Origin of the sequence: Arthrobacter sp. S41 (assembly GCF_004320535.1) — a bacterium.
In the GTDB taxonomy this organism is placed as follows: domain Bacteria; phylum Actinomycetota; class Actinomycetes; order Actinomycetales; family Micrococcaceae; genus Glutamicibacter.
The window spans coordinates 1,839,777-1,897,447 of sequence record NZ_SIHY01000001.1 but is presented as its reverse complement, the minus strand read 5'-3'; the positions used below and the strand labels follow the sequence as shown (position 1 = coordinate 1,897,447).

The 57,671-nt window shown below is 55.8% G+C and carries 51 protein-coding genes (2 of these 51 cut by a window edge); 26 read left to right on the top strand and 25 right to left on the bottom strand.

Annotated features, from left to right (window positions below; genetic code table 11):
- Positions 1-364: the end of a helix-turn-helix transcriptional regulator gene (locus EYR88_RS08750; protein WP_131089256.1), read on the top strand. It extends 476 nt beyond the left edge of the window; only the last 364 of its 840 coding nucleotides appear in the window; its start codon lies beyond the left edge, outside the window; it ends in the stop codon at positions 362-364.
- On the opposite strand, the gene mmuM is transcribed toward EYR88_RS08750, so the two are convergent.
- A complete protein-coding gene (gene mmuM, locus EYR88_RS08745; RefSeq protein ID WP_242632497.1) occupies positions 361-1,308 on the bottom strand; it encodes a homocysteine S-methyltransferase in 948 nt (315 codons plus the stop codon). The two genes, EYR88_RS08750 and mmuM, sit on opposite strands and share 4 nt — an antisense overlap.
- A gap of 129 nt (positions 1,309-1,437) precedes the next feature.
- Here mmuM and EYR88_RS08740 point away from each other — a divergent pair, with 129 nt between their 5' ends.
- Both EYR88_RS08740 and EYR88_RS08735 read left to right on the top strand, forming a co-directional pair.
- Positions 1,438-2,874 (top strand): amino acid permease, encoded by a 1,437-nt coding sequence (locus tag EYR88_RS08740; protein WP_131089254.1) that lies wholly within the window; start codon positions 1,438-1,440, stop codon positions 2,872-2,874.
- Positions 2,875-2,967: 93 nt separating this feature from the next.
- Positions 2,968-3,717: a hypothetical protein gene (locus tag EYR88_RS08735; protein WP_242632496.1), complete on the top strand. Its 750-nt coding sequence runs from the start codon at positions 2,968-2,970 to the stop codon at positions 3,715-3,717.
- A gap of 88 nt (positions 3,718-3,805) precedes the next feature.
- Here EYR88_RS08735 and purB read toward each other — a convergent pair whose 3' ends face one another.
- Positions 3,806-5,215: an adenylosuccinate lyase gene (gene purB, locus EYR88_RS08730; RefSeq protein ID WP_131089252.1), complete on the bottom strand. Its 1,410-nt coding sequence runs from the start codon at positions 5,213-5,215 to the stop codon at positions 3,806-3,808.
- Positions 5,216-5,354: 139 nt separating this feature from the next.
- Here purB and EYR88_RS08725 point away from each other — a divergent pair, with 139 nt between their 5' ends.
- Complete coding sequence (locus tag EYR88_RS08725) at positions 5,355-5,627, top strand: hypothetical protein (RefSeq protein ID WP_131089251.1); 273 nt, start codon at positions 5,355-5,357, stop codon at positions 5,625-5,627.
- A gap of 2 nt (positions 5,628-5,629) precedes the next feature.
- Positions 5,630-6,985, top strand: a complete 1,356-nt coding sequence (locus EYR88_RS08720) for a hypothetical protein (protein ID WP_131089250.1) — start codon at positions 5,630-5,632, stop codon at positions 6,983-6,985.
- 97 nt (positions 6,986-7,082) lie between these two features.
- Here EYR88_RS08720 and EYR88_RS08715 read toward each other — a convergent pair whose 3' ends face one another.
- Positions 7,083-7,469: a phage holin family protein gene (locus EYR88_RS08715; protein ID WP_131089249.1), complete on the bottom strand. Its 387-nt coding sequence runs from the start codon at positions 7,467-7,469 to the stop codon at positions 7,083-7,085.
- 82 nt (positions 7,470-7,551) lie between these two features.
- Between EYR88_RS08715 and EYR88_RS08710 the strand changes: the two genes are divergently transcribed.
- From EYR88_RS08710 to EYR88_RS08675, 8 genes are all read left to right on the top strand, one after another.
- Positions 7,552-8,667, top strand: a complete 1,116-nt coding sequence (locus EYR88_RS08710; protein WP_131089248.1) for a histidinol-phosphate transaminase — start codon at positions 7,552-7,554, stop codon at positions 8,665-8,667.
- Between the two features lie 121 nt (positions 8,668-8,788).
- Positions 8,789-9,931, top strand: coding sequence for a pyruvate dehydrogenase (acetyl-transferring) E1 component subunit alpha (pdhA, locus tag EYR88_RS08705; protein WP_131089247.1), 1,143 nt, complete (start codon positions 8,789-8,791; stop codon positions 9,929-9,931).
- Positions 9,932-10,909: an alpha-ketoacid dehydrogenase subunit beta gene (locus EYR88_RS08700; RefSeq protein ID WP_131089246.1), complete on the top strand. Its 978-nt coding sequence runs from the start codon at positions 9,932-9,934 to the stop codon at positions 10,907-10,909. It begins immediately after the preceding gene.
- 21 nt (positions 10,910-10,930) lie between these two features.
- A complete protein-coding gene (locus tag EYR88_RS08695; RefSeq protein ID WP_131089245.1) occupies positions 10,931-12,346 on the top strand; it encodes a dihydrolipoamide acetyltransferase family protein in 1,416 nt (471 codons plus the stop codon).
- A 137-nt stretch (positions 12,347-12,483) separates the two neighbouring features.
- Entirely contained in the window at positions 12,484-12,918 is a 435-nt protein-coding gene (locus EYR88_RS08690; RefSeq protein WP_242632495.1) for a carboxymuconolactone decarboxylase family protein, read from the top strand.
- A gap of 8 nt (positions 12,919-12,926) precedes the next feature.
- A complete protein-coding gene (locus EYR88_RS08685; protein WP_131089243.1) occupies positions 12,927-13,844 on the top strand; it encodes a sigma factor-like helix-turn-helix DNA-binding protein in 918 nt (305 codons plus the stop codon).
- Positions 13,845-13,902: 58 nt separating this feature from the next.
- Positions 13,903-15,402, top strand: coding sequence for a hypothetical protein (locus tag EYR88_RS08680; RefSeq protein ID WP_131089242.1), 1,500 nt, complete (start codon positions 13,903-13,905; stop codon positions 15,400-15,402).
- Positions 15,403-15,416: 14 nt separating this feature from the next.
- The gene (locus EYR88_RS08675; RefSeq protein WP_131089241.1) at positions 15,417-17,978 is read left to right on the top strand and encodes a hypothetical protein; all 2,562 of its coding nucleotides are present in this window, start codon (positions 15,417-15,419) and stop codon (positions 17,976-17,978) included.
- 39 nt (positions 17,979-18,017) lie between these two features.
- Here EYR88_RS08675 and EYR88_RS08670 read toward each other — a convergent pair whose 3' ends face one another.
- Positions 18,018-20,084 carry an alpha/beta fold hydrolase gene (locus EYR88_RS08670; RefSeq protein ID WP_131089240.1) on the bottom strand — a complete coding sequence of 689 codons (2,067 nt, stop codon included), beginning with the start codon at positions 20,082-20,084 and terminating at the stop codon, positions 18,018-18,020.
- 280 nt (positions 20,085-20,364) lie between these two features.
- Here EYR88_RS08670 and EYR88_RS08665 point away from each other — a divergent pair, with 280 nt between their 5' ends.
- Positions 20,365-21,135 carry a hypothetical protein gene (locus EYR88_RS08665; RefSeq protein WP_131089239.1) on the top strand — a complete coding sequence of 257 codons (771 nt, stop codon included), beginning with the start codon at positions 20,365-20,367 and terminating at the stop codon, positions 21,133-21,135.
- Between the two features lie 576 nt (positions 21,136-21,711).
- Here EYR88_RS08665 and EYR88_RS08660 read toward each other — a convergent pair.
- The 5 genes from EYR88_RS08660 to EYR88_RS08640 all read right to left on the bottom strand — a co-directional run bounded on the left by EYR88_RS08660 (position 21,712) and on the right by EYR88_RS08640 (position 27,455).
- Positions 21,712-23,190 (bottom strand): amino acid permease, encoded by a 1,479-nt coding sequence (locus tag EYR88_RS08660; RefSeq protein ID WP_131089238.1) that lies wholly within the window; start codon positions 23,188-23,190, stop codon positions 21,712-21,714.
- A 14-nt stretch (positions 23,191-23,204) separates the two neighbouring features.
- The gene (locus tag EYR88_RS08655; protein WP_131089237.1) at positions 23,205-24,620 is read right to left on the bottom strand and encodes an aspartate ammonia-lyase; all 1,416 of its coding nucleotides are present in this window, start codon (positions 24,618-24,620) and stop codon (positions 23,205-23,207) included.
- 46 nt (positions 24,621-24,666) lie between these two features.
- Positions 24,667-25,662, bottom strand: coding sequence for an asparaginase (locus tag EYR88_RS08650; RefSeq protein WP_207306480.1), 996 nt, complete (start codon positions 25,660-25,662; stop codon positions 24,667-24,669).
- Positions 25,659-26,363 (bottom strand): FCD domain-containing protein, encoded by a 705-nt coding sequence (locus tag EYR88_RS08645; protein WP_131089236.1) that lies wholly within the window; start codon positions 26,361-26,363, stop codon positions 25,659-25,661. Before EYR88_RS08645 ends, EYR88_RS08650 begins: the two co-directional genes overlap by 4 nt.
- Positions 26,364-26,504: 141 nt before the next feature.
- Positions 26,505-27,455, bottom strand: coding sequence for a beta-ketoacyl-ACP synthase III (locus EYR88_RS08640; RefSeq protein WP_131089235.1), 951 nt, complete (start codon positions 27,453-27,455; stop codon positions 26,505-26,507).
- Positions 27,456-27,702: 247 nt separating this feature from the next.
- Here EYR88_RS08640 and EYR88_RS08635 point away from each other — a divergent pair, with 247 nt between their 5' ends.
- Positions 27,703-28,533 (top strand): metallophosphoesterase, encoded by an 831-nt coding sequence (locus tag EYR88_RS08635; protein WP_131089234.1) that lies wholly within the window; start codon positions 27,703-27,705, stop codon positions 28,531-28,533.
- 63 nt (positions 28,534-28,596) lie between these two features.
- Entirely contained in the window at positions 28,597-29,157 is a 561-nt protein-coding gene (locus tag EYR88_RS08630) for a histidine phosphatase family protein (RefSeq protein WP_131089233.1), read from the top strand.
- A gap of 70 nt (positions 29,158-29,227) precedes the next feature.
- Here EYR88_RS08630 and EYR88_RS08625 read toward each other — a convergent pair whose 3' ends face one another.
- From EYR88_RS08625 to EYR88_RS08605, 5 genes are all read right to left on the bottom strand, one after another.
- The gene (locus EYR88_RS08625) at positions 29,228-31,789 is read right to left on the bottom strand and encodes a hypothetical protein (protein WP_131089232.1); all 2,562 of its coding nucleotides are present in this window, start codon (positions 31,787-31,789) and stop codon (positions 29,228-29,230) included.
- Positions 31,790-32,027: 238 nt separating this feature from the next.
- Positions 32,028-33,197, bottom strand: a complete 1,170-nt coding sequence (locus tag EYR88_RS08620; RefSeq protein ID WP_131089231.1) for an acetyl-CoA C-acyltransferase — start codon at positions 33,195-33,197, stop codon at positions 32,028-32,030.
- Entirely contained in the window at positions 33,194-33,844 is a 651-nt protein-coding gene (locus EYR88_RS08615) for a CoA transferase subunit B (protein WP_131089230.1), read from the bottom strand. Before EYR88_RS08615 ends, EYR88_RS08620 begins: the two co-directional genes overlap by 4 nt.
- A 2-nt stretch (positions 33,845-33,846) precedes the next feature.
- Positions 33,847-34,551, bottom strand: coding sequence for a CoA transferase subunit A (locus tag EYR88_RS08610; RefSeq protein ID WP_131089229.1), 705 nt, complete (start codon positions 34,549-34,551; stop codon positions 33,847-33,849).
- A gap of 163 nt (positions 34,552-34,714) precedes the next feature.
- Positions 34,715-35,170, bottom strand: coding sequence for a VOC family protein (locus EYR88_RS08605; protein WP_131089228.1), 456 nt, complete (start codon positions 35,168-35,170; stop codon positions 34,715-34,717).
- Between the two features lie 70 nt (positions 35,171-35,240).
- Here EYR88_RS08605 and EYR88_RS08600 point away from each other — a divergent pair, with 70 nt between their 5' ends.
- The 6 genes from EYR88_RS08600 (at position 35,241) to EYR88_RS08575 (ending at position 42,151) form a co-directional block, all read left to right on the top strand.
- Positions 35,241-36,029, top strand: a complete 789-nt coding sequence (locus EYR88_RS08600; protein ID WP_131089227.1) for an IclR family transcriptional regulator — start codon at positions 35,241-35,243, stop codon at positions 36,027-36,029.
- A gap of 105 nt (positions 36,030-36,134) precedes the next feature.
- Entirely contained in the window at positions 36,135-37,235 is a 1,101-nt protein-coding gene (locus EYR88_RS08595) for an alanine racemase (RefSeq protein WP_131089226.1), read from the top strand.
- Between the two features lie 114 nt (positions 37,236-37,349).
- Positions 37,350-38,177 (top strand): ribose-phosphate pyrophosphokinase-like domain-containing protein, encoded by an 828-nt coding sequence (locus tag EYR88_RS08590; RefSeq protein ID WP_131089225.1) that lies wholly within the window; start codon positions 37,350-37,352, stop codon positions 38,175-38,177.
- Between the two features lie 16 nt (positions 38,178-38,193).
- Positions 38,194-39,735, top strand: coding sequence for a nicotinate phosphoribosyltransferase (locus EYR88_RS08585; RefSeq protein WP_131089224.1), 1,542 nt, complete (start codon positions 38,194-38,196; stop codon positions 39,733-39,735).
- Positions 39,736-39,780: 45 nt separating this feature from the next.
- On the top strand, positions 39,781-40,410 hold the full coding sequence (locus EYR88_RS08580) for an NUDIX hydrolase (RefSeq protein WP_131089223.1): 630 nt from the start codon (positions 39,781-39,783) through the stop codon (positions 40,408-40,410).
- Positions 40,411-40,462: 52 nt separating this feature from the next.
- Positions 40,463-42,151: a long-chain-fatty-acid--CoA ligase gene (locus EYR88_RS08575; RefSeq protein WP_131089222.1), complete on the top strand. Its 1,689-nt coding sequence runs from the start codon at positions 40,463-40,465 to the stop codon at positions 42,149-42,151.
- Here EYR88_RS08575 and EYR88_RS08570 read toward each other — a convergent pair.
- The 5 genes from EYR88_RS08570 to EYR88_RS08550 all read right to left on the bottom strand — a co-directional run bounded on the left by EYR88_RS08570 (position 42,148) and on the right by EYR88_RS08550 (position 47,883).
- The gene (locus EYR88_RS08570; protein ID WP_131089221.1) at positions 42,148-43,752 is read right to left on the bottom strand and encodes an ABC transporter ATP-binding protein; all 1,605 of its coding nucleotides are present in this window, start codon (positions 43,750-43,752) and stop codon (positions 42,148-42,150) included. The genes EYR88_RS08575 and EYR88_RS08570 overlap by 4 nt on opposite strands.
- Complete coding sequence (locus EYR88_RS08565; RefSeq protein WP_131089220.1) at positions 43,749-44,546, bottom strand: ABC transporter permease; 798 nt, start codon at positions 44,544-44,546, stop codon at positions 43,749-43,751. Before EYR88_RS08565 ends, EYR88_RS08570 begins: the two co-directional genes overlap by 4 nt.
- Positions 44,543-45,475: an ABC transporter permease gene (locus EYR88_RS08560; RefSeq protein ID WP_131089219.1), complete on the bottom strand. Its 933-nt coding sequence runs from the start codon at positions 45,473-45,475 to the stop codon at positions 44,543-44,545. Before EYR88_RS08560 ends, EYR88_RS08565 begins: the two co-directional genes overlap by 4 nt.
- Before the next feature lie 6 nt (positions 45,476-45,481).
- Positions 45,482-47,143: an ABC transporter substrate-binding protein gene (locus tag EYR88_RS08555; protein ID WP_131089218.1), complete on the bottom strand. Its 1,662-nt coding sequence runs from the start codon at positions 47,141-47,143 to the stop codon at positions 45,482-45,484.
- A gap of 131 nt (positions 47,144-47,274) precedes the next feature.
- A complete protein-coding gene (locus EYR88_RS08550) occupies positions 47,275-47,883 on the bottom strand; it encodes an NAD(P)H-binding protein (RefSeq protein ID WP_131089217.1) in 609 nt (202 codons plus the stop codon).
- A gap of 84 nt (positions 47,884-47,967) precedes the next feature.
- Here EYR88_RS08550 and EYR88_RS08545 point away from each other — a divergent pair, with 84 nt between their 5' ends.
- Together EYR88_RS08545 and EYR88_RS08540 are read left to right on the top strand one after the other, a co-directional pair.
- On the top strand, positions 47,968-48,351 hold the full coding sequence (locus EYR88_RS08545; RefSeq protein WP_131089216.1) for a helix-turn-helix domain-containing protein: 384 nt from the start codon (positions 47,968-47,970) through the stop codon (positions 48,349-48,351).
- A gap of 74 nt (positions 48,352-48,425) precedes the next feature.
- Positions 48,426-49,562, top strand: a complete 1,137-nt coding sequence (locus EYR88_RS08540; protein WP_131089215.1) for an acyl-CoA dehydrogenase family protein — start codon at positions 48,426-48,428, stop codon at positions 49,560-49,562.
- 7 nt (positions 49,563-49,569) lie between these two features.
- Here the strand turns inward: EYR88_RS08540 and EYR88_RS08535 are convergent, their stop codons facing one another.
- Positions 49,570-50,277, bottom strand: coding sequence for an NUDIX domain-containing protein (locus EYR88_RS08535; RefSeq protein ID WP_131089214.1), 708 nt, complete (start codon positions 50,275-50,277; stop codon positions 49,570-49,572).
- 257 nt (positions 50,278-50,534) lie between these two features.
- Between EYR88_RS08535 and EYR88_RS08530 the strand changes: the two genes are divergently transcribed.
- Complete coding sequence (locus EYR88_RS08530) at positions 50,535-51,314, top strand: 3-hydroxybutyrate dehydrogenase (protein WP_131089213.1); 780 nt, start codon at positions 50,535-50,537, stop codon at positions 51,312-51,314.
- Between the two features lie 42 nt (positions 51,315-51,356).
- Here EYR88_RS08530 and EYR88_RS08525 read toward each other — a convergent pair whose 3' ends face one another.
- From EYR88_RS08525 to EYR88_RS08505, 5 genes are all read right to left on the bottom strand, one after another.
- On the bottom strand, positions 51,357-52,565 hold the full coding sequence (locus EYR88_RS08525; protein ID WP_131089212.1) for an MFS transporter: 1,209 nt from the start codon (positions 52,563-52,565) through the stop codon (positions 51,357-51,359).
- 138 nt (positions 52,566-52,703) lie between these two features.
- Positions 52,704-53,222 carry a VOC family protein gene (locus EYR88_RS08520; RefSeq protein ID WP_131089211.1) on the bottom strand — a complete coding sequence of 173 codons (519 nt, stop codon included), beginning with the start codon at positions 53,220-53,222 and terminating at the stop codon, positions 52,704-52,706.
- Positions 53,223-53,355: 133 nt separating this feature from the next.
- Positions 53,356-54,057 carry a TetR/AcrR family transcriptional regulator gene (locus EYR88_RS08515; RefSeq protein ID WP_207306478.1) on the bottom strand — a complete coding sequence of 234 codons (702 nt, stop codon included), beginning with the start codon at positions 54,055-54,057 and terminating at the stop codon, positions 53,356-53,358.
- A gap of 273 nt (positions 54,058-54,330) precedes the next feature.
- Positions 54,331-55,989 carry a cytochrome P450 gene (locus EYR88_RS08510; RefSeq protein ID WP_131089209.1) on the bottom strand — a complete coding sequence of 553 codons (1,659 nt, stop codon included), beginning with the start codon at positions 55,987-55,989 and terminating at the stop codon, positions 54,331-54,333.
- Positions 55,990-56,046: 57 nt separating this feature from the next.
- Positions 56,047-57,336 (bottom strand): FAD-dependent oxidoreductase, encoded by a 1,290-nt coding sequence (locus EYR88_RS08505; protein ID WP_131089208.1) that lies wholly within the window; start codon positions 57,334-57,336, stop codon positions 56,047-56,049.
- Positions 57,337-57,592: 256 nt separating this feature from the next.
- Here EYR88_RS08505 and EYR88_RS08500 point away from each other — a divergent pair, with 256 nt between their 5' ends.
- A protein-coding gene (locus EYR88_RS08500; protein ID WP_131089207.1) for an APC family permease crosses the window boundary here: on the top strand, positions 57,593-57,671 show its 5' end (the start). Its footprint extends 1,391 nt past the window's final position; only the first 79 of its 1,470 coding nucleotides appear in the window; its start codon is at positions 57,593-57,595; the stop codon falls past the right edge of the window.

Genomic DNA, 57,671 nt, shown 5'->3' with positions numbered 1-57,671 from the left:
AACCCGCATGCTGTTCCTTGATTCCCAGACTCGTGCCCAAGAAGGTCAATGGGAGCACTATGCCGGGCCCCATGTCGCTTTCTTGCGGATGCTCAGCGGACGTTACCCCGAGGACCGGGACTTAGCCGAGCTCATTGGTGAGCTGATGATGCGCAGCAGTGAGTTCGCAGAATTTTGGGCGAGTACCAAGGTCCGCGAATGCAGCTTTGGACAACGCATCTTGCATCATCCACAAGCAGGAACCATCGAGCTGACCTATCACGTATTGAGCCAGCCGGCATTCCCGGATTATCGGGTCGAGTTCTATACCACCAAAGCTGATAGCCCAAGCCGACTAGCGATTAACACGCTTTCCGGGCGTTAGCCTTGTTGTGCTGCTTCGCGCACCCGGGTGATCTGTTCTGGGCTGACCTGGCAGCAACCGCCGATCAGCCGGGCGCCAGCGGCGATGAGCGCAGGGACAGCGGAAGGAAGGTCGTTGCCTCCAGTTCCCGGAATCCAGACGCGTGCTTCATGATCCCAAATCTCACCGCTGTTCGGGTAGGCGGAGAGTGGAAGATTAGTTTCTTCGCCAAGAATTTTCAGGGCGTCCACCGCTTGAGGCACTGGGCAACAGTTCACACCCACACCTGCCCAGACACCAGAGTCTTCAATCAGCTTGGCAGCTGCGCGAAGATCGGTGCCATCACCCAGCACCACATTTCCATGCTCATCGGCCCGAACCGCAAGGCTGAGCCAAACTGGCAGCGTCAGCTCCTTGGCCACTGAGGCTAAGGCTTCCACCTCGGCCAGGCTAGGCACCGTTTCAAAAATGATCAGATCCGCGTCGGACTCGGTCAGAATTTCTACTCGTGCGCGGTGCCATTGAGCCAGCTGCGCAGCATCTAGATCATAGGCGCCATCGTATTCGGTGCCGGCACCGGGTCCTGCACCGTAGGGTCCGACCGAGGCGGCGACCCAGCGTGGAGTTTCTGAAGTTTCAGTCGCGGCCGCTTCTTTAGCCAGTCGCACGCTGGTGTGCAGCATGGTTTCGAACTTGTCGGAGGAACCGACACCCGCCAGCCCCTCGAGGCTTACTTGGTAGGAGCAAGTGGTCGCAACTTGCGCGCCAGCAGCAAAGAAGTCTTGGTGTGCAGCGCGGACTTCTTCGGGACGGTCCATGAGGATCTGTGCTGACCAAAGTTCCCCAGTGACGTCATTGCCACGTTCTGCTAGATGAGTGCCCAGACCACCATCGAGGATGATCGGTGTGGTGCCTTCGGCACGCAGGGCTTGAAGGAAATCGGCGGGATGCACAGTGTTATTCACGTCCTCGAGGGTACAGCCCAAGGCGCTGAAAGACTGAGTTTGACGTCGCATGACTGAAGATGACGTGCACAGCGAAACAAAGTGATAAATCCCGATATTCTGGAACGCATTCATTTCAGAAGGAGCCCTATGACCGAGAGCACCATCAGCAACCAAGAGACCTCAGAATCTGAGTCCGGGCTGCGAAGAACTATGACCTCGCGTCACCTGGTGATGATCGCTTTGGGCGGTGTGATCGGCTCGGGTCTATTCGTATCCTCTGGTTACACCATCGCTCAAGCTGGACCACTAGGTGCGGTGCTGGCTTATGCGGTGGGCGCGTTGGTGGCCTACATGGTGATGAGCGGGTTAGGTGAGCTGTCGGCACGCTATCCGGTGGCCGGCGGCTTCCACGCCCACGCCACCCGAGATCTTGGTCCGGCTTGGGGCTTTGCTACCGCATGGCTCTACTGGTTGTGCTGGGCCGTAGCCTTGGCCAGCGAGTTCACGGCGGCCGGTCTGCTGATGCAGCGCTGGTTCCCCTCGGTTTCGGTCTGGGTCTTTTCACTGATCTTCGCCGCCATCCTCTTTGCGTTGAACGCCATTTCTTCACGTGTCTTTGGTGAGACAGAGTTCTGGTTTGCGCTGATCAAGGTTGCCGCGGTGCTGTTGGTGATCGTTGTGGGTGCTGCGACCATCTTTGGAATCAACCCAGCTAGTGACGCCGGGACTATTGGTCTGTCTAACTTCAACACCGAAGACGGTCTGTTCCCCACCGGAATCTCCGGGGTGCTGGTAACGATCTTGTCGGTGTTCTACGCCTTCAGCGGTACCGAGCTGATTGGCGTGGCCGCCGGAGAAGCCAAGAACCCACAGTTGAGCATCCCTCGGGCCATCCGTACCGCTGTGGTTCGTCTGACCATTTTCTTCATCGGTGCCATTGTTGTGATTGCCGCGATCATTCCTTTTGCTGAAGCTGGAGCGAATGAGTCTCCGTTTGTCACCGTCCTAGATGTGGCCGGTTTACCTGCCGGAGCTGACGTGATGAACTTTGTCATCATCACTGCGTTGCTCTCCGCCGGTAACTCCGGGTTGTACTCCTGCGCTCGAATGCTGCACTCGATGGGTGTTGCCGGGCAGGCGCCGAAGGTACTGTCCAAGACCAATAGCCGTGGCATTCCAATGCTGGCGTTGAGCCTATCCATGCTCGGCGGACTGGTTTCACTGTTCTCCAGTTTTATCGCTGCCGAGTCGTTGTTCCTCGCCTTGGTCTCTGTGGCGGGTTTTGCTGTAGTGGCTGTCTGGATAGTCATCTGCGCTTCTCACCTGTCATTTAGACGCCACTATGTAGCGGTTCACGGCTCTACTGATTCTTTGCCTTACCGGGCTCCGCTGTTCCCGATCCTGCCAATCATCGCCCTAGTCTTGCTGACCGCTTCACTGGTAGGCGTGGCCTTTGATCCGGTCCAGCGTCCTGCGTTGTGGTTTGGTATTCCATTCACGTTGGTCTGCCTTGGGTACTACCGCTGGCGCCATGGTGCCGGAGTCTTCACCCCAGAACGTGAAGTAGCACGCGTTGCCCAGTAAAAGGGAACTTAGTTCACTGCTGAGGAGTTAAAAGGGGAAACGCGGGCGCAGAGCGCTCCGCTTTCCCCTATATGAGGAGTGATAGTCGTGTCCATGTTTAATAAATTGATCCGCAAGGGCAAGCAAATGGCCGGCGAGTACGTGCGCGAGCAACTCAATGAGCGTAGCTCTAATGGGTCGCAACGTTCGCGTGGCAATGCTCCGACTTATGGACAGCAGCAGCAGTCAGGCTACGGCAATCAGGGCTACTCCAATCAGAACTACGGCAACCAGAATTATGCCGGTCAGCAGACGGCGGCTTCTGGGGTTTCGCGAGAAGACCAAGCAGCTATCGAGAAGTACAAGTACATGCTGCGCACCGCTCCACCTCAGGATATGGAGCGTGCCCACACTGAAGCTTTCTCACGGCTGACCCCGCAACAGCGTGCGTTGTTGCAGAATGAACTTTCCGAACAATTGCCGGCGGCAGAACGACCAGTTAGCGATCAGCCTCAAGACTTGGCCCGCGCTGCTACTCGCGCCGAGGTATCGCGTCCAGGGTTCATGGAGAAAATCCTAGGTTCTGGCTCGGGACGCTCACGCATGGCAGGTGGCTTGGCTGCCGGTGCCGGTGGACTCGGTGTAGGTCTGCTCGGTGGTGTCGCAGGTGCCTTCATTGGCACCGCGGTTGCCGGACCATTGCTGGAAGGATTCTCCGGAATTGGTGAAGAATTCGGTTCGCTCACCGAAGGCTTGGGCGACACTATCTCGGGCGCAGGAGAACAGATTTCCTCTGCTGACTCAGGAATCTTGGGTGACTTCCTCGGAGATACTGGCGGAGATTTCGGCGGTTTTGAGTTCTAACCAGCACTAGTGCAAAGACAATAAAAATGGAACGGTGCCGCAGCATTAGCTGCGGCACCGTTCCATTTAACGACTTAGTCGTAGAAAATTACTTCTTCAGGTGGTCAACCAGCTGCGAAGCAATGCCGTTGTAGGTGCCAGGAGTCAGTGACTGCAGGCGTTCCTGCGCTTCTGCGGACAGACCCAGCTCGCCAACAAATTCCTTCAGGCGCACTGCATCCACACGGTGTCCGCGGGTCAGGTCCTTCAGACGCTCGTATGGGTTGTCCATGCCTTCAACGCCGGCGATAGCCTCGGCGCGCATAACCATCTGGATAGCCTCGGCAAGAACTTCCCAGTTGTGGTCCAAATCGTCAGCCAGTACAGCCTCGGCAACGTCCAAACGGTCAAGACCCTTGGCAACGTTGGAGATAGCAAGCACCGAGTGACCAATGGCGGTACCGATGTTGCGCTGCGAGGAGGAGTCGGTCAGATCTCGCTGCCAGCGGCTGGTGACCAAGGTGGAACCCAAGGTGTCCAGTAGGCCGTTGGAGATTTCCAAGTTCGCTTCAGCGTTCTCGAAACGGATTGGGTTGACCTTGTGTGGCATGGTCGAGGAACCGGTGGCACCTGCCACTGGGATCTGTACGAAGTAGCCAATGGAGATGTAGCTCCACACGTCGGTGCAGAGGTTGTGCAGAATGCGGTTGAAGCGCGCGATATCTGCGTAGACCTCGGCCTGCCAGTCGTGGGATTCGATCTGGGTAGTCAGTGGGTTCCAGGTCAGACCCAAGTGCTCAACAAAGCTGCGGGAAACCTGCTGCCAGTCGGCGGATGGAACCGAAGCGTAGTGAGCAGCGTAGGTACCGGTGGCACCGTTGATCTTGCCCAAGTACTCGGTCTTCTCGATACGGTCCAGCTGACGGGTCAAACGCCATGCAAGTACTGCCAGTTCCTTGCCCAAGGTGGTTGGGGTCGCTGGCTGGCCGTGGGTACGCGAGAGCATTGGAACTTCGCGGGACTCTTCAGCCATCTTGGTGATCTGAGCTACCAGGTCGCGGGCTGCTGGCAGCCAAACTCCGGTGACGCCGCCCTGAACACCCAGTGCGTAGGAGAGGTTGTTGATGTCTTCCGAGGTGCAACCGAAGTGGACCAATGGCTTGAGGTTGCCAATGCCAATAGCTTCTAGACGGTTAGCGATGTAGTACTCGACTGCCTTCACGTCGTGAACGGTCACTGCTTCAATTTCAGCCAGTTCCTTCACGGACTCTGCGTTGAAGTCGGTGACGATCTTGCGTAGGGCCGCCTTCTGCTCATCGGTGAGCGGGGAGGTGCCCGGAAGAACGGAGTTGTCGGTCAAATGGATCAGCCATTCAACTTCAACGTGAACACGATCGCGGTTCAGAGCCGCTTCGGATAGGTAGTCAACCAGCGGTGCCACGGCGCTGCGGTAGCGACCGTCTAGGGCAGTTAGTGCTAGTGGTTCATTAGCAAGGGAAGTGCGCGCAATCTCAGCCATACTCATATTCTTCCATCCCTCGCCGTCCATCACATCTTTTACATCCGACAGGTTTCCACAACGGGGAGCATTCCTTGGTTCTAGCTAACCTCTCGCGCTCATGATGAGGATCAAGAATCGATTGATAAGGAGCAAGAAAATGATGTTCTCGGCGACGTTGGACTCGATGGCGTTTCAGCTGGATGATGCTCAGAAGACTACGAGATTTGCCATTACTCAGCTTGATTCCATTGGGTCATTGACTTGGCAATCTCAGGCTGGACAGGCCTTTTATGATCGCGTAGTTAATCTGAGCTCATGGCTTGAGAAGCTCAACCAGGTGCTGGCTGACGCCGAGGGTTACATGAGCAGTGCGACACGTGAGATTCAGGAGCTGGAACTAGAAATCATGAAGCAGAAATTGGTCTTCTGATCATGGGGTATGAAGTCAGTTACAACGAGTTTGATTACGCCAAGGCCTATCTGGTGTGTCAGAAGGTCACCCGAGATCTTGAAGAAGTTCAAGAGCGGGTCAAAGCAGCGCAGCGTGCTGCGGAGCAAAGTCAACATCGGCTCAGCGCGCTGGGCATGAGTGTGTGCAAAGTTGTGCGTAGCCCGAGCCTTGACGTCCTGGCCTCCAAATTGGTTGGGGGACTGGCGCTGGTTAACCTCTCCAGTCAGGACAGCAAAGACATCACCGCGACTATTGGTCAGGCCCGCGGGAATTACGAAGCGGCGGAGGCCAGAGTTGAGCATGAGATTCTCTTGACCTCCGTTCCACACGCGATCGCCGAGATTTTTTCCGGGATGAAAGACAACGACATGCGCCCGCCCACCGAAGATATGGAAACGGCGCTCCGGCTGATGATGTTCTTCCGCATAGATCTGACTTCGGGATGGGGGCAGACTTTTGGGCAGCAAATCGTGAACCAAACCAAACATCTTGCAACAGTGCTTCGGCATTTCAGAAACCAGCAGAACAAAGAAATCGTGATTACGCAGAAAGATCCACCTGAATACGTCAGCGTGGACGGCGGGTTAGACAGCTACTACGAGTTACACAGCATGCTTGAAGACCAAGGACCTGAAGAAAATGGAAAGTTCATGGTCGTGCAGACCGATAAGGACAGTTATATCGTTATGCTGCCGGGAACTCAGGACGGACGAGAATACGAGTCGCCGTTTGATGATGTGGGCGTAGGGGATGGCTTCGGGTATGAGTCCGAGAACTACGCAGATGCCATAGCTCAAGCTCTAGAAGACAGCGGAGCCAAAGATGGGTCCGAGGTGACGTTCTCGGGTTATTCTCAAGGCGGTATTCACGCCGCGCAGCTGATGAAGAACAAGAAACTGAAGGGCAAGTTCAAACTGAACAAGATGATTACCTTGGGCTCGCCAATAGCCAGTATCGACATCCCGGATGACGTGCGCAGCTTGTCCCTTGAAGATAAGAAAGACATGGTTCCAGGCCTAGATGGCACCCCGAATAAGAATCGTGGGCGTCACCACCTCACCACGATTTTTGATGGGCCAAGCGAACGAATCAAACGGCTCACTCGTGAGGAATCCACTTTCGGGACACCCCACAAGCTCATCAACTATGGAGATCACCTACAAGAACTTGATCTGGACACTCGGCCAGAAGTCAGGGAGCGGCTTGATGCTTTTCACCTGCCGAGAACTCCGATCAAGACACAAAAGTTCAAAATCCAGCGAAAGCCCAGGACGATGACTAAGGAACAGCAAGAAAAGGTCGTCAAACATCTCGGCACCATCTCGCCCGGGCACTAAATAGAGGACGGCGTGAGGAGGCAAAAAAGAAGGTGGCTTCCAATGGAAACCACCTTCTGTGCAGCTCAGCGAAGTTGCTGTGTTTAGTTTTTGCCGTTTAGTTCTTGTCGCTCTTGACGAACAATCCCAGCACTGCCGAAATGATCGCAATGATGATGGTGCCGGCAATGGCATCCCACCAGAAATGTTCGATAACAAATTCGATGGGCGTGAAAGTTGTCAGCCATGAAGTCAGCAGCAGCATCAGTGCGTTGATCACAATGGTGAACAAGCCCAAGGTCAAGCAGGTGATGGGCAGGGTGAAGAACTTGACGATTGGGCGAACTAGGGCGTTCACCAAACCGAAGATCACTGCGACGATCAGGTACGCGATGGCGGTGTTTACTGCACCGTCGCCTACGGCGCCAATCTGCAGGCCTGGGACAATCCAGACTGCCGCGGCCAAAGCCAAAGCATTAATGATGACTCGAATCAGGAAGCTCATGCTTTAACTCTGGCATAAAAAGCTGAGACAAGAATGTGGGATGGGTGTAATCAGCCTTGAATTGCGTACTAGGCTTTGAAGCATGACTGAGAATCCGGTGACCCCAGGCCAGGTGCAGCCACGTCCCGTTGTTGCACGTTTACCAAAGTACGCAGCGGGCAAGCCACCAAAAGTGGTGGAAGGCATTACGCCCTACAAGCTCTCGTCGAATGAGATCCCTTTTGGACCGCTTGAAGCGGTGCAGCAAGCGGTCATTGAGCAGAGCAACTTGAACCGTTACCCGGATCCGCTATCGAGCAAATTGCGCGAAGCACTCTCTGATTACTTGGATGTGCCAGCCGAAGATATCGTGACCGGGGCTGGTTCCCTCGGTGCGCTGACTCAGATCCTGAATACCTTTGCAGGACAGAATGAAGATGGCATCCAAGATGAAGTGATCTACGCTTGGCGATCCTTCGAGGCCTACCCGATTCTGGTTCAGACTGCGGGTGCTCTTCCTGTTGAGATCCCGTTGCTTGAGGATGGTCGCCATGATCTTGAATCAATGATCGCGGCCGTGAACGAAAACACATCGGTGATTCTCTTATGCACCCCAAATAACCCAACGGGTCCAATTCTGACTCAGGCCGAAGTTGATGACTTCCTGGCCCGGGTGCCCAAGAACGTCCTTGTGGTTTTGGATGAGGCTTATATCGAGTTTGTCCGTGATGAGAAATCCGTGGATGGAATTCATACCTACAACGAGAATGAAAACGTGGTTCTGCTGCGTACTTTCTCTAAAGCTCATGGTCTGGCTAATCTTCGCGTGGGTTACTCGGTTGCCCACCCATCAATCACCAACAACATTCGTGTGATGGCTACGCCGTTTGCGGTATCCAGCGTCGCCGAAGATGCAGCGGTGGCGTCGCTAGAACATATTGATCAAGTTCTGGAACGCGTTGAAGCGTTAGTTCAGGAGCGCGAACGAGTGGTTGCTGCCTTGGTAGAACAAGGCTGGAATATTCCGTCAACACAGGCAAACTTCGTCTGGCTCCCACTGGGCGAAAAGACCGGGGAGTTCGTTGAGCGAGCTAATGCTGTGGCGCTTTCGGTGCGCGGTTTTGCGAACGAAGGTGTGCGAGTATCCATCGGTGAAATCGAAGCGAATGATCGATTCATTGAACTGTGCAACGAATCACGGGATTTGGCGGACAGCTGATCGGACTCGTTATCTCGCGTTTTAGCGGTCAATAGCTATAGGCTTAGGAGTTAGACAAGCCGTATATGTCCCATGCGGAATGTATTCCGTCTGGGGCATATTTATGATCAAAGGAAGATAAATGACGCGTGCTGCTACCGAGGCGACGGAGTCGGATCTAATTCAGATCCTGACCCCGGACGGCCAGCGTCACTCCCACGAAACGTATGACGCGTATCTGGGTGACGTTGACGATCAGATGCTGCGCGGTTTCTACCGCGACATGGCAATGACTCGCCGTTTTGACCAAGAAGCCACGGCGCTGCAGCGTCAGGGCCAACTGGCGCTTTGGGTTCCGCTGCGCGGACAGGAAGCAGCCCAGATCGGTTCGGGTCGTGCCACCCGGCCGAACGACTATATCTTCCCTACTTACCGCGAACACGGTGTAGCGCTGACCCGCGACGTTTCATTCTCGGAGATGCTCCGCCTCTTCCGCGGCATTTCCGGTGGCGGTTGGGATCCTCGGGAAAACAACTTCCACATGTACACCATGGTCCTTGCCGCACAGATGCCACATGCAGCTGGCTACGCCATGGCGATGAACATGGAACAGCATGGCTGGGACGAAGAGCGCCGTGCAGCCGAAGGCAACGCAGTCGTAGCGTACTTCGGTGACGGATCATCCACCGAAGGTGAAACCCACGAGTCCATGGTCTTCGCCAACTCGTTCAACGCCCCAGTGGTGTACTTCTGCCAGAACAACCAGTACGCCATCTCTGTGCCATTCGAAGTGCAGTCCAAGGTCCCATTGGTCAACCGTGCCATCGGCTACGGCATGCCTGGTGTACGCGTTGACGGCAACGACGTCTTGGCCGTTCTTGCAGTAACTCGTTGGGCACTGGAACATGCCCGCAGTGGCAAGGGACCGGTATTGATCGAAGCGGTGACCTACCGACTCGGTGCACACACCACCGCCGATGATCCCACCAAGTACCGCATGAGCGAAGAGGAAAAGCAGTGGGCTCCCAAGGATCCGCTGATTCGACTCGAAACCTACCTACGCGAAAACAACCTCGTTGATGAAGCGTTCTTTGAACAGCTTTCCACCGACGCAGACGCAATGGCAGCCAAGGTCCGTGAAGACGCCATGGCCTTCCCTGTTCCACCACTGGCGAAGTCCTTTGAACAGGTTTATGCAGAAGCGCATCCACTGATCCAGGAAGAACTGGCCTGGCACTTGGAATATGAAGCAGGATTCGCTGATGCGGCCGAGGGAGAGCAGTAAATGACCACCACAATGACCCTGGCCAAAGCAATTACCTCCGGCCTGGACAAGATTCTTGAGAGTGATGACAAGTCGTTGCTCATGGGTGAAGACATCGGACGTCTTGGTGGCGTTTACCGTGTCACCGACGGACTGATCACCAAGCACGGCGCACATCGTGTGATCGATTCACCACTGGGTGAAGCGGGCATTGTTGGCACCGCGGTGGGCATGGCCCTTCGTGGATTCAGCCCCATTGTTGAGATCCAGTTTGATGGTTTTGTTTTCCCTGCCTTTAACCAGATCACTACCCAGCTGGCCAAAATGCACGCACGCTCCGAGGGACGCTTGACTGCTCCGGTCGTCATCCGCATTCCTTACGGTGGCGGCATCGGTTCCATTGAGCATCACTCGGAATCCCCGGAAGCGCTCTTTGCCCACACCGCAGGCCTACGCATCATCACCCCATCCAACGCACACGACGCCTACTGGATGATCCAGCAAGCTGCCGCTTGCCAGGACCCGGTGATCTTTTTTGAACCTAAGCGCCGTTACTGGCTCAAAGGTGAAGTAGATACCGAAACTCCGGCCTTGGATGCATTCAAAGCACAGGTAGTTCGCCCAGGTACCGACGCCACCATCGTGGCTTACGGTCCACTGGTACCAATTGCCTTGGCTACCGCGGACGCTGCGCTGGAAGATGGCCGCAGCATTGAGGTCATTGATCTTCGCTCGATTTCACCGATCGACTTTGACACCATCACCGAGTCGGTGCAGAAGACCGGACGCCTGATCGTCACCCACGAGGCTCCGACCTTCGGCGGTATTGGTGGCGAAATCGCTGCTCGAATCACCGAACGTGCTTTCCTTTCATTGGAAGCTCCGGTACTGCGTGTTGGTGGATTCCACATGCCGTATCCAATTTCCAAGGTGGAGTCCCAATACCTGCCGGACATCGACAAGTTGCTTGAAGCCCTCGACCGGTCCTTCGCTTACTAAAGCGGAACCCAAGGAGTAAACATGACAGTCTTTAATCTCCCCGATGTGGGCGAAGGCCTGACCGAAGCGGACATTGCTTCCTGGAAGGTCAAGGTCGGCGACACCGTCGAGGTCAACCAGATTTTTGTGGAAATTGAAACCGCAAAGTCACTTGTTGAATTGCCGTGCCCGTTTGCCGGTGTCGTCACTGAACTGCACGCATCTGAGGGTGACACCGTATTGGTGGATCACCCGCTGATCAGCATTGACCAAGACGGCAATGCGGCGGCTCCAACTGGCATTCCAGAACGTGCCGAAGTGCAAAGCGCCGAAACGCCTCAGGCCTCGGAAGAACCCGGCCCGTTGGTGGGCTCCGGTCCTACCGCTGATTCGTCGGTACGCCGCACCCGAACCAGCCGCCCAGCACCATCGGCCGCTGCACAGCGTTCGAATGCTGTCCGGGCATCAGGATCTGCACTGGCTGACACCATCTCGCGTCGTGCCCAGTCCTTGGGTACTGCAGTACGCGGAGAAGTAGACCGTCGTAAGCCAGCAGTGGCCAACTTTGTTGACCGCGTGCTAGCTAAACCACCGGTGCGTCGTCTGGCCAAGGACTTGAACATTGACATCAATGATGTGGTGGGCACCGGAACCGAAGGCGAAGTCACCCGCGATGATGTAAACAGCTACCAGGCTCAGCGCGAGGCCGAGCACGCAGCAGCACCAACCTACTGGGCTCACGGCCAGTTGGCTGACGCCCGCGTAGAGCGCACCCCGGTGCGCGGTGTCCGCAAGGCAACCGCCAAGGCGATGGTTGACTCAGCCTTTACTGCTCCGCATGTATCGATCTTTGTTGACGTGGATGCCAGCCGCACCATGGAATACGTGCAGCGACTGAAGAAGTCTCGCGACTTTGAAGGCATCAAGGTTTCACCGTTGCTGGTGCTAGCTCGCGCAGTTATTTGGGCTGCAGCACGTAACCCGTCGGTGAACGCCAGCTGGGTTGAGACCGAAAATGGTGCAGAGATTCACCAGAAGCGTTTCATGAACTTGGGCATTGCTGCGGCAACCCCACGTGGGCTGTTAGTTCCAAATATCAAGGATGCCCAGGACCTGAACATGAAGGAACTGGCTATCGCACTGAACGATTTGGCTGCAACCGCTCGTGCAGGCAAGACCCGTCCAGAAGATATGCGAGATGGATCGCTGAGCATCACTAACATTGGTGTGTTGGGCATCGACACCGGTACCCCAATCATCAACCCGGGTGAGGTGGCCATCGTTGCCTTCGGTACGATCCGCCAAAAGCCTTGGGTTGTTGACGGCGAAGTGGTCCCACGCTGGATCACCACCCTGGGTGGTTCATTCGACCACCGTGTAGTGGACGGTGACCTGTCGGCTCGCTTCATGGCTGACGTCGCATCGATCCTGCAAGAGCCAGCCATGCTGCTGGACTAGTTAGCCCAGAACAGCCCCAAGGAAAACTTTCAAAAAGTTTTTCCTTGGGGCTGTCACGTTTAATGCTTCTGAATCGACGGAGTTATAGAAGGCAGAAACCTGCCGGAGAGTCGATTTCCAGGAGGCGCACCATGCGCATGAACCTCAACAAAACCCACAACAAGGGCTACGCCGCCGTACTCGGTTTAGAGTCCTACGCCAGTACTTCGATGCCTAAAGACCTCTACGAACTGGTCAAGTTACGGGCTTCAATCCTTAACGGTTGCTCCTTTTGCACAGACATGCACTCACATGATGCATTGGAAATAGGCATCTCCGCAGCCAAGCTCTTTGCCGTCGCCGCCTACAACGATTCACCACTATTTAGTGATGCCGAACGTGCTGCCCTGCGCTTGACCGATGAGGTGACCCGGCTAGACCCGTCAACCGGAGTCAGCGACGAGGTGTGGAACGCGGCGGCCGAGGAATTCAGTGAAGAAGAAATCGGCAACTTGATTTTTGCGATTGCCACGATCAACGTCTGGAACCGCATTGCCATCACCACCCGAATCGAACCACCAGTACGCGGCTAGCTGCCTTCATGACTGATACGATCGGGCGCGTGGAGCAACCAGAGACCGACGCAGTACTTGCGCACTGGCAGGCTGAGAAGCCTCGGCTGACCGTGCTGGCCTACAACATGCTCGGCGTCTGGGCCCAAGCCGAAGACATCGTCGGTGCCGTCGGTGAACAAGTGTTCACCATGGCGCCGACCTCGGCAGCACAAGTGCACAATTGGCCCGGATTCCTCACCACGCTCACCACCAGACGAGCCATCGACGTGCTGCGTTCGGCCCAGCACCAACGAACGCAGTATGTTGGCTCGTGGTTGCCCGAGCCAATAGATCGGGCAGTGCTGCCGGAAGACGCTGCAATTAACGATTCAATGCTCAGGCTGGGAGTTCTCCATTTACTCGAAGAGCTCCCTGCTTCATCAAGGGCCGCATACGTGCTGCACCACGCCATGGGGTATACGGCCCTGAACATCGCCGAGGTGCTCGAAACCAGTCCGGGCGCGGTGCGCCAAATGCTCAGCCGGGCTTCCAAGAAGCTAGGTCAATCACCAGCGCCCGAACGCGAAGACACCGGGCTATCGGCAATGCTCAGTCAGATTGTTCAAGCGATCCACCAAACAGATGCTGAAGGCGTAGTCAGGCTATTAGCCCAAGACGCGGCGCTCTACTCTGATGGCGGTGGAAAGGTGCGAGCTGCGATTAACCCAGTATTTGGAGCGCGCCGGATTGCTCGTTTCCTCATTGGTATTGAGCGGAAGAACCCGGGACGGAACATTTTCTCGGGACAGGTCAACGGTGAACCAGCGTTGCTTTTCACTATGGAAGGCCGACGAGACGTTGTGATCATTGATATCGCTGAAGGTGTGATTCAACGAATTTTGCAGGTATCCAATCCTGAGAAGTTAGGTCAAGTAGGACGCAACTGGACTCCACTTCCACGCTAGATCTGGCGGTTTGTCATGACGCCGAGTTAATCAACCTCTTGTTGCTACAGTTGAGTCCATGACTCGCACTCGTACCGCTCTGCCGTTTCGTTTCTCAGCGTGGCTGGGCAGCGCCATCATCTTGCTCGGCGGTGGCGTCGGGGCAGTTGGTATTCCTGCTCAAGCCAGTGTCCCTGCAGCGAGCTCAGAGTCTTCGCAGCCCGTCTACCCCTCGGCTTCGCCTAGTGATGAAGAAGAAGACGATGAATCAATTCTGATCCCTACTGTCACTTCGCAAGAGGGCAAGTTCTATCTAGCGGTGACAGATGCGGCCATCGATAACGTTGATTCAGAAAAAATCATGAACGAGGTCCGGGCCGCGGTGGATGACCAGCATGCCAAGATTCTTCTTGGCGTGGATCAGAAGCCAAATAACCTCAAGGGCGCAGGCCAATTGGTGCGCGGCATGCTGCTGTTTGGCGACACCGACGCGCTCAGTGATGACTGGCTGGAAGATGGCAAAACGCAGGGCTACGTCGGTGCCGGGTGGATAGTCATCGGTGTGATGCTTCCGGAAAAGCCCGGAGGTGAAGTTGAAGTATCTGTTGACCCCGGACGCAACGTAAGTGAAGTTGATCCCGGAAGCAAACAAGAAATAGTCGACGCAGGCAAAGAACAATTTGCCGCCGGAAACTATACGGAAGGAATCAGTGCGGTAGCACTGTCTTCCACCCAAGAGCTCGACGCACCACTGGATCAGAAGATCTCGTTGAGCATCGCCTTGGGTTTTCTTGCCGTGATTGCCTTAGCCATCGTCTTTGTTGCCTTGAGATCTAAACGCCGCAAGGCACAACAGGTTGCAATCGAACAACTCGGTAAGGACTCAGAGCGGTGGGAAAACTCGATCCAGCGACATCTGAAAAAACTGCGCGATTCCAAGATGGAAAGAATAGAAACCACGCAGAATCTCAGCAGCTCTAGGGCAATCGGTGAGGTTCAGTCACAGCGAGAGCAAGCGTTGCACGAAGGTCCTGGAACTAGTGTGGTGCACACTGATGAGAACTCAACAGAGCAGCTATCTCCAACGCAGGCACGCGCGCTAGAACAAAAAGCTGAAGAGCTCAGACTCCTAAGCCGGGCAGTAGAGGTGTCCAACAGTTTGACTGGTGGGCCGCGGGCAGCGCTGCCTATCTGGAATCAAATTATCAGTAAGCATCAAGAAGGAATAGAACTGCTTGTTGCCTTCCTCGACGGTTCTGGAACAAGCCAGCTAGAGGTCTCCCGTGCTGCGCGCACCATCATCGTTACCCACACCGATGAGCTAGAACAACTTCGTGCACTGACCAAGGAAAAGTCCGCAACGCAGTCGGCATTGCCACTTCTTCAAGACTTCTGGGTCTTGCGAGATGAACTCGAAAATGTGCTGGCCTCCTGCCTAAATGAGGCGGCTAGCGGGCCAGCGAGACTAGAACCCAAGCTGGCTGCGAAAATTCGCGGGCTACTGACAAACTCTGAAGTTCAGGATGATGATCCGATTTCAGTGCTCCGCAGGTTCGTACCGGAAAGCCGGGGCAACTGATGCGAGCACGGTTGATGCATGATTCTGAGGGTCGGCGCCTGCGCCGGCCCGTCCATTGGGCCGCGATTGCTTCGCTCTTCATGGCGCTCATAACCGCACTGTTGGGTGTGCGTGCCGCCGTTGCGGTGCACGCGGCGAGCGTGCCGCTTCCTTATGAAGTGACGGTAGAGATCCAAGGCAAACATGACTACAACATCACTCAACAGCGTGTTAATGCGCAACTGGCCGCACACCCGGTTCGATCATCAAAGCCATTAAAATTAGTTCTTGTTGATCGCTGGCTTACTGCAGATGAAACCCAGCGCGCAATGGTCCCTAACGGTCAGGTCCTAATTACCTCGAAAATGGATCATCTGAAGACCGAGAACTACAAGATCGATGAACGTTTCAGCGGTGTCGGGATAGCTCATGACCTGGCGCCAAACGATGATAAAAACTCAGACATGCGTTATGACATCCACGACGCATTCAAGTCCAACGTATCGGTCGGTCATGGTCCAAAGGCTGTCATTGCGGCGGCAGACACAGCAGCAGTGTTACTAGATGATTCGCAGACAAGCTCACCGATTTTCTGGTTTTCTTTAGTGGGCTTGAGCGCCATGGTGACCGCTGCATTTCTAGTGACAGCACTGCGTTTCCGATCTCGCTGGGAATCACGCCGTCGTCGGTTGACCGTGGCGCAGCGAAAATTGGCCCGCGTGGTTTTGGACCTTGAAGCCTTGGAAGCAACCTATGTAGCTGCTGAAGAATCTCGTCGCCCGAAAGGTTTCACCGAAGCCTGGGAACAGCTACAAGAAATGTCTCTTAGCGCAGCACGTGGTGAAGACCCGCTGGTTATAGCTGTGTATGACCGCCAGACATCGCTGAGTCAAAAGACCGGTGACGAGCTAACTGCTTTCGAAGCGATGGCACGCAAGCTGACGGCCTTGGCGGATAGTCTCATGGGTGCCGGCTCGGTGCATGCGAAGTTGGCCGGCACCGGATCCACCATGGACAAGCTGAGCACTCCGATCAATGATGCGGCCACCGAACTTCTCATCAGACTCGAAGATGCACCGGGCAAGATGATCTCTGGCGAGGATCTTCAAGGATTACGTGACTCGTTAGGTGCACTTCTCGATGCAGCCCAAAAGGACTCACCGCAGAGCGACGCCGTCAAGGCCTGGTCTGCGGCGGAGAAGAATCTGGCCCGGCACACCAGTCAGATTATTCGGCGTCTACGGCGCTATCCTCACGGCACGCGCCCTGCGGTTCAAGAAGTTAGTGCTGAACACAATCAGTTGCGTTCCACCTTGGGCCTGCCGCCGGTTTCCGCCAACGGAGCGCTGAACCAGCTGAAGACCGCAAACTCCTTAGCCAGAGCCATTCTCGGAGACACCCTGAGTACGGATCAGGCTTCTCAACCGGCTCAGGATTCATCGGCTGGTTGGCTGAGGAAAGTGGCCGGGCAGATCAGCGCACGAGCTAGTCGAGGCGAAGAACCAAGCAAAGCCCGCACCATCAAGATCGTTGCATGGTTATCAATACTGTTCTGCGGTTCTTTGATAGCAGCCGGAATCATTACCTATCAGGTGAGCAAAAAACCTCAGAGCAACTATGACGGTACTGGCCGGGGCATGGTCTTAGAGATTGATGACAAAGCAGGACTGGTCGATGAAGCCGAAATTCGACGGTACATGGAGGAAGACTTTGATCAGGAACAGCACCTGTTGGTTGCTGTCCGTGATGCAGAGTCCTACCTGAAAATACAATCGATCGAAGGTTCAGAATACAGAGAGTCAACGGCTGAAAGTGTGCGTTCAGCTATTTGGCGAATCAGGAACGAATATCAGGATCGTGCGGATTCACAAAGTAAAGAGTTGCCCGAAGGCCTAACGATCATTCCCTTGTTGATTACGGACAAAGGTCGAGGGATCGTGCCAGGGCTGATCTCTGGCACGGTGCTCAGCGGAAACGCATCGTGGGGCTCAACCACCGCGTGGGATTTCGGAAGTATCACCGAATCTAGATATCCGTCCATGGAGGTTTCAAATGAAGCCGGGGACTTCGCCAGGGTGCTGGAACGAGCAGAATACGAAAAACCCGATTTCAGCGTAGCTTTACTGTTCTGGATTCTGACTTTCATGCTGTTCTTCACCGTGCTCAACCTTTTCCAGCTGATCCAATTCATCCTCGGCGCCAGTGGTCAGTTCACCCGATTCACTCGTGGCTCCCGTTCGCTGGAAAAGACTCGAAAGCGCCTGGAACATCTGGCACTGGGGCTGGAGGATTCACAGATCAATGCAGTGGCAGTCCTAGGAGCTACAACTTCCAGCCGTGCCGACGAAGCTGGGCAACGACTCTCTGAACGCGCCTTGATGATGGCATGGAGAGAAGCTGAAGAACTCTCATCAATGAGCCTGTCCCAACGGATGGGCTCGGGCTTCGCGGCTCGAACCACACACCTAGAACGTCTCGTGGCTTTGCTCGATGAGCGAGATGCTGATGTTGCCAAGCGGGCGCGTGAACTGGTGGTAGCCAGCCGCGGCGCCGGTGGAGATATGCCTGGGCAAGTAGTGTTGCCGGGGCAGCCATAACTGCCACCCCGGCAAGTAGCTAGAGAACTCGGGAACTAACTAGCCTAGAAGCTCAGGTAGTTCGCTTGGCTCATTTCCCAAGACCTTCTGGGATAAGAATTCGGTGACCACTTGGTACCAGATCTTGGCGTGCTGCGGAGTAAGGATCCAGTGGTTCTCATCCGGGAAGTACAAGAACTGGTGCTCGGTACTGCCATCTTCCTTTTGTGGCAAGCCTGAGTCAGCAAGAAGTTCGTACCAAAGACGAAGTCCTTCGCCGATCGGAACGCGGTAGTCCTTGTCTCCATGAATGACCAGCATTGGGGTGACAATATTTCCTACCGAATGATGCGGGGAATTCTGCTCGCGCATTTGTGGGCTCATCTCGCGAGTCCAGTAGAACGCCGCATCGGTGGTCTTGCCAAAACCTTCCAAAGCCCACAGGCTGGCGTGGGTGACGATGGCCTTGAAGCGGTCGGTATGCCCGGCCACCCAGTTGGCCATGTAGCCGCCGAAGGAACCGCCCATTGCGGCGGTGCGCGTTTCGTCGATATCCTCGCGGGCTTCGGTCGCATCGGTGATGGCCATGAGATCCGTGAAGGGCTCCTGGCCCCAGCGGCCCCAGCCGCGCTGGATGAAGTCCTGGCCGTAGCCGGTGGACAGGGCGGGGTCCGGCAGCAATACCGCGTAGCCTTGGGCCACCAGCAACCAGGGGCTCCAACGCCAGCTCCAAGCATTCCACGAACCCAGCGGACCGCCGTGGATCCAGAGCAGCAGTGGCGCCTTGTTCTGCGCCGAGGCCGTCTCCGGCAGGGCCAGCCAGGCGCGGACGGTGGAACCATCCTCGGCCGTGGTGCTGACCTCGGTCAGAGTGCCGGGAAGCGCGGGGCGCTCGGCGGGGGAGATCAGTAGCGTGGCTTCGGCGAAGTCGCCGGCTTCGAGCTCGTGGACGTGGGTCAGGTCCACGGCCACCGGCTCTGCCGGGTAGAGGTAGCTGGAACGCAGCGCGTAGGCGGTGCGTGAATCGCTGCTGATGGTGACGTCGGTGAAGCTGCCGTCATCGGTGAGCCGGGTGATCTTGTCGTTGTACAGGCTCAGGTGGAAGATCGGGCTGTGCCCGTTGTCATCCGCGGTGAGCAGCAGCGAACGCCCATTGGGCACCCACTGGATGTCGTTGACCCAGCGGTCCCAGCCATCGGCGATCTGGTGGGTTGAACCATCGGCCAAATGCATCAGCCACAGTTCGAAGACCGGGGCGGTCTGCGCAGTGGAACGGTGCCAGCGTGCGTAGGCCAGCTCCTTGGAGTCTGGGCTGATCTTGCCAATGGTGTATTCGTAGGTGTCATCCGGGCTCAACAACATTTCTTGTGCGCCGGTATGTAGATCGATACGCATCAGACCCGGTGCGCTGGAAGCTCGACCTTCAGGAACTTGCCATTCGGTGATCAAAAAATCACCGTTCGAGGCAACATCGAAGGCTGTTTCTTGCAGGTTGGCACCGATGCCTGGTGTCAGATCGGTGAGTTCTGCGCGCTTAGAATCTTGGACTTCAGGAAGGTTGCCCGAATAGAAGTGGGCAGTTGCTGGACCCAGATCATGGTCCCAATAACGCACCGGGTATCCGGTGTGCAAAATGGCGGAGACCTTTTTGTCTTTGCGGTCCGTGCGCAGTTTTTCTTCGGCTTCAAGGTCTTTGGCGCGGCTGTGGCCGCTGCTTTTTAACACAATGGTTTGCGGTGACTTACTGCAGACGCTTAGTGATTGCACGCCGGCCGGGTGAGAAATGGCCGGACGGGCTTCACCACCTGCCGCTGGTAGTAGCCATCCTTCAGGTTTGGCGTCGTCCTTGCTGGAACGTTTGGCCACGAATAGTAGGTCGCCGTTAGCGGTGAACTGAGGTTGGAATTCGCCGTGTTCGCCGAAGGTGAGCCGGCGCGCTGGCAACTGTCCTTTGGGGTCGATAGACCACAGTGCACTGTCGTAGCTAGTTTCATCCTCGGACAGGGTGCTCATGGTGGTGACCAATTGTGTTCCGTCGGGGGAGAGCGTCAATCCGCCGACGCGGGCTAGTCCGATGTAGCTGTCTAAATTATGAAATGAATGCTTAGAGTGTTCCACCTCACTCATCTTGCCACTGATAAGAGCCCGAAACTACTGTCGGGGCAAAGTTACGCTAAACCGATAATGTGCCAGCCGATTGAGGCGAAGGATTTCTGGACGATTCACGTAACCCACGCCTTGCCCCGATGTTGTTGAGTAAATGATCTTGACCTCCCGATTTCTGTCCAGAACCTGTGGCCAGGAACCTACAGTTAAGAACTTCTCGGCTTCTGTACTTTTGTACAGATGGAACCAGGCTGTCCGCCGGTAATTTTTACAGTATCCAGAAAATCTAGTTGGAGGATAAGTGAGAATTTCAGTCAAAAAAGTGTCAGTTGCCGTTGCTAGTTGCGCATTAACAGCGGGTCTCGCTGTCAGCATGTCACCGGCCTACGCAGCCACCTCAACAGTCCAGTCATCGCAGGCAAGGATCTCTGATGCGGAATCGCTCTTGGGCGCGGACGACCTAGAATATATCGAGAAATCATTCGAAAAGCTGAATATCCCTGTTGCTAAACAAAGTGCTCTTCTCGAAAAAATTTCATCAGGAAGAAAATTGGATTCTGAGACGATGAAATCGCCTGTGAAGGTCACCAAGGCATTAAATCCTGATGGTTCGCAAACCGTTACCAAATCTTGGGAGGATGGTTCGGCGATCAGTGAAACCGTATTTCCTGACAAGTCTGCCGCTGCTTCAACGGGTGGTTTCCCGCTAGCATTGCCTGCTAGCGTCAAGGGATGCACAACCAAGTACGAAGTAGGTATGACGCATAAAAGCAGTTGCCAGGTGTGGCACCAAGCAGTAACTTGGTCAGCAGGTTTTACGGCCAGCTTCCGTTATAGTCTGAGCAATGGTCATTACATCAAAAGTATTAGCAACCCCAAAACAGGCGGAATCGGGATGGGAAAAGGCTCGTTGAGCTACATCAAGCGCTCTGCATACTCAAGTCAGACGGCCAAAGCTCAGTTGAAGGCCCGACAAACCGTGAAAATTGCAGGAATACCAACTAGTCGCGATGTAGGAGTGATCCTAAACGTCAATACTGGTGGTGGCTCCACCTCATCGTTCGGTTCATGATCGAAGCATATTGAAAGAGAGTATTTGAAATGCAACCGTGGCAGATTGTCGTTGCAATAATCGCTATTGCTATCGTGACGTTCGTTGTCTTTTTGGTTCGACAATTTTTGGTGGGTTTTTCAGCTCGAGAAACGTCTCATCTGGACCGCGATTCACAGCGCCAGGAGTAGGACCACGCAATAGGTTCTGTTGAAGAAGGTTGGCGAAGTTTTCGACGAAGAGACGCCAGCCTTCTTCGATAGGTAGCGAGCGAATTTTTCCCTGCCAAGTGACCTTGTCAGACAGGTGGAGCGAACTAGCTTCTGGTAGACCAGCGGTTCCAAGAAAATCTGGACTTGCGATGAACACTCTGAGGACCAGCGGCGCTTCGAATAGCTTCGCAAAGCGCAACATCATCTTGTGCCGATTGCACCAGTAAGTCGGGGTTATGCGTCGCGGGATTCAACGCTTAAAACAAGACCAGCAATTATCGGAGTCAGTACCTTGGCGGGTCTTTCAAAACAAAACAGCGGCCCGGGAAATCAGCTTGAAGCTGTGTTTCCCGGGCCGCAGTTTACGCGGTAAAAGCGAAGTCGCTTAGACCTCGTTCGCCGGCGCTTTGGCGTTCATGCGAGCCTGTGCCAGCTCGTTGATACGGCCACGGCATAGGTACCAGCCACCGATGATCATCGGAACGATGATGACCAATGAAGCGATGGTCCAGGTGCCAACAGGGGTATCGAAGGCCATCATGACCAGCACCATCACCAAGAAGGCCAGCGTGACCCAACCGGACACCGGTGCCCAAGGCATGCGGAAGCTTGGTCGATCTTGCTCACCACGCTTGACGGACTTCACCAGGGCCATCTGGCACAGCACGATCATGCCCCACGAGGCGATGATGCCAATGGCAGCAAAGTTCAAGACGATCTCAAACGCCGCAGCCGGAACAATAGCGTTGAGGATAACGCCGAGCACAGCAACTACCGCGGTAATCACGATGCCACCGTATGGAACGCCAGCTTTGTTCATGCGGCCTGCGAACTTTGGTGCCGAACCGTTTAGCGACATGGAGCGCATGATGCGACCGGTGGAGTACAGGCCAGCGTTCAATGAGGACAGCGCTGCGGTGAGCACCACGAGGTTCATGATGACGTCCATGCCCTTGACGCCAATGGAACCAAAGAAGGTTACAAATGGTGACTCTCCGGAGCTGTAAGCGGAGTAAGGAAGCAACAGCGAAAGCAGAACCAGCGAGCCAATGTAGAACACAGCTATACGGATGATCACGGTGTTGATGGCCTTAGGCATAACTTTCTCGGGGTTCTTTGCCTCACCGGCTGCGGTACCAATCAGCTCGATCGAAGCGTAGGAGAAGACCACGCCCTGCATCAGAACCAGCACCGGCATAAAGCCGTTAGGCAAGATGCCACCGTTGCCGGTGATCAGTGAGAAGCCAACTTCTTGGCCCTCAACCGGGGTACCGAAGATGACAAAGTAGCAACCGATGATCAAGAAAGCTACCAGTGCGATGACCTTGATCAGCGCAAACCAGAATTCCATCTCGCCAAAGGCCTTGACCGAAATCAGGTTCAAAGCCAGCACCACGGCCAGCGCTGCCAGCGCCCAAACCCACTGTGGCACCGCGCCGATCCAGGCGACGTACTTGCCGAAGAAGCCCATATACAAGGCGACCGCGGTGATGTCGACAATCGCGGTCATCACCCAGTTCAGCCAGTACAACCAACCGGTGGCAAAGGCAGCCTTCTCGCCGTAGAACTCACGAGCATAGGAAACAAAGGAGCCGGTGGATGGTCGGTGCATGACCAGTTCGCCCAGCGCACGCAGAATCAGGAAGGCAAAAAAGCCGCAGACTGCGTAGCTGACCACGATGCCCGGGCCGGCATCGGCCAGTCGGCCACCGGCACCCATGAACAGGCCAGTTCCGATGGCGCCGCCCATGGCGATCATCTGCATCTGTCGCGAGGACAAGCCCTTGTGGTAATCATTATCGCCAGCGGTGAGCGCGGCATCAGGCACGTGCGGCGCTGTGGCGTGCGGGGTAGATGAGTCCATGAGGATCCTTGAAATTAGTCGGAGAGGTTTGCGAGGCGCTCAGGGGAGAGCAACTCATTGAGGTCTTGTGCAGAAAGCAACCCGCGTTCGAGTACTAACTCTGCCACGCCACGTCCGGTAGCCAATGCCTCCAGAGCCACCGAAGTGGATGCGGCATAGCCTAGGCGTGGGTTCAGCGCGGTCACCAGACCGATGGAGTTCTCCACCTCACGGCGTAACGCTTGCTCGTCAACGGTGATGCCGTCGATGCATTTCTCGGCTAGGGTTAAGCAACCATTGGTCAGGTGCTTAAGTGAAAGTCCGATGGAATGTGCGATCACTGGTTCAAAGGCGTTCAGCTGTAGCTGACCACCTTCGGCCGCCATGGTGACGGTCAAGTCATGACCGACCACCTGGTAAGCGATCTGGTTAACAACCTCAGGGATCACTGGGTTGACCTTGCCGGGCATGATCGAGGAGCCGGACTGCACCGCTGGCAGCTGGATGTCGTTCAGGCCAGCGCGCGGACCGGAAGAAAGCAGGCGCAGGTCGTTGCAGATCTTGGAGATCTTCAACGCCACACGCTTAAGCACACCGGACAGGTGCACAAAGGCGCCCACATCGCTGGTGGCTTCGATTAGGTCAGGGCTGGTGGTCAGCGGCAGACCGGTCAGTTCACGCAAGTGACGGCAGACGGCTTCGGCGTAACCGGCCGGTGCGTTCAGACCGGTACCGATGGCGGTAGCGCCCAAGTTGATTTCGGTCACGAGCGACAGTGACTCAGCTAGTCGTGCCCGGTCTTCACCCAGGGTGACGGCCCAACCGTGGAACTCTTGGCCCACGGTCATTGGCACAGCGTCCTGAAGCTGGGTGCGGCCCATCTTGACCACGGTGCGGAATTCCGCGGCCTTGGCGTTGAAAGAATCTTCGAGCACCTGCATCGCTGCCAGCAGCGGCTGGGTAGCAAAGTGGGTGGCGATGTTCACCGCGGTGGGGTACGCGTCATTGGTGGACTGCGAGAGGTTCACATGATCGTTCGGGTGCAGGAACTGGTAGTCACCCTTTTGGTGGCCCAAGATTTCCAGCGCCAGGTTGGCGATCACCTCGTTGGCGTTCATGTTGGTGCTGGTGCCGGCACCACCCTGGATGGGGTCAATGATGAACTGGTCATGCAGCGAACCATGAGCGATGGACTCGCAGGCCTGATCGATGGCACGGGCACGTTCTGCATCCAGCAATCCCAACTCGTGGTTGGTGCGCGCTGCAGCCTGCTTCACGCGCGCCAGTGCGCGGATCAGGTGCGGGTTGCCAGAAAGGTCAGTACCGGTGATGTTGAAGTTCTGCTTGGCGCGCAGGGTATGCACGCCCCAGTAGGCCTCCACGGGAATGTCGAGGTCGCCAATCAGATCATGCTCGCTACGCGTTTCGTCGCTGAGCAAGGTTTCAGACATGGTGAATGTATCTCCAAAAATGTAGTTGTGTGAGAAAAAGAGAAATCTAGAGAGCCTTGAGCACACCGACGGGTGCACCGCCACCAAGTGCTGGGCTGGTGGCCAGTTCGGCCAGGGCCGCGGGTGCTGCTTCGCCGAGGAACTCGGTGAGTAGCTTGATGGTGATCGGCATGCGTGCACGGTCCCCGCCGTCGGCGATTTTTACTGCCAGCGCGGTGCCATCGGGTAGTGCGACCGCCTGGATGCCTTCGAAGCCGTCTTTGGCTACGGCCCTGGGAAGTGCACGCATTAGGGCGGTGACATCGCGGCCCTCACCGGCCACCAATTCTGGGTGGGTGGACATCGCTTTGGCCACGCGGGCCTCGGGGGTGCCGGCCTTGGCAGATGCCAGGCGAGCAAAACCGCGGGCCAAACCAACAAGGCTGATCAGGTACACCGGGGTGCCGCAACCATCGGTGCTCACCCCGCTGATCTTTTCACCGGTGAGCTCTTCGACGGTGTCCTGCAGCATCTGTAGCAAACGCTCATCGTGCAGGTAGTTGGCGGTATCCCAACCCTTTAGTTCGCTCAGCGCTACCAGAGCTGCATGCTTACCCGAGCAGTTCTGTGCCAGCTGGGTAGCGGTGCCGCCCTGTGCCACATAGGCTTGGCGTTCGGCCACACCGTAGGGCAAGTCGGTGGAATTGCCCAAGGCCGTAGCGTCGAGGCCAGCAGCCTTCAGTGTGGAAGCGGCCACCTGCTGGTGGATCGGGGCACCGGAGTGGCTAGCCGAAGCCAGGGCCAACTGCTGGTCATCAAGTTCAAGACCGGCACGCAGCATGCCTACCGCGAACAGTGGCTTCAAGGCTGAGCGTGGGTAGTACGCAGCCTGCGGTTCGCCATAGCTGGCGCGGACCTCACCGTTGGCATCAAGCAGAACTGCCGAGCCATAGTGGATGGACTCCACTGCATCACCACGGGTAGCCACCACCAACGGCTCATGTTTGGCCAGCACCGGGTTTTCTAGCTGGGTGGTCTGCGGCTGGGACGGGGCGGGGTTCACTGATTGCTCCTGACGATGGTGGACACTGCGTGTTGTACTGCGGAAAGGTGATCACTCATGGCTTGGTTGGCGCCATCAGGATCTTTGGCTTCGATGGCCCGGAAAATGGCCAGATGCTCGTTTTTAGAAGGGTCTCGGCGACCGGCCACGAGGTTCACGGTTTCGGACTGGCGGGCCATGGCTTCGCGGATATCGGCTACCACTTTGGTGAACACCGAGTTGCCGCTGGCTTGGGCGATGGCGGCGTGGAAGGCTGCGTCTAGTTCTACCCAGGCGGCCGCGTCATCTTCCTGATCCATCTGCTCAATGAGCCCGCTGATGCGTTCTAGGTCTTCGGAAGTACGTCGAGTCGCGGCGAGCGTGGCGGCCGGAATCTCGATATGTGGGCGGGCTTCGAGTAGATCATCGGAGGAGAAATTACCCAGCTTGAGTTCGCGGGTGGGGCAGTGCGAAATAACAAACGTGCCACGGCCGGTTTCGGTCCGTGTCAGTCCAAGGGCTGCGCAGGAGCGAAGGGCTTCGCGAATCACCGAGCGGCTGACTTGGTAGCCGGCAGCGAGGGCGGCTTCTGAGCCTAACTTGCTGCCAAGTGGGATTTCTTGGGCTTCAATGGCCAAGCGGAGTGCGTGGAATACGGCTTCGGCAGCAGAGCGTCGCTCAATCGGCCGTTGTCCGGGTGTCCAGCTGTCTGACAGGTTCACGTTTACCAGTCTGCGGTGTGATCCACCCAACGTCAAGTTCGCTGGGTCACTAATTTTTTGCACAAAATTAGGGACTTGGTTCACGGCACGTAAACCAAGCCCCTGATTTGGGTAGATAGAAGAAAAGTCTTTTTCAGCTACTTACGGGATGGTGATGATTTGACCTGCGTAGGCCAGTCCGCCACCAAAAGCGAAGAGCAATACCTTGGAACCGGATGCCAATGGCTCATTCGATGCCATCATCTTGGACAAAGCCAGCGGCATGGAAGCAGCTGAAGTATTGCCCGAGTGAACCACGTCGGTAGCGACTCGTGCGTTCGGAGCACCAATCTTTTCGGCCAGGGGCTCAATGATGCGCAAGTTAGCCTGGTGCAGGACGATAGCGTCCAGCTCCTCTGGCTTCAGACCTGCACGGTCAATGATCTTCGAAGCGATCTTTGGAAGCTGGGTGACGGTCCAGCGGTAAACGCTCTGACCGTTCTGCGCGAACTTCATGTTGTTTTCGGTTTCAATGCGGACCGCGTCCGACAGGGAAGGAACCGAGCCCCAAACAACTGGTGAGATGCCGTTGTCTTCCGAAGCGGTGATGATGAAAGCGCCGGCGCCGTCTGCGGTCAAAACGCAGGTGGTGCGGTCGGTGAAGTCGGTGTAATCGGTCAGCATTTCCGAACCGATAACCAATGCCTTGGTGGCTGAGCCTGAAGCAATGGCGCCCTGGGCTAGACCAACTGCGTGGGCAAAGCCTGCACAAGCGACGTTGACGTCCAGTGCGGCTGGACCCTGGTCCATGCCCAATGCGTTGGCCACACGAGCTGCCATATTAGGCGAGCGGTCGGTGGCGGTGCAGGTGGCGACAATAACCATGTCGATATCAGCAGCGGTGATATCGGTGGCGTTGCCCAATGCCATCTCGGCGGCCTTGATAGCCATGGAGTCTACGGTTTCTACTCCGGTGCCCCAACGACGTTCTTCAATGCCAACGCGACGAGTGATCCACTCGTCGCTGGTTTCCACCAACTTTTCCAGCTCGGTGTTAGGGACGATGCGCTCTGGCTGGAAATGGCCAAAGGCGACGACTTTGCTGCCGGTCATGGATATAGCTCCTCGGTGGATTCAAATCTGCTCTTCTAAGGTTAGTCGTTTAATGTGCTACTCGCTGTTCATGTACCTCAGAATGCATGTATTGCTGGATACATCCGTGTATTTTGTCCTAATTCGTTCGGTTATCGAGAAGCTGGGATTTGTTAGGACTTCACATCGTGTCAGTTCCTTGTTCATCTCTTCTTTAGAACAGAACAGTTCAATGGAATGAACAGCAGCACGACGCGGGGAGGGAACGATGAAGCCACTGACAGTTATTCATCTGAGCGACACTCACCTCTGCCGCGACGGGCAATTACTCCACGAGACCATCGACTCGTGGCAGCAAATTGAACTTGCGCTAGAAGCAGCACGGGCGTTCTCGCCCGACGCGATTGTCCTCACCGGGGATATTGGGGACCGCGGAGCACCCATTCACTCTCGGGCAGCCAAACTGTTCAACGAGTTCCAAGAGGAACTGGGTTGTCCGGTGATCAGCATTCCAGGCAACCACGATCCAGCCCGAAGCATTGGAGCGGAATTTAATACCCGAAGACTTTCAACTGGACCTCACCCGGCCAATACCGTGCACGAGGTTATGGGCCTAAGAATTATTGGTCTAGTCAGTGGTGGGTACCAGCAAAGGCAAGGAGAGCTGGATCGCGCCCAGCTGCAATGGCTCGAATCGTTGCTGACGGTTCCAGCTCCGCGCGGTTCGCTCCTACTGATTCACCATCCCCCGGTGGAAGCAACCAGCGAGTTTAGAACCGGCCGAGGACTCAAAGATCCCATGGCATTGGCCGCGGTCATTGCGGGCAGTGACATCAGAGCCATCTTGTGCGGGCACTACCACCAGGCCGCAAGCAGTCAGCTACTAAATACTCCGGTATTCATGGCGCCGGCTGTCTCTTACAACATGAATCCATTTGCTTCAGATGAAGTTTTGGAAGAATCCGGAGCGAAATTTGCGCTCCTGCAATTGGGACTGAACACAGTGAACTGGTCCGGTGCTTCAAGCGATCAGTTCACCGGTATGCCACGGGACGTGGCCTTACCCGCTCCAGTCAGTATTCACGAGAACACTGACTGATCCACAGAGAACTTCGCGCCGCAGGAAAGAAAACTAGCGGTGCACGCCAGAAAGAAGAAGACGATGAGCGAACAGAAAATTGTATTGATCCGTCACGGACAGACCGAATGGAACAAAGCAGGCCGACTTCATGGACGAAGCGACTTGCCAATGAACGAAACCGGCGTACGCCAAGCCCAACAGCTGGCTCAGGAATTTGCCATACGGGGCCCGTGGGCCGCCGTGTATTCTTCGCCGCTCTTCCGGGCATTACAAACTGCTCAGATTATTTCCAAGGGAATCGGCACCCGTGCACTGTACGAAAACCCTGAACTCATGGAACAAGACTTTGGCGACTGGGAAGGCAAGCTTGTTGGCCATCCTGTTGATGAGCAGCGACAGCTACACATTGGTTCCGGCGAAACTGAGAAGCATCTTGTGGAGCGAGCGGTCAACGCCTTGTTCAAGATTTGCCAGCAACACGCAGGCGATAATGTTTTGGTAGTCAGCCATGGAGCACTGATCAGCTCTGTACTTAGCGCATTGACCGGTGAATCTGATCCGCAGGTAGCCAATGGAACCTATCGCGAACTAGATGCGCGGTTGCTGAACAACTACGTGTCCCGAGAACCACTGAGCCACTAAGAGGGACTGCACTAAATAGGTCCGCGGGCTGGTCAGGAGACCAACCCGCGGACTTATTTGCTAGTGGTTGTTACCACCAAGATGAATCGGTGACGGTAACAACCGGTTGTCCGGTGCTCCAATCGATGTTGCCCGTGAAGCTCCGTTCGATTTCTTCCTCGTCGTAGTCGATGTACTCTTTGTCCGTTTGCTTGTATTTGAACGTGACAGGCGAGCTTTCGAAGGTATCCATTCCTTCAAGCGCTACTTGCTCGGCCTGTTTCTTCACCGAGAAGGACTCTAGATCTTTGGCCTGCAACTCATAAGGGCAGCCCTCATCGAGATTGGTCGGTGCGGTGACACAAGCGGTAGAAAACGCTCGTACCTTCTCCAGCACAAGTTGATCAACCTTTGCCGTGGCCACGGTGCTCAGAGTAACGGCGGCTTCCAGATCATCTGGGTGATTTGCGCGCAATTGCTGAACATCAGTTTCTTGGTATTCAGTGCTTGGGGCCGTGACGTTGTAGATGCCAGGGTAAACGTAGTAGTCACCGCTGTAGGAGGAGGAAGTTTCATCAAAGAACGATTCGCCCTCACCAAGGTGAACCTGTTCCTTGCCAACGGTGACATCCGAGACTAGACCCGAACTGATTTTTACTGGCACCAGTAGCGGTTCGTTCAGTTCCCAGGTATCAAGCAGCCCGAACTCTTTGTCCCCGCGGTCTACGCTAAAGACTTTTTCATGCTGTTCACCGTTAATGGCGTAGGTCGCGCGGATAGTTGCTGAACTGTCGTCCTTGGACTCACGTTTAACATCGACAACCTCCAAACGCTGCTCGGCCCCAGCCATTGCGTCATCTGTGAGCAGAACGCGGGAAGCATTATCAATGCCCGGGTCAACCATTTCCCCGGCCTTGTCTGCTTTTCCATCAGCCAGCAGGGATAGATACTGCTCGACCTGTGCCTCTGGTTTTCGCTGAGAATTCAGGTAGGTCACGGCACCAATGCCGAGACCTACAAGGACCGCCAAACCGAGTACGCCAAATCCAACAGCTTTTGCCTTCGTCTTGGAAGCTGCGGAGGCTGGCTGAAGTGCAGGCGCTGGGCCTACAGGGGAGACCGGTGCGGTGTTGGCGCTCGCAGCTGGTGCTGCGGCAAACGAAGTTGTGGCCGGTTCGGTGGTGGTGACCGGCATGGTGGTGGTCGGAGTAACTGGCGCTGGTGCTACTGAGGCTGCTGGTGCTGCAGGTGCCGTCGCGACTGGAGCCTGTGACTGTCCGGAGATCCAGCGTTCCGTAGCAGCTTTACCACCCAGAACGCCGAGTAGCGCTGGGAAGTAGCGGTAGACCTGAAGCGGCAGAAGTTCGGCGAGCACCGAGACGATAGCTGCACCGATGGCTAGGAAAATCACGGAATACCAAGTGATGCCGAAGGAGACATCTGCGTTCATGTTGCCCAGTTCGCCAGCGCTGATCTTGCCGCCCAAGGAAAGGCTGGTTAGCCACGCGAGAATCATCCATAGGACGAGTGTGACAACCGGTAGCTGCCATACCCGCTGCCAGTTGATTCCACTGGTACGGGTGCGGTGAATGCCGACTCGAATCGCCACGGCAACAACCAAGAGAACAGTAAGGACAATCAGCCAAGCGCCCTTACCGTCGGCGAAGTCCCAGATCCGGTACGCGGAGGTTGGGATGGAATCTCCGGTGAAGTTTTCCAGGGTCGAAGCGGCACCAGAAATGTTTGGAGCCACCGCACCGAGGAAGCCCAAAGCACCAAGGTAGGCGCCTAGGGTTCCAAGCAAAGGAAGCAACATCAGAGTCATGCTCCACGGCATGTCTTCGCTCTTGTTGACCAATACGATGATGACGCCGACTACGGCAAAGACCGTCAAGACAGCAACAACAAGAGTAATTGCCTCACGTACACCGTTCATCAGCGGAGTTTCAGCGCTGGATCGAGCTGGGGCAGTGGCAATGAACTGTGAGAAGAATACAGTGAGCAGAACAGTGAAGAAGACGCCAGCGTACCGCGGCGAAATCGTTGCACTCACGAATTCCATGGCTTCCATACTGAGCTTGCCAAAGAGCGAAATGATCAAGAAGACCAGTGCAAGAACCAGTGCGTGCAGTCCCGAATTCAGAGCGGCGCTCTTCCAACCACCGGCAGGAACGCCTCGCTTGAGTTTGCGAACTACCAGGTAGTTTGCAATGCAGATTGCGAGAATCGCAGTGATCGAGACAAGCGAGAGCGCTAGGTGCGCTTCTCCGGACATGCCGAAGCCACCACCGTTGCCCGAAATCTTCAGGCCACCGCCGAGCATGGTGCTAAATAGCAAGATGAAGGCTTTGAATGAGTTGAGTTGCGAGGCTAACCCTGCGTCTGAGTAGTCAGAGTAATCGCTAGCCCCTGATTCCTTAGCCGCGGATGCCAACGGAATAAGGTAACAAAGGGCAAGTACGATAGCGATAACCGCAATAGCGCCGGCCTGAATTGCGAGCAATTGAAGGCTAGCTTTGGACTTGAGGTCCACTAGCGCGTCAATAACCTTTTTTACCTGCGGATTTTGTCCGGCTGGTGCCAGCGGTGGTGGCGGAGGATTGGAGGGCGTTTGAGGCGCCTTTGGTTCATCCGGTTGTTGCAAATTTTCCAATGGAAGTCCTGACGTGGTGCGATGATGATCAAGCAATGGCAAAACTCGTCGCATTAAAGTCGAACGAGTTGAAATTTGGCCTACCAATTTCATATCACAGAACGCGGACAAAATACCTCCGAATAGAGACTGTGACGCTGTTTCAAAGCCTGAATTCGCTTTTCATTACGCACATAAAAAGCCGGGGTCAATGAATATCAAAATTCATTGACCCCGGCTTGGTCACCGGAACTCCGATTTAGAGAGAACGAAGCAGTACCGCGGTGCCTTGTCCGCCACCACCACAAATACCAATGGCGCCCAAGGAACCGGCAGGTAGCTCCTGCAGCTGTCGAGCCAAGGTGCCAATGATGCGAGCGCCCGAAGCGCCGATCGGGTGACCCAAAGCGGTGGCTCCACCATGCTGATTTACGATGGACTCATTGATGCCCAGAAGTTTGGTGGACTCAACAACTACCGCGGTGAAGGCTTCATTGATTTCAACCGCCTTCAGGTTTTCAGCCTTTTCGCCGGCCTTCTGCAAGGCGGCGGCAATCGCATTTGAAGGCTGCTCATGCAAGGTGCGTCCTGGGCCAGCGACAAATGCGTGCGAGACGATTTCGGCCGAAGCGGTCAGGCCAAGACGTTTAATGGCGGCGTCGCTGGCCAAGACCACGGCGGCAGCACCGTCGGTGATCTGCGATGAGTTACCTGCCGTGATCGTTCCGTCCTTCGAGAATGAGGGGCGCAACTTAGCTAGGGTTTCTACAGTGGTGGTGTCACGAATGCCATCATCTTCGGAGTAGGTTGTTTCGCTTTTGCGGGTGGTGACGGTGAACGGAGCAATTTCACCGGCGGTAAATTCGCGAGAGGCCGCAGCCTTCTGGTGCGACTGCGCGGCAATCTTGTCCTGGGACTCACGGGTGATGGAAAGTTCGCCGTTGTGCTCTTCGGTCGAAGCACCCATGGAACGTTTTTCTGCCGCGTCGGTCAGACCATCGTGGGCCATGGTGTCAATCATTTCGATGGCACCGTACTTAACACCAGCACGAGCTCGTTGTGCGTGGGGAGCAAGAGTCATGGACTCCTGACCGATGGCAAGAACTACATCTGCTTCACCGCTATTGATGAGTCGGGCACCGGCAACTACTGCCTCGGCGCCGGAGAGGCAGACCGCGTTCACCGCAATGGATGGAACGTTCAGGGGAATACCTGCGCCAACTGCAGATTGGCGCGCAGGGTTCTGACCGGCTGCCCCCTGAAGTACCTGACCGACGATAACTTGCTCTACTTCTTTGGGGTCAACACCGGCGCGTTCCAACGCGGCTTTAGCCGCGTGTGCACCAAGCTCTGTGGCTGGAACATTGGCGAAAACGCCGTTGAACTTTACAAAGGGTGTGCGGGCGTAACCAACAATTTTTGCGCTCATGCGTTCAGATCCTCCAGGATGTCGACGGCAAATTTAGCTGCCGTGATCTCTTTAATAGTTTCTACGGTTTCACCGGGGGCCACTGCGCGCAAGGTCAAGGCGCCGTTCTCAATGTCGAACACTGCCCGGTCGGTGATAATTCTGTTGACTACGCCAACGCCGGTCAGCGGTAAATCGCAGCTCTCCACGATCTTGCTGGTGCCGTCTTTGGCTGTGTGGTCGGTTAGCACGATCACTCGTGGCGTTCCAGCAACGAGGTCCATGGCGCCACCCATACCTTTGACGAGTTTGCCAGGGATGGTCCAGTTGGCGAGGTCGCCGTTGGCGGCTACCTGTAATGCACCAAGAATAGCGGTCTGTACATGGCCTCCACGGATCATTCCGAACGAGGTTGCTGAGTCGAAGAAGCTGCCACCGGGCAAGATGGTAACGGTTTGTTTTCCGGCGTTGATTAGATCTGCGTCTTCTTCACCCTCGTATGGGAACGGGCCCATGCCCAGCAGACCATTTTCACTTTGGAGTTTGACCGAGACACCTTCGGGTAGGTGATTGGCGACCAAGGTAGGAATTCCAATACCGAGATTGACGTATTGTCCGTCGGCTAATTCGCTGGCTGCAATGGATGCCATTTCATCACGTGTCCACATGTTTAGGCCTCCTGCTTGCTGCGTACGGTGCGCTGTTCAATGTCCTTGACTCCGTCGGTGGCCACCAAGGTCTGCACAAAAATACCCGGGGTCTCTACCAATGAAGGGTCAAGATAGTCATCAAGAATTTCTTCGGCTTCGGCGAAGGTGTGGCGGCCAGACATGGCAGCCAACGGGTTGAAGTTCTTTGAGGTCATGCGGTAGCGCAGATTGCCTTCGGCGTCTGCTTGGTAGGCCTTGACCAAAGCGATGTCAGCAAAAATCCCGCGCTCTAGGATTGCAGGCTTTCCATTGAATTCCATGACTTCTTTGCCTTCAGCCACCGGCGTTCCGACTCCGGTCGGAGTGAAGAACGCAGGAATGCCCACTCCGCCAGCACGCAATCTTTCGGCTAGTGTCCCTTGCGGGCAAAACTCAACTTCAAGTTCTCCGTCGAGGAACTGTTTGGCAAAGAGTTTATTTTCGCCAACGTAGGAGGCCAGAACCTTGGATACCTGATGATTTTCTAGAAGGATCCCTAAGCCTTTACCGTCCACGCCCATGTTGTTGGAGACGATGGTGAGGTTGGTTGCTTTGGAATCCCGCAATGCGGTGATCAGTCTGTTGGGAATGCCGGAAAGGCCAAAGCCGCCCACGGCGATGGTCATTCCATCTTTTACTACTGCGGCTAGTTCTGCTGCCGCGTCTTCTCGAAACTTCGTTGTCATCGATTTCTCCCTGCGTCCACTATGTGGAGAGCGGTTATGTCTTGCTATAAACCTACGTAGTCGCAGATGAGCATTCAATAGTGATCACTGGATTGGACGCATATTGATCGGATAGTGAAGAAAGTTAGACAGCTTGTCCATAATATGAACGCAAGTTTTGAAGCTAGACGACGTCAAATTCGTTGCCTTCAGGATCTGCCATGCAAGCGGCGAAATGATCCATCTCCGGTAGATCCATCACGCTGCGGATGCTCGCGCCGAGAGCCACCAAACGTTCGGCTTCTTTGTTGACCTGCGTCTTGCGTTCTTCAAAAGGGACGCTGCGTCCTCCGCCAACTAAGAGATCAACATGCAGACGATTCTTGATGCTCTTGGATTCAGGAACCTGCTGGAACCACCAGCGCGGTCCGTGCCCTTGCGGATCGATGAGCGACTCGGGGATATCGCCGGCGCCTGGTGGCAACTCTTCGGCGGGCACGCCCATGGCCTGCCAATATGAACGCCAGGTGGTGTGGGGGCTTGGTGGTGGTTCGGGGATGTAGTGCATTGCCTGTGACCAGAACTCGACCATTACGCGCGGATCATTACAGTCAATTACCAATTGCCATGAACTCTTCATGCCCCACAGTATGCACCTAGTTGGCGACATAAAAGAGGGAGAGTCAAAAAGAATCGTCCATAATATGGGCATGAGCAATTTACCGGCCGGAGCCCAAGTGGTTGGCCGACTGGCTACCGTACTGAGAACGGTGAGCGCCTCGATGCCGCAGGGCATCACAACCAGTGAGGCCGCACGTGCCGCAGGCTTGGCCAGGCCTACAGTGCATCGACTGCTATCGGCCTTGGCCACCGAGGGTTTCTGTGACCACGACCGAAAGACCGGCAAGTGGCTACTTGGCCCGGAGCTCTACCTCATGGGAGCGGTGGCCGCCGAGCGATACGACATCAGCGAGCTGGCTCGTGAACACGTCACGGCATTGGCAGAAGCTACCGGAGAATCTGCCTTTCTTTCTGCGCGACGCTCAGATGAAACGGTGTGCCTCCTACGTCAAGATGGCGCCTTCCCCATTCGTTCCTTTGTGCTTTACGAAGGGCGTCGCTTCCCGCTGGGTGTGGCATCGGCGGGCATGGCCATCCTTGCTTTCCTGCCCGAGGAGAGTATGAAGCGCTATCTCGCTAGAGCTCAGTTAGAGGCCGAATACGGTTCTGCGCACAGTGCTAAGGAATTGCGTAAGAAGATCGCCGAAACCAGAAAAGCTGGTTACTCCATCAACCCCGGACTCATCGTTGAGGGCAGCTGGGGAATGGGTGCAGTGGTCTTTGATAGCTCTGGACAACCTGCCTGGGCGTTGAGCTTGACCGGCATACACACGCGCTTTGAACAAGATCGTCGCGAGGAATTGGGGCAACTTCTTTTGCACCACGCCCATGAGCTCTCGACCAAGCTGGCCGCGCGGACCAGTGGTGCTCGGATGTAGCGCTTAGCTGGTTGCTAGAAAGCTGCGGTAATCTTTTTGATCGGCGGATTCAACAAGACACGACCGTCACCGCGACGCAGTACAAGTATTAAAGGAACGGTAGACGTGGTCTCAATCCCTGCTGGCATCAGCACGCCACACATCATGATCGATGTGGCCCAGCTGGAAAAGAACATTTCCAAAATGGCCCAACGGGTCGCCAGCCAAGGTTTGAAATTACGCCCGCACGCAAAAACCCACAAGATGCTGGAAGTCGCTGGCCGTCAACTAGACTCTGGTGCCGTCGGGCTGACCGTGGCTACCGTCGGTGAGGCCTTAAGCTTTGCGCTGCAGGGCGTGGCCAAGATCTTTATTGCTTATCCGTTATGGGTTGATGAGTCTCAAGCAACTCGCATTGTGGAGTTGATGCGACGTGCGAAGCTGAGCATCGGTACTGATTCGGTCGAAGCCGTCCAGCAGATGTCCCAGATGCTGGGGGAGAAGGCCGCAAAAATCAGGCTCATGATTGAGATTGATAGCGGGCATCACCGCAGCGGTGTGCGACCACAAGATGCGGTGGCCATCGCCCAAGCCGCCAGCGCAGCTGGCATGCGCGTGCACGGAGTCTTTACCTTCCCTGGGCACAGCTATGATCCCGATGGAATCGACGCTGCGGTTAATGATGAATTTAAAGCGTTGGCCGAGGCGACAAGGTTGTTGCGTGAAGCCGGATTTGAAATCAAACGCATCAGCGGTGGCTCCTCACCGACCGCTGCCTTGAGCGATAGCTCTGTGCTGACCGAAGTACGTCCAGGTGTTTACGTTTTTGGGGACGCTCAGCAATTTGAACTTGGACGTATTGGCTTTGACGAGATCTCATTGACTGTTGCGGCAACCGTGGTGAGCCGTCATGAAGGAAATGAGCAGATCCCTCGCCGAGTAGTACTGGATGCCGGTAGCAAAATTCTTGGCAGTGACCGTCCTAGCTGGGCCACCGGGTACGGGCGCATTGTGGAATGTCCGGACGCCAGAATTAGTGCACTCTCCGAACACCACTCCACGGTCCTGTGGCCCGAAAATCTTGAGCTGCCTGCGCACGGCACTCGCCTGCAGGTGATCCCGAATCATGTGTGCCAGGCAGTGAACCTGGTTGATTCTGTGTTGGCCGTGCACCCCGATGATTCCACCGAGGTGTGGGACGTGGCTGCTCGCGGGCTGAACTACTAAATACTTCCCTAGCTCTCTAAGGTGGTTTGGCGGTTAGCTGACCCCAAAAGTGGGCAGGGAAGTTTTTTTGCCAGCAATAAACATCAAGTGATGTTTATGTGTTACGCTGAATTCATGATCAAGCCATACGCCACCGTTGCAGCCGGATACACGGTCTACTCCGACGTTGAATTCATGAACTTTCCTGCCGGGGAAGCACACTTCAAAATTGGATCCGCAGCCAACGAGCAGACCCCAAGCCACATCATCATCACCGGTACTGACGCCAACGACTTCATGCGAGCTGGTCTCTGGATTGACTACGCACACCAGCATGGTCACAAGGTCAGTGCGGTCATTCCATATCTGCCAGCAGCGCGGGCCGACCGTGGAGAACCCTTCGGTGCCAAGGTCTACGCAAATATGATCAACGCGCTTGAAGCTGATCGGGTGATCTGCTTTGATCCACACTCACCAGTGATCACCACCTTGGTCAATAACCTGACTGTTATTGATCCAGCTGAACCGCTAGCCAAATGGCTGGGGCACTTCGACCAGCACTACGACGGCATTATCGCTCCGGACGCCGGAGCGGTGAACCGGGCAACTAAGGCAGCCAAGGCCTTCGGACTGCCGGTCTATAAAGCAGGAAAGAAGCGCGACTTTGAAACCGGGAAGCTCACCGGCTTTCACTGCGAAGAGCTTCCTGTTGGCGGCCGCTACCTAGTAGTTGACGATATCTGCGACGGGGGAGGGACCTTCAGAGGTCTAGCCGCTGCGACCGGGCTGCCAAAGGAAAACCTGGATCTCTGGGTTAGCCACGGGGTGTTCTCGGGAGCCGCCGGTGAACTGAAAAATCACTTCGGACAGATCTTCACCACCGACTCTCACCCTGGACATACCAACCCAGAGGTCAACGCCCGCATCTTGCCCATCGCCTCAATCATCCCCACCTACCTCTAATCCTCAAGGAGTCATCATGAACCTGCTCGCCGACACCACCACCACTGCCGCGATCACCGCACCGCTGTTCCTCACCGACTGCTACAAGCTCGGACACAAGGACCTCTACCCGACCGGCACCACCAAGGTCTACTCGAACTACACCAACCGTGCCTCCCGCATCGACGGGGTAGATCACGTAGTGCATTTTGGTCTACAAGCCTTCATCCAGTCCTACTGCGTTGAAGCCTTTGCTCCCTTCTTTGCCGCTGATGAAGACGAAGCTATCGCCGAGTATGAAAAAACTTTAGTGAGCGTCTTGGGCCCGGAGCACGGCATTGATACCAGCCACATCCGCGAATTGCACCAGCTCGGTTACCTGCCGCTGGTCTTCCGCTCGTTGCCTGAAGGCACACGAGTCCCATTGCGTGTACCAAGCTTCACCGTGGAAAACACGGAAGCTGACTTCTTCTGGTTGACCAACTACATCGAGACCATCCTGTCGGCTGAAATCTGGCAGGCCTCCACCTCGGCAACCACCGCAGATGTCTACCGCCAGTTACTGGACGCGGCAGCGCAGCGCACCGGCGGCGACTCGGCTTTTGTGAATTGGCAACTCCACGACTTCAGCTTCCGCGGCATGGGTGGAGCCCACGCGGCAGCCATGTCCGGCGCCGGTCACCTGCTCTCCTTCACCGGGTCAGATTCACTGGGAACCATCGACTGGGTCAACCGCTACTACCCATCAACTGCTGGAAGTGAGAACGGACAGATCCTTGGATCCATCCCGGCCACCGAGCACTCGGTCATGTGTGCCGGAATTGCCCACGAAGATGAACAAGCAACCTTTGAACGCATCCTCGAAAAGCACCCGGTAGGCAATGTGTCGGTAGTTTCGGACACCATGAATTTCTGGAGTGTACTGGGAGAAATCCTGCCAACGCTTAAGAACAAGATCATGGCCCGCGAAGGAAAACTGGTGATCCGCCCGGATTCGGGAGACCCCGCTGACATCGTCTGCGGTACCCGAAGCAACCCCGAGATCCCAGAGCCCGAGCAGGATCAAACACCTGAACAAAACCCCGCCTACTTCGGAGCCGTGCAACTGCTCTGGAATGAATTTGGTGGCACTATCAACGCCGCAGGCTTCAAAGAACTCGATCCGCACATCGGACTGATCTATGGGGACTCCATTACCCCGGCTCGGGCCAAGGACATCACCGAACGGTTGGAAAAGGCCGGGTTTGCCGCCTCAAATATTGTCTTTGGTGTTGGCTCATTCACCTACCAGTACGTCACCCGCGATACCTTCTCTTCGGCAGTCAAGGCCACCTGGGCAGAAATTGATGGTCAGGGGTATGACTTGCTCAAAGATCCAGTCACTGACTCGGGCATGAAAAAGTCCGCAACGGGTCGATTAGCGGTGCTACGTGATGAACAAGGGGAGCTGTACTTGGTAGAACGTGCAGATGCCAAGGCCCAAGCAGCCTCACTATTGGAGGCTGTGTGGAAGGACGGCGGGTTCCTCAAGACCCAGTCCTTCAAGGATGTCCGCAACGTCTTGGGCAACATCGCGTAGTCGGCATTGAGCACAGGACAGGAGCAGGCGAATAAGATGGGAGTTATGCCGCAACAGCCCCTGGTCTCCATTGACGCCGTACCCTTTATCGTCGTGGACGATTCACTGCACGTGATCACCGCACGTCGCCAGTGGGACCCATTTATCGGGCAGTACGCACTGCCAGGTGTTTTGCTCAACGCGCACGAACGACTCAATGAAGCCGTGGCACGGGCACTGGCCGACAAGGCCGGAGTCACTGAAAAAGTCACTCCCCAGCTGGTTGCTGTCTTTGACGACTTTGAGCGTGATGAGCGTGGGCCCACGTTGTCCATGGCGCACCTAGTGATCCTGAGCCACATGCCCGCGGATGAGAACGTTGCAGCGGAACCCCTGCTGAACCTGCCAGTCCTTCCGTTTGACCACAACATCATCATCACCCGCACCGCAGCAATGTTATTGGACTCGCTGTGGATCAATCAGGAAGTGACTAGGGCTCTGCTGGGTGAGCAATTCACCACCGCAGATGTGGTGGCACGCATGAAAGAGCTGGCAGTAGCCGCCGGCCGACCCGAACCAGTGATGAACAATGTTGGCCGCGCACTGGCCACCAACAAGTCGGTAGCCAAACTACCGGCCGTGGCCGTGGGCACCGGTCGCCCACCGGCACGGTGGCAGTGGGCCGAGAACGCATAAAAACCTGCATAAAAATCGCAAGGTTACCGCCGCGTAGGGCATGATAGAGGCTATGGAGAAAAGCGCTGCGCCCGCTTGGGTAGCTAATTATCAGCCCGGTGTCCCTGCCGAGATCGATCTGCCTACTGAACCACTGAGCCGTATGTTTGAGCAGTCGGTGGCAGAAGCCGGAGCGAGTCCAGCCACTGAATTTTTCGGTCGCCGCACCAGCTACACGCAACTAGGCGAACAGGTTGAACAGGCTGCCGAAGGCTTGCGCAAACTGGGAGTGCGTGCCGGGGATCGCGTGGCGCTGATCCTTCCCAACTGCCCACAGCACGTCATCGCCTTCTACGCGGTATTGCGTCTTGGCGCAGTTGTAGTGGAACACAATCCGCTGTATACCTCCCGCGAACTTCGCCACCAGTTTGAGGACCACCAAGCACGTGTGGTCATTGTCTGGGACAAAGTTGTTTCAACGGTGCAAAAGTTCCCTCAGGACGTGCAGATCGACGCCATTGTGTCGGTCAACCTACTTGACGCGTTCCCACCGATGAAGCGTTTGGCACTAAACCTTCCGGTCAAAAAACTGCGTGAAACCAAGGCTTCGCTGACGGTGCGCACTTCGGGAACCACCAGCTGGAAAGAGCTGCTCAGCGGCGGACGTCTGGATGCGAGTCATCCACACCCTGGGGTAGATGACCTGGCTGTCATCCAGTACACCTCTGGAACGACCGGCCATCCCAAGGGCGCAATGCTCACCCACTTCAACCTTTATTCCAACGCCTTGCAGGGTGAAGCGTGGATGCTAGGGGCCAAGGAACGCGAAGAAATTCTCTACGCGATCCTGCCAATGTTCCATGCCTTTGGCATGACCCTTTATCTAACCTTCGGGGTGAAAAAACAGGGCCTGCTGGTGCTCTTCCCGAAGTTTGATGCCGAAATGATTCTTGATGCCTGGAAGAAATCTCCAGCCACGGTCTACTGCGCAGTTCCACCAATTTATGAGCGCACCGCGTTGGCTGCTAAGGAACGTGGCATGTCGCTCAAGAGTGCCAAGTACTGCATCTCTGGCGCGATGAATCTTCCAGACCACGTAGTGGAACTGTGGGAATCGATGTCCGGCGGCCTATTGGTTGAGGGATACGGTATGACCGAGTCCTCCCCGGTAGCACTGGGCAATCCTTTCCACCCAACCCGTCGTACCGGAACCATTGGTGTTCCATTCCCATCAACCCTGATGAAGGTTGTTGACGTGGAAGATCCCTCCAAGGAAGTAGCTCAAGGTGAAGCTGGCGAGCTGATGATCAAGGGACCGCAGGTCTTCCAAGGCTATTGGAACAATCCTGAAGAGACTGCCAAAACCAAAACTGCCGATGGCTGGCTACACTCAGGTGATGTGGTCACCGTGGATGAAGATGGTTTCACCCAGGTGGTTGACCGTGCCAAGGAACTGATCATTACCGGTGGGTTTAATGTTTCCCCCACAGAAGTTGAAGTAGCCCTGCGCCAGCACGCCGATGTGGTTGACGCGGCGGTCTTCGGCAAGCCTTTGGCTCGCGGTGGCGAGATGGTTGTAGCGGCGGTCCAGCTGGAACCAGGTGTTGAACTGAACGAAGACGGCCTGCGGACCCATTGCCGTGAACTACTAGCTGCCTACAAGGTACCCAAGCGTGTAGTGGCGGTCGAGGAATTGCCCCGCTCATTGCTTGGCAAGATCCTTCGCAAGCAAGTCAAAGACGAGCTGACCGACACGATCTAACGTAAGCGTGGCATCGCCGAGAGCAACTTCTGGGTGTACTCGCGCTGCGGGGAGCCGAAGATCGACGCGGTATCACCGTGCTCGATGAGCTTTCCTTGGTGCATCACGGCCACGGTGTCGCTCATGTGTTCAATGACCGACAGATCATGGCTGATGAACAGGTAGCTGGTTCCGGTCTCCAACTGGATCCGATCCAGCAGATCCAGCACGGTGGCCTGAATGGACACATCCAACGCCGATACCGGTTCATCAAGAACTAACACCGAGGGTTTCGGTGCCAGCGCACGGGCGATAGCTAAGCGCTGGCGCTGACCCCCGGAGAGCTCGCGTGGGTTGCGGGCCAAGAGGTCTGCGGAAAGTTCTACCTGTTCCAAAAGCTGAGTTATGGGCTTTCGGTATTCGCTGGCGCGCTTGGATTTTCCGCGGCTCAACGCATCGGTGAGCAACTGTCCTACGGTGTAGCGCGGATCAAATGAGCCCAGCGGGTTCTGATAGATCGCACCCATCTGCTCTCGCAGGTTCTGTCGCTGTGAGGCAGTGCTGGGGGAGAAGCGCTCGCCGAGCAATTCGACGGTGCCGCTATCGGGCTTTTCCAGACCCAAAACCATACGCGCGGTCGTGGTTTTTCCCGAGCCTGATTCGCCCACAATGCCCAGCGTTTTACCTCGCGGTAGCTCAAAGCTGACCGAGCTGACGGCTAGGTGCTTGCCGAAGCTCTTGGATAAGTCTTTTACCGACAATGCCGGGGAGTGTTGTTCGGAGTCCTGAATCTTTCGTGCCGGACTTGTTGTTTCCTCGGCTCCAAGATCCGAGAGCGCGGTGAAGCGAGGGACCGAGGAAGGCACGGCCCGTAAGAGCTTGCGGGTGTAGTCATGTTGCGGGTGTTCCAGGATTTGCTGTGTAGGTCCGGACTCAACAATCTCACCGTGGCGCATCACTGCAATGTCATCGGCGAGGTGGGCTACCTGGGCCAAGTCGTGGCTGATCATGAGGATGCCACGGCCCTGTTGTTTCAGCGCGCGAAGCTGCGAGAGGACTAGAGCGGTAAGTTGCGAGTCCAACGCGGTGGTGGCCTCATCGGCAATGACCACCTGCGGGTTGCCAACCAAAGCCTGCGCAATCAACGCACGCTGACGCATACCGCCCGAGAGTTCGGTGGAGCGCTGCTTGGCTCGCACGTCAGGTTCTGGCATGCGTACGGATTTGAGCACTTCGAGAACTCGCTGTTTGCGTTCTGCGGATTTCAACGCAGTGTGTTCTTTGAGCCCGTCATTGATCTCGCGTCCCACCGGGCGTAAAGGATCCAACGCCATTAAGGCATCTTGCAAGATCAGGGAGAGAGTATTTCCGCGGATTTTCTGCCAGGCTCGGTCCGAAAGCGAACGAGCATCGTGCCCACAGATGTCCAAGGTACTTGCGGTGACGGTGCCACCGGAAAGTCCGAGAAGACTTCGTGCGGTCACCGATTTTCCAGACCCTGATTCGCCCACCAAGGCAAGGACCTTTCCCGCCTGAACGGTAAAGGAAATGTTTTTTACTGCCGGTGTTCCGTCAAAACTTACGGACAGATCTTTGACGGTGATCAGAGTTTGCTCGCTCATAGTGACTTCACCTTTCCGCCCAAAGCGCGGCCAATCAGGGTTGCAGAAACTGCCACGGCAACGATGGCCAAGCCAGGGAACAGACTCATCCACCACGCGAGGTGAAGGTAGGTGCGTCCTGCCGACAACATGGCGCCCCACTCAGGTGCTGGAGGGGGCGTGCCCAAGCCGAGGAAGGATAGCGCTGCCGCCCAAATCACTGCTTGACCGATGCCCAAGGTGACCAGCGCCAACAGTGGTTTCAGTGCGTTCGGGATTAAGTGGTTGCGCGACTTGCGCCACGTGCCACGTCCTAGGACCGTGGCAGCTTCAAGCATCTCTGAATTCTTCAGACTACGGATTTGGCTGCGTACCAGTCGGGCATAACCAGGGGCCGTTGACAGGCCCACGGCAACAATGGCCGGTCCGACGCCGGGCCCGGTGAAAGCAATGATCAGCAGGGCCATCAACAGAGATGGAATAGCGTAGAGGGCCTCAAGGATGCGCAAGATGATCTCATCAAGCCAGCGCGGAGACAGCGCAGCAATGGTGCCCAGCACGATGGCTAGTCCCATGCCCAATGCCGTCGCGGCCAAACCAATGGCTAGCGAATCGCCGGCCCCGTGGATGACGCGAGTATAGATATCGCGGCCCGATTCGTCGGTACCGAAAAAGTGGGCCAGCCCTGGCTTTGCAAACGCTTGCGTTGGGTTGATGGCCAGTGGGTCACCGGGAGCCAAAACAGATGGTGCCAACGCCATCAGTAGCCATAGGCCGATAACCAGTAGGCAACAGATTTTTGCGGTGCGGCTCATCGTGACTCACCTGCTGGATTGATCATTCGTTCAATGCCTTCGGAGATGGCCATAACCACGATGTAAACCAACGCAGAGAACAAAGCGATACCGGTAACCATGGGAATATCCCGGGCCAGCACCGCTGAGAGTAAAGAACGTCCCAGTCCCGGGCGGGCAAAAATCGCCTCAACCACTACCGCGCCGGAGAGTAATGAAGAAAATGCCCAACCGGTCAGGCTCAGTGCGGGCAGGGCGGCATGGCGCAGGCCATGGCGCCAGAAGAGTTTCAGTCGGCTTTCACCGCGAGCTCGGGCGGCCAGCGCAAACTGGCTACCCATCGCTTCGCTGAGTGAATCTCGCATTAGCTGGGTGAGGAATCCAGCCAAAGGCAGAGCCAGGGTGAGAATCGGAAGTACCAACCCGTGGCCGGTGCCGTTATCCACCGCTGGAAGCCAACCCAGCGCTGAGGAGAAGAGCATGATCAGCACGGCACCAAGCCAGAAGTGTGGAACCGCAGCAGCAATGATCTCTAGCAGGTTACCCACCTGGGATCCGATGCGGCCTGCACGCATGGCCAGTGCAGAAAAACAGAGCGCCAAAAGCCAGGCGGCGGCCAGCGCCATCAACGATAGCCATAAGGTGTTGGGCAGTACCTCGCCCATTACCTGGGTCACCGGCTGTTTCAGCGAATAGGAGGTGCCAAAATCAAAGGTGGCGAGCTTGCCTAGGTACAGCAAGTACTGGGTGATGACCGGTTGGTCCAGTGCATACTCGGCTCGGGCCGCGGCCAAAGCTTGAGCTGAGGCTTGAGAGCCTGGTCCACCCATAATTGCTTCGGCCGGATCGCCGGGGATCAACCGGATGGCGATGAAGATGGCCGAAGCCACCAGCCATAACACCACCAACGCCCCGCCGACCTTGCGACCGACCCAAGCAAGCGTGTTCATTAGATGTTACTGATCCAAGAAGGTGTCGAAGTAGATCGGGGAGGACACCGCAGTGGTGGCGCCGACACCGTGCACGTTCTTGCCGTAGAGGAAGTGGTTCTGCTGGTCATAGAGCGGCAAAACGTAGTAGCCCTCAAGCACAATCTTCTGTGCCTGCTCGTAGAGCGATGCGCGCTGCGCTTCGTCCTCGGTCTCCTCGGCCTGCACCAGCAACTTGTCTAGTTTGTCGTTTTTCACCTGTGCATTGTTGGCGAAGTAACCCGACGGTGCTGGAACGGTGGAATCGGAGTGGTACAGCACGCGCAGTACCGATGGGCCAACCTTGGTGTAAGGAGCCGAGACTAGGTTGTACTCATGCTTGGCCAGTGCGCCGTACCAGCTGGACAGGTCAAGCAAGTCGATCTTCACTTCAAAGCCCACGGCCTTGGCCTGTGCTTGGAACTGCTCAAACAGGGACTGCTCGGCAGGTACAGACTGGTTGGTGGATACCGGGAAACGCACGGAAAGGCGCTTGCCATTCTTGGTGCGGTAACCCTGAGCATCACGTTCGCTCCAGCCGGCCTCATCAAGCAGGGTATTGGCCTTGGCAGTATCGGTGCCAAAGAGCGCTTCATCGGAGTAACCCAGTGGTTCTACCGAGGAGAGCAACGAGTAGCTACGCTTCGCTGTGCCGAAGAATAATGCGCCAACACCGGTGTTGGCGTCCACTGCGCGGATAAAGGCTTCACGCACTTTTTGGTCATTAAATGGTGCCTTGGAGCTGTTGAGCTCAATGCGGTTTGCCGAACCCGGACGCGGTGCATCCAGGTGGCCTAGGCCAGCATCTGCTGCAGACGCGATGGTATCTGGCTGGGCGTTATCAATGACATCAACTTCGCCGGACTGCAGGGCCGCATAACGGGTGGCCGCTTCCGGGATGAAGCGCCAGGTAATGCCGTCGAGGTAAGACGTGGAATTAGCCCGCTGATCATTAGGGACCGGCAAGACGTAGTCATCGTTGCGGACCAAATTGACGGCCTTCTGGTGTTCCCACGAAGCCACCTTGAAGGGACCGGTGCCAACTGGCGAAGTGCAATTGGTGGCCTGATCTCGCTCTAGTGCTTTGGGGGACTCGATGGCGGTCCAAGGCATAGAGAGCGATTCAAGCAGAGCGTTATCTGGGGAGGAGAGTTTCAGCGTCGCGGTCAGCTCATCTTTAACCTCAACCCGAACAACCTTGCCCACCGCGAGGTAGCCGGTGGAGGAAGCGGTGTTTGGGTCCTTGAGGTGTTCAATGTTCTTTTTGATTGCCTCGGCGGTGAGCTTGGTGCCGTCGGTGAACTTGATACCGTCATGCAAGGTAATCGTGCGGGTCAATCCGTCTTCGGAGACTTCGGTCTTTTCGGCCAGCCAAGGGATGATCTTGCCTTCAGAATCTTTGGTGAACAAGGATTCAAGGAATTGGCTTGCTACCAGGGCTTGTGGGTAATTGCCGCCCACATGCGGATCGAGGCAGCTTGGCTCGGCATCGCCCGAAGCGTAAACCATGGTGCCGCCGGTGACCGGTTTTGCATCTTGTGTTGATGAGCCGGTGCTGCCCGCAGATGAGCAGCTGGCCAGAAGTGCGCCGATCAGAGGCAGGGCAAAAGCCCCGGCCAGAATGCGCGAAGAGCGCGAGTTGCGTTGCATGAGAAGTGACTTACCTCGGTGAGCTAGTGGAATGACCATTCCAACTTTAGCCCTGTGCAGAGAATTCGTCAGATCGGCGCACTATGGCGCCGATCTGACGAACTTCAACGCAGGTTGGGCAACGCCAGTTTTTACTTTTCGCTGGCTACGGTCAGGCGACGGTTCTCGTGAGCTGGAGTTTCGATTTCGTCGAGAATTGCGACGGCGAAGTCCTGGCTGGAAACAAAATCGCCAGCAGGTGAATCGGTGCCCTGCGCGTAGCTACCGGTGCGGCGACCTGGTGCAATCACTGGAGCTGGTGCAACAACGGTCCAGGTGATTCCAGAGACCGAGGTGAACATGTCATAAACAGCTGCTGCGGTCAGTGCTTCAGCCTTGTAAGCTTCTGGGAAGTCTGGGCTTTCGACCAAGCGAACACCGTTAACTTCGGTTGCGCCTGCGCCGCCAACAACGATCAGGCGAGCTGGGATGAGGGTTTCGGTGATTTCCTCGAAGGCATCCAGGTATTCCTGGTGGTCCCCGCCCGTGCGCGATGGTGGCACGGAAATGACGATAACGTCATTGTTCTTGCCTAGATCGCGGTAGGTTGCGATGTCGTTGAGTTCAGCTGCGACGGCGGTGGTGCCGGCAACTTCGTTGCCTGAACGAGTTACCGAGGTGACTTCGTGTCCGCGGGAAATGGCTTCTGCAACAACTTCAGTGCCGACCATGCCAGTGGCTCCGTAAACTGCAATCTTCATAGTGAATCTCCTTGGTAGTGGAATGCGTTATGACACGATGGTATCCTTTGAATACTGACTACTACAACGAAACTAGGTTTCCTAATGGATAGCCATGAGTCATTTAACGTCTTCGTGCAAAACTGTCCTTCACGTGAAATTATGCAACGACTAGGGGATAAATGGACACCTCTGGTGCTGCTCGCGCTTGCTGAAGGACCACAACGTTTCTCTGTATTACGTTCGCGGATCGGTAGCGTCACCCCAAAGGTACTGACCAGCACCCTGCGCACCTTAGAACGCGACGGACTGGTCAAGCGTACGGTTTTTGCGCAGGTCCCGGTCCGTGTGGACTACGAGCTCACCGACATCGGCCACAGCCTCTTGGGTCCGATGGAAATACTGCGCAAGTGGTCCGAGAGCCACGCATCCAAGGTGCTCCAAGCGCGAGACGAGTTCGATGCCCGCGATGATCTGATCCGTAGCTGACCTCGCCCTTGAGTTGTCGCCCAAGTCACATAGACTGTGCTCACATAGAGCAATAACGGGCAAAGGAGCCGGTGGTGTTTGAAATAAGCGACGACCAGAAATCGCTGATCGGCATGGTCCATGATTTCGCGGAAACCAAGATCGCACCGATGGCCCAAAAATGGGATGAAGAGCAGCATTTCCCCATTGATGTCCTCGCCCAGGCAGGACAACTGGGCATGGGTGGCATTTATGCCTCGGAGGAGCACGGCGGCTCGGCGCTCACCCGCAGCGACGCGGTGCTGGTCTTCGAGGAACTGGCCAAGGCAGACCCGACCCTTGCCGCCTACATTTCCATCCACAACATGGTGGTCTGGATGGTCGATAGCTTCGGCAACGACGAACAACGCGCAAAATGGCTGCCGGACCTGATCAGCATGGAACAGCTCGGCTCGTACTGCCTGACAGAACCGGGTATCGGCTCCGATGCCGCGGCCCTGAGCACCCGCGCCCGCAAAGACGGAGACGAATACGTGCTCAGCGGTGTCAAGCAATTCATCTCTGGTGCCGGAAGTTCCGGACTCTACATCGTCATGGCCCGCACCGCGGATACCGGCGCTCGTGGCATCAGCGCCTTCCTGGTTCCAGCGGATCTGCCGGGACTGAGCTTTGGCGCCAATGAGAAGAAGATGGGCTGGAAGGCGCAGCCCACACGCCAGGTCATCATGGAAGGCGTGCGCATTCCCGCCGAAAACCTGCTGGGCGAGGAAGGCCAAGGATTCTCCATGGCCATGAAAGCCCTGAACGGCGGGCGCCTGAACATTGCCGCCTGCTCGCTGGGCGGCGGCCAGCTGGCACTGGAAAAATCGGCCGCGTACCTCAAAGAACGCCAAGCCTTCGGCGGCCCGCTGGCCAAGCAGGAAGCGCTGGTCTTCAAGCTCGCCGACATGGACATGAAACTCGAAGCGGCGAGATCACTGCTGCGCCGCGCGGCCAGCGCATTGGATGCCAAAAGCCCCGATATGGTACGACTGTGCGCCATGGCCAAGAAGGTTGCCGCCGATGCCGGATTCAACGTGGCCAATAGCGCCATCCAATTGCACGGAGGCTATGGGTACCTTGCGGACTACGGCATGGAGAAGATCTTCCGTGATCTGCGAGTGCACCAGATCCTGGAAGGAACCAACGAGATCATGTCCCTGATTGTCGGGCGCAGCCTGCTCGATAACTGAGCAGGAATCAGGAACCTGGTGTGCCGATTTCGCTGGCGCGCACCGGGTGCGCGGAATACGAATCGCGGGGGTCTGGATGCACCGCGGTGATCACCGCATCATTGGCGATAATGGCCTGCACTGTTCCCAGCTCCATGGCATCAAGCAGGGTCCGCTGGGTTGGGCGCATCATCTTCAGCTCACCGCGTTCAAGCGCCGCAAAAAGCTCCTGCGGCTTAGCCCAGTCGGAGCGCACGGCTTCGGTGGTCTGGTGTGCAGGTTCCTGATCCGCAGCCAGCGCCGCGACAAAAAAGTAGGTATCGAACCGGCGAGGGAAGCCCGCGGGAGTCACCCAATTGGCCCACGGGAAGAGCTGGCCGGGGTCGAGGACCAATCCGGTTTCCTCGAACACCTCGCGCAGGGCGGCGGCCAGGATTTCACCGGCCTTCTGCTGGGCGTTGGCTTCGCCCTGATCCCAAACGGAGGTACGCGCCCAGCGTTCGGCGTGAGTCCTGATGATCATCGGATCCAGCTGGCCGCTGCCGGCCGTTTCGCTGTCCTTGGGATCAACCCTGCCCCCGGGATAAACCACCATGCCAGCGGCAAAATCCATGGTGGCTACGCGATGCTGGACAAAAACCTCAAAGCCTTCAGCGCCTTCGCGCAGCATCAGGACACTGGCTGCGCGCCGAATTGGAACCGCAGGTGCTGGATCGTTGGTCGGTAAAGTCGTCATTGGCTGCCGATTCCTTTGAATGATGTACGGCCCTGACTTGTGAGGCAGGGGCAGGTGATCTTGTTTCAGCATATCCTCCGGAGGTTGACCGCTGTGTGCTGCCTCGGATCCTTCCTTGTGCATGAACGCACATTGACCTGCGGAATCTGCACAGCGTGAATCGTTGACCCGTGTCGGGAACTGGCCATAACTTTGCAGTAAACACCCGAGGTTCGGGTGCCTGCCGCAATGGTGCGCATGAAGGGATATCACCGGCCATGACTCAAGAATCAGAACTGCCAACGAGCACCACGGGCGGATTGCACGGCCGGCGCGCATTGGTCACCGGGGGAGCCTCGGGAATCGGTTTCGCCTGCGCCCAGGCCTTGGCCCAAGCCGGTGCCAAGGTGACAATCGCTGACCTGAACGAGGAAGCAGCCCAAAAAGCGGCGAGCAAGATCGGCGGAACAGCGTGGGCAGTGGATCTTTCGGATACCGCGGCACTGGAGCAGCTCAGCATTGATACCGACATCTTGATCAACAACGCCGGCATCCAGAAAGTGGCCGCGATCCACGAATTCGAACCCGAAGCCTGGCGGCTGATCCACCGGCTGATGCTGGAAGCGCCCTTCCTGTTGATCCGCGCAACCCTTCCCGGAATGCGCGAGCGCGGCTTCGGGCGGATCATCAACATCTCATCGATTCATGGCCTGCGCGCCAGCGCTTTCAAGAGCGCCTATGTTTCGGCCAAGCACGGTCTGGAAGGGTTGTCCAAGGTCACTGCGCTGGAAGGCGCGGAGCATGGGATCACCAGCAACTGCATCAACCCGGGCTACGTCCGTACGGCCCTGGTGGAAAAGCAGATCGCAGACCAGGCCAAGCTGCATCAGATTCCGGAGTCGGAAGTGGTACAGAAAATCATGCTCACCGAGTCCGCAATCAAGAGGCTCGTCGAGCCTGATGAAGTCGCTTCCCTGGCTGCTTGGCTCAGCTCCGATAAGGCCGGCATGGTTACCGGTGCCTCCTACACCATGGACGGCGGGTGGAGCGCGCGGTAGATTCAGGGGGCGTTTCCCCGAAGCAGGCCTGTGCGTACTTGCTTAGTGGGTCGCTACTGGCTCTTTCTTCGGTTCCAATACGTTGGCGGATGCTAGGCAGATAACCATGCCAATGATTGGCAGGATGAAGGCGTTGTTGATTCCAAGCTGGTCGGCGAGCCAACCGATGATCGCGGGACCGGCGAGCACCGCAATATATCCAGCGCCGACGACGCGGGCTAATTCTTTGGCATTTGAACCATGAAGGTTTCCTGTTGCGGTAAATACCTGCGGGACACAGCCAGAGAGGCCTAGCCCCGTAGCAGCCCAGCCAATGCACGCAAGCGGAAGGACTGGAGAGCAAATGACGGCTATGAGCCCGGCGATCGACAGGGCAGCGCCATAACGGAGAATTCGCGCGGGACCGATTCGTTCCGCGAGACGGTCGATTGTGAATCGTCCAATTGTCATTGCGCTCACAAAGCACGCCAAGGCTAGTGCAGCACCGCTGGATGTCGCGTCCAAGTGCTCCTGGGCGTGAAGGCTGCTCCAATCCATGGCAGATCCTTCGGTCAGCAAGAGCAGGAACGCCAAGCATCCGTAAGCGATGAGCTGCATCGTATGGCGTTTGCTTCGGTGAACCTTGCTTGAGGTAGCGGTTGAGCCGGTCACAATTGGTGGAGTCGGGTCTGTCTGAATTGTCATCAGCGTTTTTGCTGAGACAACAAGCAAAATGAGCACCATTAGGGCAATGGTAGGCAGCGTGAACCGATAACTGATGTTTAGAGCAAATGCGCCGGCTCCGATCACTGAGCCCAGCACACTGCCTACGGAAAACATGCCGTGGAAAGACGACATGATGGGCCGTTGGTACTCGCGTTCAACTTCTACGGCGGCGGCATTAGCTCCTACTTCAATGATCCCCACGCTAATGCCCAATGCCAGTGAAGCTATCGCTGCAGATGCCCAGGTCGAGCAGAAAAGTGGAGGAACGATGGTTATCGAGAGCGCCAATGAGCCGATGGCTGCGACTTTCCCGCTCCCGAATTTGTTGGCGGCATATCCGCTGGCCTGCATTCCGAAAAATGCGCCACCGCCCAGTATGAGCAGGATGATCCCTAATTCGGATGTACTTGCGTGTAGATTGAATTTCAAAATTGGCAGGTGAACTGCCCACGACCCCAGAACCAGACCGAAAGCGACAAATGCCGCGAACACGGCGCGCCGACGTCGAGTCAGTTCGCCTCGTGCCGGGGAATTCGAAATGTGCATTGCAATTTTAACCTTTGAAGATTGTGGAAGCCGGGTGTGGCATAACGCTTGAGAACTTGTAGGGGAGTGGTTCAGTGAACTTGGAAACTACCGGATGCCTTCAGCGGAAAACATCAGCAGTTTTCAGTTTCTTGGGAATTAGGCCCAGCGGGGCAATGCCATTCGTGCCTGCGTCGTTGATTCGTAAGGCATTCCAGGAGACCACTGAATGAGTTCGAGTACTAACCCCCATGTGGTTCTGAAATAGGCCCACCTTAGTCCTTCCATATCCTGTTCTTCCTGGATGATGTCCGAAATTTGAGTGGTGTCTAGACGACTTGCTAATTCGTCGCTTGCCTTATCAATGTCGTCGACATGCAGGCATAGGTGCCAGCCTCCTGGATCCGCAGGTCGAGGCGCTGCATCAGGAAGGGTGGCAGTTCGATTCGTGTACTCAAGTAGCTCGATATTGAATGAATTACCCAGTACCAGGTTCGCTTGTCGCAGTGTTCCTGGCTCGGGTTCCAGCTCACCAGGCCAGACATATCCAAAATCATCAAACGGACCTGCCTTGATAACCACTTCGAATCCTAGGGCATCGACAAAAAAGTCGACTGCTTCCTCAAGATCGGGGACAGACATGCCGATATGGTCGAATGCTCTTTTAACTGTGATCATTTATCTCTCGATGTCTAGGGTTGCGAAAGCATCTTCTGCTAACTAACGGTCGGTAGGCAGAGATGGATATAAGGATTTGTGTTGAGAATTGGACAAAGAAACTAAGTGTTGATTCTGGTGGTGATCGGGCCGGTTAGGAAGCGGCCAATCCGAGAATTTGACGGGCGATGGCCACGGCTTGATCAGCGCCTCGAGACAGGCCCTTGGCTGTCTTTGTAGGTTCGAACCATCTGGTTGAACCCTCCAGCAGTGTGTTGACCATTTTCACCTTGATCGAGACATCTTCGAGTCCGAGGTCACGAGCAACCGCAATGTACAGCGATTCGTATAGATCGACCCAATGCGCCACTTGCACGCTGAGATCCACAGGAAGGATTTGCACTGATCGGTCGATACCAACAATCAAATCCCACAAATTGCTTTCGGGCAATTGAACCTGGCGTACGAAGTGGAGCCGGATCATCGAGTCGAGAAAGGACGAAGCGTCCTTCGCGGGGCGAACTGCATCAACAAGGGCGCTGCAAAAATGATGGAAGTGCCAGCGCAGGGATTCCGCGATGATTTCGTCGCGACCACCTGGGAAATGCGAATAAATTGTAGGTGCCTTGATATCAAGTTCTTTTGCCAACGTACGCATGCTAACGGACTGCATCCCGTGTACTACGCACAGCCTTAGGAATGCTTCGACGACACGACGCTTAGCAGGAGACATGTCGTCTATATGAGCGGTATCGAACTGACGCGCGAATTCATCCAACGCAAGCTGGCGAAAAGTTGTCGCCATAGGCTCTGACGTTGTCTTTTTCTTTTTTGTCGTTGCTCCATTAGCGGTCATAACCATCATCTTATCTGTTTATCCTGCAAATCTAACTTGCTCGCAGCTTGCTCTGCTCCACTGTAAAAACTGTTGTCTCCCGTTCGAATGTACTGTTCAATTCGAGATTGCGAGTTTTCGACGCAATGATCTTTCCTACGTAAAAGTCGAGTCCAGTTGGAGCTGATCATTAGACCTTCATTGAGGCAAAAGCTGACTAGTTTGCGTTGGTGCGATCAAGGCGATCGCTTGGTGGAGAGCTTTGCGGAGCTCTCCACCAAGCAAAACGGGTTACTACGACAGAGTGACAGGCAACTTGTCGTATGCGACTAATCGATCCGTGATGACGCGAATTGGCTCCTGAGCAATCGTGACTTCGGTAAATCGCTCCGCAATCATTGTGAAGATGATGTCAATTTCAGCACGGGCAATCAACTGACCTGCACAACTATGGGTACCCAAACCGAAGGTAAGGTTTCGGCTCGCATCGATCGGCCGCGTGAAATCAAACTTGTGTGGGCTGTCAAAAATTTTCGGATCGCGATTCACGGCCCCGATAGGGAATTTGACCATTGAACCAGCCGGAATGGAGATGCCCGCAATTTCGATGTCTTGGGTCGGGAATCGGGTAAGCAGGAGTTCGACGGGATTTAGCCGAGCGATCTCGTTGACAATCTGTTCGCGGGCTCCTGGATTATCCCGGTACTCTCGAAGGACTTCTGGATGCTCGGCGAAGATCTCAAGTCCGGCGCCTACTAGATATGCTGGATTCGGGGCGCCTGACATGTAGAAAAGTACCATATTTTCCAGAACTTCTCGTTCGGTGATTTCACCCCGTTTGCTTGCCGCTAGCAGCTCATCTGCCAAACCGTTGCCTGGACTCTCTTCCTTTTCCTTGAGCAGCTTCGCGGTTGTGTTAAACATGTAGTCTAGGCTTTCGATGGACTTTTCGCGCGTTCCAGGGGCAGGATCAGTTGCCTGAATCAACATTGCATTCCACAGTGCCCAGAACAGCGGCTCTACTTCGCCGTCTGGGAATCCCAGTACCTGCGCCATGGTTGTATGAGTCGGAACAACGCCCAAATCGAAGTGGCCGTCGATTACCTGTCCTGGCTTGTACCCAGCGAGGATTTCCTCCATGGAAGTCTTCGTCGCTTCGACCCACTGCTTGATCAGCTTCGGGGTGAACCAGCGAGAAAACAATCGACGTGCCTTTGTGTGATTAGGCGGGTCAAGAGAGAGAACGGTATTTCCAAAAGCCTTCCATGGATTCTCTTGAATCCAATCTGGCTCACGGATGCTCATGCTTGGTTCCTTGACGAATTTCATCGCCTCATCGTAGCCAAGAACGACGAATGTCGTGTCGTCAGTCTGATGAACGGGGCCCAGTTCGCGAGCTGCGTCGTACCAGGGATGAGGATTTTTTTGGAAGTCTTCGTTGCTCCATGGGAACAGGTCTGAAGAGTGTGAGCTTTTTTCCACTTGTTCGGATTCACCTTCGGCATTGAGGATGGGCAGGATCTCGTTCGTGAGCCATTCTTGGGCAACCTGCGCGGGATCGAGTCCGGTCACTGCGTCATGCTTTCCGGTTGGCCCGATTTGTTCAGCTCCTAGGTCGATCAAAAGCGTAGAAACTGTTGCTACCGCGTTGTTGTAGTTTTCGTAGGTGCGATCTCCCAATCCGAAAGCGGCGAACTTGAGTCCGCTTAGATCTGGGCGTTCAGCCGACAGCGCGTCGTAGAAAGGTTCTGTCGTTGCCGGCAGCCCGCCCTCGCCGTAGGTGGAAGTAACGAAAATGGTGAGTTCTGCGTTGGAAACGTCTGAAACACTGGTGTCGGGCAGTTCGCCTAAATTGCTCGTGAACCCCGTGGAGGAAAGCGCTGCGGCGATCTCATCTCCCACCATTTCTGCGTTTCCGGATTCTGTTCCATACCAAACGTTGACTCGAGTCATCGGTGTTTCCTTTTGTGATTAGGTGTTGGTTGATTAGTGCGGTGAAGCAAGAAGTTATTAGCTGCGCGTCTGTGCGACTACGTCGCTCATTTCGGACCATGATGTGAACTTTTGCCTGATGCGACCGGGCCGTGCCCTAGTTACTTCAGCTTCATCAATGGCTTTCCAATCAGAAAACGAAACCGGAGTTTGAGCCAGGAATGGTGCAACGCCGGCCAAACCCGTGAGTTTAGATTGTTTTCCCACCTTTGCGGCGACCAGTTGCGCAGTCTGTTTTGCAAGCGCTCGGTTTTCGGCGAGGTTTCCTAGCCGGCCGGTAGCGCACCCGCCGGCGCGAAATACATTGTCGGCAGGAACTTCGCCAAAACCGATACGACGCTCTTCGAAGCCAATCGCAGTAATGACAGCCGATGCCCGAAAGGACGTTTTGGGAGACTCTGCGGACAGGTGAGCGTCAGATGTTCCATTTTGAGTTCTGACAGTTATTTGATTGGCATAGGCATTGTCTTCTTGGAGGTCGATTTCGCGCAGTTTCTGGTTGAAGAAAACTTCGACGCGAAGTCGTTGATGGCGCGTTGGCCCCGAGAATGTGTCAGTCCTTTCCGTGGAGCGTCTTCCGTCCAGATAGACCTCAACACCGGGGATGGAGCACAGCTCCTTGAACATCGACGGGTCCCAACGAACTTGTTCGTAGGGGCTTCGGGAGAGCAACGTGATGCGAGTGATTTTCGACGGCGCTAACGCTTCTCGAGCCGCGTCATCGACATCCGATCCATCAAAACCCTCATCTGACTTGGCGAGTAATCTCGCTACATCCATTGCGACATTTCCTGAGCCGATGATGAGAACAGAGTCGCCTAACTCCACAGTTTCTTTTGTGCGAAGGTCACTGTCTGGATCGGCGTTGAGGTAGCGAAGCAACTGGCTGGCACCCCAAATCTTGGCACCGGGGTGGACCGGCACAGGAAGTGCCCGTTCAGAAGGAAGCCCTGTCGCTATGACTACAAAATCAAAGTTTTCCTGGAGGACTTCAAAAGGGAGATCTTGCCCGATTCGAACGTTGCCTACGAATTCGACTTGGTTCGATCCGAATAACCGCTCAAACTGCCGAGTCACGTTTTTCATTCCTTGATGGTCAGGAGCCACTCCGTAGCGTAAAAGTCCGTATGGAGCAGGCCTGGCTTCGAAGACTGTAATGCGTACTTCGGGGATACATTTGAGCATTGCGAGTGCGGCGAAACATCCGGTTGGGCCGGAGCCAACAATCGCAACGTGGGCTGAAATTTTTTCATCATTTTGTCCACTGTCCGGCATGATGCCTGACAAATAATTTGTAGAAATGGACATAATATCTCCTAATGAGACTATAGACACGTCTAGTATCTATGTAGAACATGATTCTTGATTACCATAACGCTACCTAACGTTCGTTAGGATGTCTAGGGTGAATTTTTCGGAGTTCGTAAACGTCTTGTAAACAAAAACAAACAACCTCTTCCCTAACTTACGATCGTTAGGTAGCGTGGTGACAATCGCACCGGTGCTGCGCATCACACGACCGGCAAGTGCGGTTCGTTCCCTCCCTCTCTCCAAGGAACCCACCATGACTAAAACATCCAAGGATGTAGGGGCGTTGCCTACGCAACTCCCGTCATCAACTACTCGATTGTCAGGAAATCTAG

What these genes read in the sequence shown, in the direction of transcription:
- EYR88_RS08735 (WP_242632496.1), top strand. Translation starts at nt 2,968, where the DNA reads ATGTTTAATAAATTGATCCGCAAGGGCAAGCAAATGGCCGGCGAGTAC.
- EYR88_RS08620 (WP_131089231.1), bottom strand. Translation starts at nt 33,197, where the DNA reads ATGAGCGCAAAAATTGTTGGTTACGCCCGCACACCCTTTGTAAAGTTC.
- EYR88_RS08725 (WP_131089251.1), top strand. Translation starts at nt 5,355, where the DNA reads ATGATGTTCTCGGCGACGTTGGACTCGATGGCGTTTCAGCTGGATGAT.
- EYR88_RS08555 (WP_131089218.1), bottom strand. Translation starts at nt 47,143, where the DNA reads ATGCAACGCAACTCGCGCTCTTCGCGCATTCTGGCCGGGGCTTTTGCC.
- pdhA (WP_131089247.1), top strand. Translation starts at nt 8,789, where the DNA reads ATGACGCGTGCTGCTACCGAGGCGACGGAGTCGGATCTAATTCAGATC.
- EYR88_RS08545 (WP_131089216.1), top strand. Translation starts at nt 47,968, where the DNA reads ATGGATAGCCATGAGTCATTTAACGTCTTCGTGCAAAACTGTCCTTCA.
- EYR88_RS08605 (WP_131089228.1), bottom strand. Translation starts at nt 35,170, where the DNA reads ATGAAGAGTTCATGGCAATTGGTAATTGACTGTAATGATCCGCGCGTA.
- EYR88_RS08585 (WP_131089224.1), top strand. Translation starts at nt 38,194, where the DNA reads ATGAACCTGCTCGCCGACACCACCACCACTGCCGCGATCACCGCACCG.
- EYR88_RS08550 (WP_131089217.1), bottom strand. Translation starts at nt 47,883, where the DNA reads ATGAAGATTGCAGTTTACGGAGCCACTGGCATGGTCGGCACTGAAGTT.
- EYR88_RS08655 (WP_131089237.1), bottom strand. Translation starts at nt 24,620, where the DNA reads ATGTCTGAAACCTTGCTCAGCGACGAAACGCGTAGCGAGCATGATCTG.
- EYR88_RS08580 (WP_131089223.1), top strand. Translation starts at nt 39,781, where the DNA reads ATGCCGCAACAGCCCCTGGTCTCCATTGACGCCGTACCCTTTATCGTC.
- EYR88_RS08530 (WP_131089213.1), top strand. Translation starts at nt 50,535, where the DNA reads ATGACTCAAGAATCAGAACTGCCAACGAGCACCACGGGCGGATTGCAC.
- EYR88_RS08615 (WP_131089230.1), bottom strand. Translation starts at nt 33,844, where the DNA reads ATGTGGACACGTGATGAAATGGCATCCATTGCAGCCAGCGAATTAGCC.
- EYR88_RS08640 (WP_131089235.1), bottom strand. Translation starts at nt 27,455, where the DNA reads ATGACCGGCAGCAAAGTCGTCGCCTTTGGCCATTTCCAGCCAGAGCGC.
- EYR88_RS08505 (WP_131089208.1), bottom strand. Translation starts at nt 57,336, where the DNA reads ATGTCCATTTCTACAAATTATTTGTCAGGCATCATGCCGGACAGTGGA.
- EYR88_RS08525 (WP_131089212.1), bottom strand. Translation starts at nt 52,565, where the DNA reads ATGCACATTTCGAATTCCCCGGCACGAGGCGAACTGACTCGACGTCGG.
- EYR88_RS08515 (WP_207306478.1), bottom strand. Translation starts at nt 54,057, where the DNA reads ATGACCGCTAATGGAGCAACGACAAAAAAGAAAAAGACAACGTCAGAG.
- EYR88_RS08720 (WP_131089250.1), top strand. Translation starts at nt 5,630, where the DNA reads ATGGGGTATGAAGTCAGTTACAACGAGTTTGATTACGCCAAGGCCTAT.
- EYR88_RS08635 (WP_131089234.1), top strand. Translation starts at nt 27,703, where the DNA reads ATGAAGCCACTGACAGTTATTCATCTGAGCGACACTCACCTCTGCCGC.
- EYR88_RS08560 (WP_131089219.1), bottom strand. Translation starts at nt 45,475, where the DNA reads ATGAACACGCTTGCTTGGGTCGGTCGCAAGGTCGGCGGGGCGTTGGTG.
- EYR88_RS08630 (WP_131089233.1), top strand. Translation starts at nt 28,597, where the DNA reads ATGAGCGAACAGAAAATTGTATTGATCCGTCACGGACAGACCGAATGG.
- EYR88_RS08570 (WP_131089221.1), bottom strand. Translation starts at nt 43,752, where the DNA reads ATGAGCGAGCAAACTCTGATCACCGTCAAAGATCTGTCCGTAAGTTTT.
- EYR88_RS08520 (WP_131089211.1), bottom strand. Translation starts at nt 53,222, where the DNA reads ATGATCACAGTTAAAAGAGCATTCGACCATATCGGCATGTCTGTCCCC.
- EYR88_RS08715 (WP_131089249.1), bottom strand. Translation starts at nt 7,469, where the DNA reads ATGAGCTTCCTGATTCGAGTCATCATTAATGCTTTGGCTTTGGCCGCG.
- EYR88_RS08680 (WP_131089242.1), top strand. Translation starts at nt 13,903, where the DNA reads ATGACTCGCACTCGTACCGCTCTGCCGTTTCGTTTCTCAGCGTGGCTG.
- EYR88_RS08685 (WP_131089243.1), top strand. Translation starts at nt 12,927, where the DNA reads ATGACTGATACGATCGGGCGCGTGGAGCAACCAGAGACCGACGCAGTA.
- EYR88_RS08690 (WP_242632495.1), top strand. Translation starts at nt 12,484, where the DNA reads ATGAACCTCAACAAAACCCACAACAAGGGCTACGCCGCCGTACTCGGT.
- EYR88_RS08740 (WP_131089254.1), top strand. Translation starts at nt 1,438, where the DNA reads ATGACCGAGAGCACCATCAGCAACCAAGAGACCTCAGAATCTGAGTCC.
- purB (WP_131089252.1), bottom strand. Translation starts at nt 5,215, where the DNA reads ATGGCTGAGATTGCGCGCACTTCCCTTGCTAATGAACCACTAGCACTA.
- EYR88_RS08565 (WP_131089220.1), bottom strand. Translation starts at nt 44,546, where the DNA reads ATGAGCCGCACCGCAAAAATCTGTTGCCTACTGGTTATCGGCCTATGG.
- EYR88_RS08700 (WP_131089246.1), top strand. Translation starts at nt 9,932, where the DNA reads ATGACCACCACAATGACCCTGGCCAAAGCAATTACCTCCGGCCTGGAC.
- EYR88_RS08590 (WP_131089225.1), top strand. Translation starts at nt 37,350, where the DNA reads ATGATCAAGCCATACGCCACCGTTGCAGCCGGATACACGGTCTACTCC.
- EYR88_RS08510 (WP_131089209.1), bottom strand. Translation starts at nt 55,989, where the DNA reads ATGACTCGAGTCAACGTTTGGTATGGAACAGAATCCGGAAACGCAGAA.
- EYR88_RS08670 (WP_131089240.1), bottom strand. Translation starts at nt 20,084, where the DNA reads ATGAGTGAGGTGGAACACTCTAAGCATTCATTTCATAATTTAGACAGC.
- EYR88_RS08695 (WP_131089245.1), top strand. Translation starts at nt 10,931, where the DNA reads ATGACAGTCTTTAATCTCCCCGATGTGGGCGAAGGCCTGACCGAAGCG.
- EYR88_RS08535 (WP_131089214.1), bottom strand. Translation starts at nt 50,277, where the DNA reads ATGACGACTTTACCGACCAACGATCCAGCACCTGCGGTTCCAATTCGG.
- EYR88_RS08575 (WP_131089222.1), top strand. Translation starts at nt 40,463, where the DNA reads ATGGAGAAAAGCGCTGCGCCCGCTTGGGTAGCTAATTATCAGCCCGGT.
- EYR88_RS08675 (WP_131089241.1), top strand. Translation starts at nt 15,417, where the DNA reads ATGCATGATTCTGAGGGTCGGCGCCTGCGCCGGCCCGTCCATTGGGCC.
- EYR88_RS08600 (WP_131089227.1), top strand. Translation starts at nt 35,241, where the DNA reads ATGAGCAATTTACCGGCCGGAGCCCAAGTGGTTGGCCGACTGGCTACC.
- EYR88_RS08660 (WP_131089238.1), bottom strand. Translation starts at nt 23,190, where the DNA reads ATGGACTCATCTACCCCGCACGCCACAGCGCCGCACGTGCCTGATGCC.
- EYR88_RS08610 (WP_131089229.1), bottom strand. Translation starts at nt 34,551, where the DNA reads ATGACAACGAAGTTTCGAGAAGACGCGGCAGCAGAACTAGCCGCAGTA.
- EYR88_RS08710 (WP_131089248.1), top strand. Translation starts at nt 7,552, where the DNA reads ATGACTGAGAATCCGGTGACCCCAGGCCAGGTGCAGCCACGTCCCGTT.